Here is a 54128-nt window from a genome sequence, read left to right as displayed (position 1 = left end):
GGCAGCGCGACCAGGTGCGTGGACACCTCGTACCACTTGGCCGAATAGCCGGACAGCGAACCCGTGATGGCGCAATCCACCACCTTGTTCTGCAGCGCGGGCACGACTTCACCGAAGGCCATGGTCACGCTGGAACCGCCCAGCGCCTCGACGAACTCGGCGGTGGTGCGGCTGCTGGTACGGACCTTCTTGCCCTTGATGTCGGCCAGGCTCTTGATTTCGGCGTTGCAGAACAGCACCTGCGCGGGATAGGTGGAAATGCCCAGCAGTTTGACGTTGCTGCCCTCGCCATACAGCTTGGCGTAGACCGGTTCGAACGCATCGGTGACGGCGCGCGCGGTCTTGACGTCCGGCGCCAGGCCGGCCAGGTCGATCGCCTCGTTGATGGGGTTGTCGCTGGCGAAGTACGCCAGGGTGGCGGTGCCGAACTCGACCACGCCCTGCGACATCAGGCGCAGCAGCTCGGGCCCCTTCAAGCCCATTTCGTTGAAGCCCTTGATGTCGGCCGTGACCTGACCCTTGGACAGCTCGGGGATGGTCTTGGTCCAGAACGGCTTTTCGTAATCGTTGTAGGCGGTCAGGTTGCTCAGGCCGCCCACGACCTTCAACTGGGTCTTGGGGAGGTCCTGGGCCTGGGCGGCGCCGGCCAGCAGGCTGGCGGCGACGGCGGCGAAAACGAGAGACTTCTTCATGGACAAAACTCCTAGCTGGCGGGATGGTATGCCGCGCGCCGGATCCCGTTATCCTGGCGGCGCGCGGTGGCAATCGAAGAGTCTGGAGATCAGCCGCGCGGCGGCGCGCATGGCGCCTGCGCGGCATGGCTTGCCGCCCGCGTCTGGCAATGGGACATACGCTGATTCATGCTTTCCCCCGCTCGATGCATCCAGGCGATCGTTATTGATGTGGCGCCATTGCAGCGTCAGGGGCGCGGAGCGTCCAATCGTATGTTGCGATACGGGGGTATAAATTTTTCTTTGGTCTCGTGCGCCGCACGCCCCGCGTTTCGCGCAAACGACGCAGTGGCGCGGCTCAGCGGGCAGCCGGACGCACCGAAGCGCAGCCGCGTCCAGGGGCTGATCGCGCCCGCCGCGCGGCTCGATCTGGGGTAAACACCTAGAGCGGAGTCCCGTCCGCGGCCTGCTCCGCCACCTTCTGCGCCATCAGCGCGATGACGCGCACCGCGTGGCTGTCCGGCCCCTGCACCCAAGTGGCGGTGAAGCTCAGCTCCGGCAAGGGATCGGCTTCCACACGCAGGATGCGCAGTTCGCCGCGCGCCAGTTCCTTGCCCAGGAACACGGGCGCGATGACGCTGGTGCCGATGCCGTCCTGCGTCATGCGCACCATCATCGACATCGACGCGCTGCCGTACATGCGCGGCGAATTGACGCCCGCGCGCGTCAGCATGTCGCGCACCACGCGGTAAGGCGCGCTATTGGAGGGATAGGTGATGATGGGCAGCTTGCCTATCCGCTCCAGGGTCAGCGGCTCCGGCCCCAGGTCCAGCACGGGGCTGGCGACCCAGGCCAACGGATAGGTGCATAGCGGCAGGTTCTCGACCCGCGCTTCCAGCACCGGCCCCATCAGGAAGGCCAGATCGATCTGCCGCGACATCAGATGCGAGCGCAGCACGTGAGTCGTGTCCACCTCGATCTCCAGCACCAGCGCCGGATAATTGGAGTGGATCAGTTCTATCAACGTGGGCAGCCAGGTCTGCACGATGGTTTCGGCCACGCCGATGCGCACCGTGCCGCTCATGACGTTCTGTTCGCGCGCGGCTTCGAACATGTCGCGCCGCACCTGCAGCATGCGCTCGGCATGCGACAGCAGTTCGTGGCCCTTGGCCGTCAGCTTCACGCCGCGCGCGTCGCGCTCGAACAGGCGCACGCCCAGGTCGGCCTCCAGCGAGGCGATGCGCTGCGACACCGCAGGTTGCGTGGTGTTGAGTTTGTCCGACGCGGCGCGAAAGCTGCCCAGCGTGGCCACCCAGAAAAAAGTTTCGATATTGCGTAGTTCTATCATGAGCCTGTTCCCCCGGCGCGATGAGCGTATCATGGCAGCCGCCCGGTACCTGCAAACCGGCATTCCAGCCACCAAAGGAGTTTGTCGATGACCCCGGCCGATAACGGTCGCACGCGCCGTGCAGCGCCCGCTTCCAGCGGCCCGATGATGGGGGTGCTGTTGCTGGTGCTGTCGATGTGGACGCTGTCGTGCCTGGATGCCAGCGGCAAGTGGGTGATGAATGCGGGCGTGCCGCTGCTGGTGCTGTCGTGGTTCCGCTATGCCGTGCACCTGGCGCTGGTGCTGGCCCTGGTGCTGCCCGCGCGCGGCCTGGGCGTTTTTCGCAGCAAGAAGCCGCGCGAACAGATCCTGCGCGGCGGCTCGATGTTCCTGGCCACGCTGATGTTCTTCACCACGCTGAGCTACATCCCGCAGGCCGAGGCCACCGCCATCAATTTCCTGGCGCCGCTGCTGGTGCTGTCGGCCGCGCCCTGGGTCCTGAAGGAGCCCGCCCGCCTGTCGCGCTTCGTCGCCGCGGGCATCGCCTTCATCGGCGTGATCATCGTGATCCGCCCGGGCGGCGGCCTGGATCCGGTGGGCACCGTGTTCGGCCTGCTCACCGCCTGTTGCTTCGCCGTCCAGTTCATCGCGACGCGGCGCGTGGCGGGCGACGATCCCTTCACCTCGCTGATCTGGAGCGGCGCCGTCGGCACGATCTGCCTGACCCTGACCCTGCCCTTCATCCTGCCGCCCGCCCTGCCCGTCCTCAAGGCGCTGGCGCCGCTGGACTGGGTCGTGCTGATCTCCACCGGCATTACCGGCGGCCTGGGCCATCTGTTCCAGATCGCCGCCTACCGCCGCGCGCCCGCTTCCACCCTGGCTCCCTTCGTCTACCTGCAGATCCTCAGCGCCACCTCGGTCGGCTGGCTGGTCTGGGGCCATTTCCCGGACCCGCTGACCTGGCTGGGCATCGCCATCATCTGCGCCAGCGGCATCGGCATCGGCCTGATCGAGTGGCGCCGCAGCCGCGCCCAGGCCGCGCCGCTGGCTGGCGCCGACGCGCGCTGACCCGCCAGCGCGCCCGCGCCTCCTCCCGTACAATGCGGGTCGCTTTTTGCGCTTTCGCGCATGGGCGATCCAGGCATTTCCCCGAATCGAGGCTCCCATGATCATCAAGCCCCGCGTGCGCGGTTTCATCTGCGTCACCACCCATCCCGCCGGCTGCGCCGCCAACGTCCGCAACCAGATCGACTACGTCCGCGCCCAGGGGCCGATAGCTGGCGGGCCGAAACGCGTGCTGGTGCTGGGCGCATCGACCGGCTATGGCCTCGCGGCGCGGATCAGCGCCGCCTTCGGCTGCGGCGCGCAGACGCTGGGCGTGTTCTTCGAGCGGCCGGGCGACGCGGCCAAGGCCGGCACGCCGGGCTGGTACAACACGGCGGAATTCCATGAGCAGGCCCATGCCGCCGGGCTTTACGCCAAGAGCATCAATGGCGACGCCTTCTCCGACGAGATCAAGCGCAAGACCATAGACCTCATCAAACAGGACCTGGGCCAGGTCGATCAGGTGATCTACAGCCTGGCCGCGCCGCGCCGCACGCACCCCAAGACCGGGGAAGTCTTCAATTCCACGCTCAAGCCCATCGGCCACGCAGTGAACCTGCGCGGCCTGGACACCGACCGCGAAGTGATCAAGGAATCCGTGCTGGAGCCCGCCACCCAGGCCGAGATCGACGCCACCGTCGCCGTCATGGGCGGCGAGGACTGGCAGATGTGGATCGACGCGCTGCTGGAAGCCGGCGTGCTGGCGGAAGGCGCCAGCACCACGGCGTTCACCTACCTGGGCGAGAAAATCACCCACGACATCTACTGGAACGGCTCCATCGGCGCCGCCAAGAAGGACCTGGACCAAAAGGTGCTGGAGATCCGCGCCAAGCTGGCCGCGCGTGGCGGCGACGCCCGCGTGTCGGTGCTGAAGGCGGTGGTCACGCAGGCCAGCTCGGCGATCCCGATGATGCCGCTGTACCTGTCGCTGCTGTTCAAGACCATGAAGGAAACCGGCACGCATGAAGGCTGCATCGAACAGGTCTATGGCCTGTACCGCGACAGCCTGTGCGGCAAGACGCCCATCCTGGACCAGGAAGGCCGCCTGCGCGCCGACTACAAGGAACTGGATCCCGAGGTGCAGGCCCGCGTGCAGGCGCTGTGGGGCCAGGTCACCAACGACAACATCTACCAACTGACGGACTTCGCGGGCTACAAGCAGGACTTCCTGCGCCTGTTCGGCTTCGAGATCGACGGCGTCGACTATGAAGCCGACACCGATCCGGCCGTGGCAATCCGCGGCCTGGCATAAGCCCCGGCGCTAGCGCGCCATCAGCTCCAGCAGGCGGTCCAGGCCGCCTTCGTCGATGGCTACATTGACCTCCTCGCGCACGGCCGGCTTGGCGCGGTAGCCCACCGACAGGCCCGCCGCGCGCATCATCGGCAGGTCGTTGGCGCCGTCGCCCACGGCGATGGCGCGCTCCGGTCCCACGCCCAGGGACGCGCACACTTCCAGCAGCTTGCGGCGCTTTTCCTCGCCGTCGCAGATATCGCCCCAAACTTGCGGCAGCAGCCGGCCGGTCAAGCGGCCGTCCACGATTTCCAGCACATTGGCGCGCACATCGTCCAGGCCCAGGCGCACCCGCAGCCGGTCGGTGAAGCAGGTGAAGCCGCCGGTCACCAGCAGGCAAGTCAGGCCCGCTGCTTTGCAGGCCGCGATCAGCGTCTCGGCGCCGGGATTGATGTGCACGCGCTGCTCATAGACCTCGTCCAGCGCCGCTTCCGGCATGCCTGCCAGCAACGCCACGCGCTCGCGCAGGCTCTGCTTGTAGTCCTTTGTTTCGCCGCGCATCGCGGCTTCCGTCAGCGCCGCCACCTCGGCCTTCTTGCCCATCAGGTCCGCCATTTCGTCCAGCGTCTCGATCGAGATCAGCGTGGAGTCCATGTCGAAGGCGATGAGCTTGTAGTCCGTGAGCGCCAGCGGAGGCGCAATGCCGCGCCAAAGCAGGCCGGGAATCGTGGAGGCGGAATGCATGAGGGATCCTTGGTCTATGCGGGATGTGAGGGGTCGCGGCCTTGCTCGCGCAACCACTCGATGAACATGAGCGCCGAGGCGGCGGCCGGGCCGTCCTGACGGTACAGCGCGTGGATCCCGGCGTTCGGCAGCTGCGGCCCGTCGAACAGCGGACGCAGGCGGTCGGCGCGGATGTCGTCGTCCAGCAGGCACCAGGGCGCCAGTGCGATGCCCAGGTCATTCATGGCGGCCTGCATGCACAGGAACTGGTGGTCGAACACCGGCCCCGGCAATTGCGCGGGCACGTCCACCTTGGCCAGCGCGAACCAACGCGGCCAGTGGTCCATGCCGCCCGCGATCTTCAGCAGCGGATGCCCCAAACAATCCGCGGGCGCCGCCAACCGGTTGCGCTCGATGAAGCGCGGCGACGCCACCGGCACGTGGAAATCGTCCAGGCAGTGCACACAGGCCAGGTCGGAGTGCGCCATGTAACCATGGCGGATCAGCACATCGCTGCCGGTGTCGCCGCCGCGGTCCAGGAAGGACCGCCCTTGCGTGGTGAGTTGCACGTCCACGCCGGGATGCCGCGCCTGGAACGCCGACAGGCGCGGGATCAGCCATTTCATGGTCAGGGACGGCGTGGCGCAGACGCGCAGCACGCCGCCGTAGGCGGGCGATTTCAGCTTGGCGGTCGCCGCCGCGATGCGCTCCAGGCTGGCCTGGATCTCGGGGAAATACGCCTGGGCGCAAGGCAGCAGCGCCACGCCGCGCGCCTCGCGCGCGAACAGGGGCTGCCCCACGTACTCTTCGAGTATGCGGATCTGCTGGCTGACCGCGCTGTGCGTGATGCTCAGTTCATCGGCGGCCGCGGTGAAACTGCGCAGACGCGCCGCGGCTTCGAACACGCGCAAGGCCTTGAGCGGCGGCAGGCTCTGCCCCGCCATCTCAGTTGCGGCCCGCCCGCGCGCCGGCCTGGCGCCGCGCTGTGCTGCTCTTTCCCACGTTTTCCCTTGTCGTCTATTTTTTATCGGCACGGCTTGCGCGCGCCTGACCTATCCAGCCGCATTCTAGGTGATAGCCCGGGCGCCGACCTCTTAGAAAAACTAACGACTACCCTTAAAAAACACCGCTGGTCGCGCGTGGCACCCGTTCCTATGATGCCCACAACCTCAGGCAGGAAGCAAAACATGGCATCAATCACCGTAGACGGCATCGTCAAGACTTTCGGCGGGCAGCAAGTCCTGCGCAATCTGTCCCTGCACATCCCCGACGGCGCGTTCTACACGCTGCTGGGACCCAGCGGCTGCGGCAAGACCACGCTGCTGCGCTGCATTGCCGGGTTCTATGCCCCCGACGGCGGGCGCCTGCTGTTCGACCAGGACGACGTGACCCACGTGTCCGCGCACCGCCGCGACATCGGCATGGTGTTCCAGGACTATGCGCTGTTCCCCGACAAGACCGCCTTCGACAACGTGGCCTACGGCCTGCGCGCCCGCGGCGTGGCGCGCGGCGAGATCACGCGGCGCGTCAACGAAGCGCTGGACAAGGTCGGGCTGCTGGCATTGGCCGACCGCTACCCCGCGCAGATGAGCGGCGGGCAGCGCCAGCGCGTGGCCCTGGCGCGCGCGCTGGTGATCCGGCCGCGCGTGCTGCTGATGGACGAACCGCTGTCCAACCTGGACGCCAAGATGCGCCTGCAGATGCGCGACGTGATCCTGGACCTGGTGCGCGAGGCCGGCATCACCACTGTATTCGTGACGCACGACCAGGAAGAAGCGCTGGCGATGTCGGACCGCATCGCCATCATGGACCGCGGCGACATCGCCCAGCTGGGCACGCCGGAAGAACTCTATGGCACGCCGGTCAACGCCTACGTGGCCGACTTCATCGGCTCGGCCAACGTGATCCCGGTGCCCGCCCGCAACGGCCAGGCCGGCGCGCCGGCCGGCCATGTGCGCTACGAAATCTGCGGCCTGGGCTTTGACGGCATGCAAGGCAGCGACCAGCTGGACGGCAAGGGCGTGCTGATCGCGCGCCCGGAAGAGCTGGCCCTGATGGCTCCAGCCCCCTACGTGCCCAACACCCTGCCCGGCAAGGTGCTGCGCCGGCAATACCTGGGCTTCAAGACGGCCTACCGGATCGCGCTGGACAACGGCTCCGAGATCCGCGTGGAGCTGCATGCCGGCAACATGGTGGCGCAGTTCCAGCCCGGTGAAGCCGTGCAGGTGCTGATCCCGGCCGACAGCCGCGTCGTCAACGCCTGAGGATGCGCCGACCATGAAAATCAAATGGTGGCCCTGGGGCGTGCTGACCGCAATCAGTCTGGTCCTGCTGTTGTTCTTCGTGCTTTACCCGCTGGGCGTGCTTTTCAGCAATAGCGTGACCGGGCAGGACGGCGGCTTCACGCTGGAAGGGTTCAAGGCCCTGCTGGCCGATACGCAATACGTGGAGGCATTCGGCAACACGCTGATCCTGGGCCTGGCGGTCACGACCTGCACGGTACTGGTAGGCGTGCCCTTCGCCTACATGGTGGCGCGCTTCGACTTTCCGCTGAAGAACCTGGTGGCGATCCTGCCGGTGCTGACCATCGTGATACCCGAGATCATCGTCGGCCAGTCCTGGCTGCTGATCCTGGGCAACAACGGCATCCTGACCAATCTGCTGGGCGACGCCGGCATCTCGCTGCCCTCGTTCTACGGCTGGACCGGCATGGTGTTCTCCATGACGCTGGTCTATTACACCTATATCTACCTGGGCGTGCTGGCGGCGCTGCGCGGCTTCGATGGGCAGTTGGAAGAGGCCGGCCTGAGCCTGGGCACGCCGCCGTTGTTGACCAAGCTGCGCGTGCTGGTGCCGGTGCTGCTGCCGGCGGTGCTGGTCAATGCGCTGGTGGTGTTCACGCTGGTGGTGGGCAACTTCGCGCTGGCCATGCTGCTGGGCAGCCGCGTGCCGCTGCTGTCCGTCATGACCTACAACACCTTCGTCAGCGAAATGGGCGGCAGCCCGACGTTGCAGAGCGCGATGTCGGTGGTGTCCATCGCCATCGTCGCCATCGTGCTGTTCTTCCAGAAGCGCGTGGTCGAGCGCAAGGTCTACACCATGACGCAAGGGCGCGCGCCAGCCGCTACCCGCGTGCGCTCCTGGACCGCCGTGCTCTACACCAGCGGCGTGGGCCTGATCATCTTCATTTCGATGCTGCCGCTGATTGTGGTCTTCATCGCCGCCTTCACCAAAACCAGCGGACCGGTCATGCAGTGGGGCCAATGGTCGCTGGCCAGCATGCAGCGCGCGCTGCACGGCGCGCCGGAGCCCATTCTGAACTCGCTCAAGTTCGCGTCCCTGGCCACGGTGCTGGGCGTGGCCTTCGCGGTGCTGGTGAGCTACCTGACGATCAAGAAGCGCAGCGCCTCGACCCAGGTGCTGGACTACATCGTGGTGCTGCCGCTGACCATCTCCGGCACCGTGCTGGGCATCGCGCTGGTGCAGACCTTCAACACCGGCTGGCTGGTGCTGGCGGGCACGTCGGGGATCATGGTGCTGTGCTACACGGTGCGGCGCCTGCCCTTCGCGGTGCGCAACGCCTCGTCGGTGCTGTTCAACATCCCCGAGTCGATCGAGGAAGCTTCGATCAGCCTGGGCGTGTCGCCGCTCATGACCTTCTTCAAGGTGATCCTGCCCGCCATGAAGGCGTCCATCATCTCGGCAGCCATCCTGATGTGGCTCACCACCATCTCCGAGCTGTCGGCTTCCATCGTCGCCTACAGCGGCGGCCTGGAGACCATGCCCATCGCCATCTTCCGCCAGGTCGACGGCGGCAGGCTGGGCATGGCGTCGGCCTACGGCGCGGCGCTGGTCACGGTCATCGTGCTGCCCATCATCGTGTCGGTCAAAGCGTTCCGCATCAAGCTGTTCTCCGGCAAATAACCCACTCGCACAGAGGCTAACCATGCAACTCAAGCACCTACTTCAGTACAGTGTCCTGGCCGCCGCCCTGGCCACCAGCGCCGCCCACGCCCAGAACGTCGTGCTCTATTCGTCCAACAACACGGAGACGATCGAAACCGCCCTGGACGCGGTGAAGCAGAAGTCGCCGAAATTGAACGTGCAGCCCGTCACCGGCGGCACCGGCACGATGATGAAGCGCATCGAGGCCGAGGCGCAGAACCCGCGCGGCGACCTGTTCTGGAGCGGCGGCTTCGGCACGCTGGGCGCCTACCGCCAGCACCTGCAGCCCTACCGCCCGGCCGATCTGGACAAGATCCCCACCGAGTTCCGCGGTCCGGACGACCTGTGGGTGGGCACCAACGTGCACGTCATGGTGATGATGGTCAACGAGCGCCAGCTCAAGGGCCTGCCCGCGCCGGCCACCTGGTCCGACCTGATGCAGCCGCAATGGAAGAACAAGTTCGCCATCACCGACCCGTCCAAGAGCGGCACGGCCTACATGCTGGTCTACGGCCTCTTCAAGCAATTCGGCCAGGAAGGCCTGGACAAGATCGCCGCCAACGCGGTGGTCACGGCGTCGTCCGGCACCACCTACAAGGGCGTGGCCGCGGGCGAGTACGCCGTGGGCATGACGCTGGAGTACGCCGCGCAGGAATACGTGGCCGGCGGCCAGAAGGAAATCAAGCTGGTCTACCCGACCGAGGGCAGCTACCTGGCGCCTGAAGGCATGTTCATCATCAAGGGCGCGAAGAACATGGACGCCGCCAAGGCGCTCTACGACGGCCTCTTGAGCAAGGAATCGCAGGAAGCCCAGCTGGTGAAGAACTTTCGCCGTCCGACGCGCACCGACGTGGCCGTGGCCAGCCTGACCACCCTGCCCGACCTGAAGACCATCAAGATCTTCCCGGTCAGCCAGGATGCGGCGGCGAAGGAGTATGAGGCAGTGGTGTCGGCCTGGAACCAGGCCGTGGCCAAGGCGAAATAGATAGGCCCCCACGCCGCGCCCCTTCGGGGCTAGCTGCCCCCCCGAGGGGGCTGGCCCACCTTGGGGTGGGCCGGCGGCGTCAGGCGCCGTTGACCATGCGTCCCGCCGCCAGCACCAGCTGACGCCCGCAACGGGCGGCCAGCTGCGGATCGTGGGTCACCAGCACCAGCGTGGTGCCGTGTTCCCGGTGCAGGTCGAACATCAGGTCGATGACCGTCACGCCCGTGGCGGCGTCCAGGCTGCCGGTGGGCTCATCGGCGAACAGCAGGTCGGGCTGCACCACGAAGGCGCGCGCCAGCGACACGCGCTGCTGTTCGCCGCCCGACAGGGTGCGCGGGTAGTGATGCAGGCGCTTGCCCAGCCCCACCCGCTCCAGCATGGCCTGCGCCGCGTCCCGCGCCGATTGCCCGGCCAGCTCCAGCGGCAGCATCACGTTTTCCAGCGCCGTCAGGTTGGGCAGCAGCTGGAATGACTGGAACACGAAGCCCACATGATTGGCGCGCAAGCGCGCGCGGCCGTCCTCGTCCAGCGAGAATAGGTCCTGTCCCGCCAGGCGCACGCTGCCCGCGCTGGGAACATCCAGGCCGGCCAGCAGTCCCAACAAGGTGGACTTGCCCGACCCCGAACTGCCGGTGATGGCTACGGCGCTGCCCGCCTCGACCGTAAAATCAATACCTTCCAGGATGGAGAGCGTGCCGCCGGCATCGGCCACCTGCTTGCCCAGCCCTTTCACCTCGATCGAATTCTTGTTATCCATGCGCCTATTTTCCCGTCTGCTACTCATGACCGCCATGGCGACCGCCATCGTGGCGCCCGCCCACGCTCAGACCGCGTCCGCGGCCCAGGGTTCCACGCCCCGCACGGTATTGGTCCTGGGCGATAGTCTGTCCGCCGAATACGGCATCAAGCGCGGCACCGGTTGGGTGCCGCTGCTTTCCGCCCGCGTAGCGGAACAATACCCCAAGTACCAGGTGGTCAACGCCAGCATCAGCGGCGACACGACCAGCGGCGGCGTGGCCCGCCTGCCTGCCCTGCTGCGCCAACATGCGCCGGCCGTGGTGGTGCTGGAGCTGGGCTCGAACGACGCGCTGCGCGGCCTGCCGCTGACCATGACCGAGCAGAACCTGCGCACCATGGCCCAGGCCGCCCGCAAGGCCGACGCGCAGGTCCTGATCGTCGGCATGCAGATTCCGCCCAATTACGGCCGGGACTACACCCAGCGCTTCGCCCAGGTCTTCCCCGCGGTCGCCAAAGACGAAAACGCCCGGCTCGTGCCCTTCCTGATGGAAGGTATCGCAACGAACCGGGCGATGTTCCAGGCTGACGGCATCCATCCGAACGAGGATGCCCAGCCTCTGCTGCTGGACAACGTGTGGCCGACGCTGCGGCCACTGTTGAACTGACTCTGGCTGATCAGCCGGCTGCCGGCTGATCGCCGCGGATGACCGTGGCGGCGGCGGGCAGCACCTGCACTTTGTACTCTTCACGCAGCATGCGCAGCATGGCTTCGTTTTCGGCCTGGCCCCAGGCGCCCGACAACTGCTGCGCCAGGCGTTCCTTGTCGGCCGGATCAACCGTGCCGGCCTCGACCTTCTCCAGGCGCGCCAGCGTGTAGTCCGAACCCGATTGCACGCCGGCATAGGCCGGCAGCGTGGCGGCGGGCAGGCGCATGACGGCGTCCAGCACCGGACGCGGCAGTTCCTTGGGATCCTGGCGCGACACGACCACCGGCGCGCCAAAGCCTTCCGGCGTGGCGGCGGGGTTGGCCCGGTCGGCGGCCAGCGCGGCCTCGCCGGCCTTCTTGGCGGCTTCGGCCGAACGCTCGTCCAGCAGCTTGGCGCGGATGGTGTCCGAAACCTTGTCCAGCGGCGGCACGTGGGCCGGCTCGACCGCGCCGACGCGCAGGGCCAGCATGGTGTCGGGCGACAGCTCGATCACGCCGGAGTTCTGCTTTTCGCGCAGCACATCGGGCGAGAACAGCACCTGGCGCACGCGCGGGTTGTCCAGCAGCGCGGCGTCGGGGCCGGCGGCGGCCGAGCCCGGGCCGGCCTTGTCGGCGGGCAGCAGGCCTTCGCGGGTCACGCCGGCGGCGGTGCGCAGCTTCAGGCCGACGGCGTCGGCGGCGGGCTGCAGGCTGTCGCGCTGGTCATAGACCTGCTTGTTCAGCTGGCTGGCCATTTCCGAGAAACGGACGGCGGCAAGCTGCTTGCGGACTTCGGCGGTGATCTGGTCCTTGACCTCGGCCAGCGGCTTGATGGCGGCGGGCTGGATCTCGGTGACCTTGACCACGTGCAGGCCGGACGGGGTTTCGATCACGCCGGACACCTGGTCCTTGGCCTGGCCGAAAATCGCCTTTTCCAGCGGACCGGTCAGCATGCCCGGAGCCAGCCAGCCCAGATCGCCGCCATTGGCGGCCGAGCCCGCGTCCTGCGAGTTCTTGCGCGCCAATTCGGCGAACTGCGCCGGGTCGGCGGCGGCCTGCTTGGCCAGGTCCTCGGCCTTGGCGCGCGCGGCCTTGCGGGCGTCTTCCGAAGCGCCGGGGGCCAGGGTGATCATGATGTGGCTGGCGCGGCGGCGTTCGGGCTGGCCGAAGCGGTTCTTGTTCTGCTCGTAGTAGGACGCCAGGTCCTCGTCCTTGACCTGCACGCCTTGCGTGGCGGCGGCCTCGTCCAGCACCACGTACTGAACCTGGACCTGTTCGGGAATCTGCAGCTGCTGCTTGTTGGCGTCGTACCAGGCCTGGATATCGGCCGGGCTGACGTTGACTTGCGAGCGGTAGTCGGCGGCGGCGAAGCGGCGCAGTTGCACCGTGCGCTGCTGCGTCAACGCCGTTTCCAGCGACGCCACGACTTCGCTGGGCGCGCGGGCCGACTGGCCAACGGGCTCCAGCACGCGCGCGACGGCGAGATCGCGGCGCAGGCCGGCTTCGAACGAGGTCGGCGACATGCCTTGCGCGGCCAGCACCTGGCGATAGCGCTCGGGCGAGAAGCGGCCGTTGTCCTGGACTTCAGGAATCGCGGCGATGGTGTTGCGCAGCGTTTCGTCGGACACCGAGAAGCGGTTGTCGACGGCGACGTTGGCCAGCAGGCGCTGATTGATCAGCTGATTGAGCAGGCCTTCGCGCAGCGCCGGCGTGTCGATGACGGCCGGATCGAACTGCGCGCCCAAGCGCTGGCGGAACTGCTCCAGCTGGTTGCGGTGCGCCTGGTCGAACTCGGCCCGCGACACGGGCTGGCCATTGACCGTGGCCAATTCAGGCTCGGCGCGCATGAAGCTGTCATAGCCTTGAATACCGACCAGAAAGAAGGACGGCACAATCAGAAGCAGCAGGATGAGCTGCATCCAGCGCCGATGGCTGCGAATAAATTCGAACATGGAATCCCTGTTGCCGCACCCCAGGCACACGCCCGAAGCCGCAAGAAAACGCATAAAAAAAGGCGAACCAGATTCGCCCTGTTCCCATACCGGTCAATACCGGATCAGCGGGCGGATTTTACCATTTCTCATTCGCCGCGCAGACCAGGAATCTTCCGCATGCCTTCCGGGACCGCCCCCCGGCTCCGGCGGCACGAAACCGGGGACCGAGTCAACCCGGGGAACCACCATTTCCAGGCCCTTGCGGCCCCCGTATCGTGGCCTGTCAGGGTAAGCCCGCATTACCCCGACGCCGCCCCGTATGGCTGCGCCCCCCCTTCCACGCACGCTCAGAGGTAAACACTGATGCCGTTCACATCTCCCCGCCTGCAACTCCTGCGCACCTGCATCGCCCTGGCCTTCGTCGGTGGCGCCCCCGCCGCGCTGGCCGCGCCCGTCGTCGCCGTCCACGAAGCCGCCCAAGCCCAGCAGCAAGGCATGCTCGACACCATGCGGGACTTGGTCGGCATCGAGTCGGGCAGCAAGGACGTAGAAGGCGTGGAGCGCATCGCCGTCCTGATCCGCGACCGGCTCAAGGCGCTGGGCGGGACCGTCGAAATCATCCAGCCCACCGACGTCTTCCGCCTGGACGACACGCCGGAGAAGGTCGGCCCCATGGTCCACGCCGAATTCAAAGGCCGGGGCCAGAAGAAGATCATGCTGATCGCCCACATGGACACGGTCTACCGCAACGGCATGCTCAAGGACCAGCCCTTCCGCGTCGACGGCGACAAGGCCTACGGCCTGGGCATCGCCGACGACAAGCATGGCGTGGCCGCCATCATCCATACCCTGACCCTGCTGCAGAAGCTGGGGTTCGAGGACTACGGCACCATTACCGTGCTGATCAACGGCGACGAGGAAATCAGCTCGCCCGGCGCGCGCAGCACCATCACCCGCATGGGCGCCGACCAGGACGCGGTGTTCTCGTTCGAAGGCGGCGGCGCGGAAGCCCGCCTGACCCTGGCCACCAGCGGCATCGGCGCGGCCTACCTGACCGTGCAGGGCAAGACCTCGCACGCGGGCGCGCGTCCGGAAGGCGGCGTCAACGCCCTGTATGAACTGGCGCACCAGCTGCTGCAGCTGGACAAGCTGTCCAAGCCCGAGGAAGGATTGAAGCTGAACTGGACCGTGGCCCAGGCCGGCACCAACCGCAACGTCATCCCCGGCCAGGCCACCGCCCAGGCCGACGCCCGCGCGCTGCGCGTCTCCGACTTCGACGCGCTGTCGCGCACCCTGGAAGAGCGCATACAGAAGAAACTGCTGCCCGAATCCAAGGTCAGCGTGAAGTTCGAGGTGCGCCGCCCGCCCCTGGAAGCCACGCCGGCCTCGCGCGCCCTGGCCCAGCACGGCGTGCAGATCTACAAGGAACTGGATCTGCCCATGAAGGTCGTGGACCGCGCCAGCGGCGGCGGCACCGACGCCGCCTTTGCTGCGCTCAAGGCGCGCGGCCCGGTGATCGAAGGCATGGGCCTGAGCGGCTTCGGCGCGCATTCCAACGACGCCGAGTACATCCAGATCAACAGCATCGTGCCGCGCCTGTACCTGGCTGCGCGGATGATCATGGACGTGTCGCGGGACAAGGCGCCCATGAAGTAGGCCCAAAGCCGGCCCGCAGTGCCGGCTGGCGCTGCCGGCCGGCCTGCTCCCTCCTGGAGAAGGAGTATCCTTGCAACCCTGACCAAAAGAACCCGAAGCAACACCCAAATGAGCGTAAAACTCCCCTCCTGGCCCTACTCCCGTTACATCGCGCACCGCGGCGGCGGCCGTCTGGCCCCGGAGAACACCCTGGCCGCCATGCGCGTGGGCGCCGAGCACGGCTTCACGATGTTCGAATACGACGTCAAGCTGAGCCGCGACAACGTGCTGGTGCTGATGCACGACGACGACGTGGACCGCACCTCCAACGGCCGCGGCCCCGCCGCCGCCAAGACCTACGCCGAGCTGGCCCAGCTGGATTTCGGCAGCTGGCATTCGGCCGCCTACGCCGGCGAGCCGCTGCCCACCTTCGCCGCCGTCGCCCGCTACACGGTCGCCAACGGCATCGCCAGCAACGTCGAGATCAAGCCCTGCCCGGGCCGCGAAGCCGAGACCGGCCGCGCCGTGGCGCTGGCCGCGCGCCAGCTGTGGCAAGGCGCGGCCGAAGCACCGCTGCTGTCCTCGTTCGCGGAAGAAGCGCTGCAGGCCGCGCTGGAAGCGGCTCCCGAACTGCCGCGCGCACTGCTGGTGGAGAAGGTTCCCGCCGATTGGCGCGAGCGCCTGGCCAAATATGAGTGCGTAGCCCTGAACATCAATCAGAAGGACGCCACCCGCGAACTGATAGCCGCCGTGCACGCCGCCGGCTACCGTATCGCGGCCTGGACCGTCAATGACCCGGAGCGCGCCCGCCTGCTGCTCGACTGGGGCATCGACGGCATTTTCACCGACGAGCTGGCCGCAATCCGGCCCGCCGCCTGAGGCAGAACGCCCGTGTTCAGTTACCGCCACGCCTTCCACGCCGGCAACCACGCCGACGTGCTCAAGCACGCCATCCTGATCCACACGCTGGATTACTTCAATAAAAAGGACGCGCCCTACTGGGTCGTGGACACCCATGCCGGCGCCGGGCTCTACAGCCTGGACAGCGACTGGGCCGCCAAGACCTCGGAATTCGCCGACGGCATCGGCCGCCTGTGGGAAGCCGAGAATCTGCCTCCGATCCTGGCCGACTATGTCGCGCGGATTCGCGCCTACAACACCAACGGCCGTCTCAAACGCTATCCCGGCTCGCCGTGGCTGGCGCTGGATGCGCTGCGCCCGTCGGACCGGCTGCGCCTGTTCGAGATGCACCCGACCGAGATCGATACCCTGGTCGCCAACCTGGAACACCAGGGCCGCGCCGCGCAGCGCCAGACCACCATCTACGGCGACGACGGTTTCGAGGGCGTCAAGGCGCTGCTGCCGCCGCCCACGCGCCGCGGCATGGTGCTGATCGACCCTTCGTACGAAGACAAGAACGACTACCGCCGCACGTTCGTCACCATCAAGGAATGCATCAAGCGCTTCGCCACCGGCACCTATGCCGTCTGGTACCCGCTGGTGCAGCGCCGCGAAGCCGGCGAAATGGCCCGCCACCTGGAAAATCTCAAGGTCAAGAGCTGGCTGCACGCCACGCTGACCGTCAAGAAGGCGACCATCGACGGCTACGGCCTGCATGGCAGCGGCATGTTCCTGATCAATCCGCCCTGGACGCTGCATGATGCCCTGAAGCAGGCCATGCCCTATCTCGCGCGCACGCTGGGACAGGATGAGCGGGCCGGCTTCACGCTGCAGTTCCGCGAAAATCCGTTCCCGGTGCCGAAGAAACAGTCGGACGACTGATCCGGTGCAAAAGCAAAAAGGCCACGATGTTTCGTGGCCTTTTTGTCGGGGTCGCAGGATTCCCCGGGCGTTCAAGCCGTCTCGCTCTCCGGCTCTTCGCGCCGCAGCGCTTCCTGCGCCCGGGCCAGCTTGGCCGCCGCGTCGCGCAGCGCGGTGCGCAGGCCTTCCTCGATCACGGGGTGATAGAACGGCATTTCCAGCATGCGCGCCACGGTCAGCTCCTGCTGCACGGCCCAGGCCAGCAGGTGGCCGATATGCTCGGCGCTGGGGCCGACCATTTCAGCGCCCAGGAAGCGGCCCGACTCGATGTCGGCATAGACGTGCAGCATGCCGCGGTTCTTCAGCATGACGCGCGAGCGGCCCTGGTCGCTGAAGTCCACTTCGCCGGTCACGAAGGTACCTGGGACCAGCCGCGCATGGCCCTGCCCCGCCATGGCGATCTGCGGGTCCGAGAACACCACCGCCAGCGGCGCGCGGCGCAAGCCCTTGCGCACTTCCGGATAGCGGGCCGCGTTCTCGCCGGCGATGCGGCCTTCGTCGGCGGCTTCGTGCAGCAGCGGCGCATCGGCATTGGCGTCGCCCGCGATGAAGATAGGCGCATCGCCCGCTTGCATGGTTTCGCGGTCGAACCGCGGCACGCCGTGCTTGTCCAGTTGCAGCGAGGTGTTTTCCAGCCCCAGCCCGTCCACGTTGGCGCGGCGGCCCGTGGCCACCAGCGCGTAGTCGAAGCGTTCGGTACGCTCGGTATTGTCCAGCGCCACGTAACGCACTTCCACTTCGTCGCCGACTCGGGTCGTTTCAAGCACGCGGGCGTCCGGATCCAGATAGAACTCGCGCTGGAAGATCTTGCGGGCCGTATTGCGCACCTGCGGATCGCTGATGCCGGCCAGGCTGCCGCTGACGCCGAACACGCGCACCTCCACGCCCAGGCGCGCCAGCGCCTGGCCCAGTTCCAGCCCGATCACGCCTGGACCGAACACGGCCACGCGACCGGGCAGATCGTCCCAGGCGAACACGTCGTCGTTCAGCACCAGCCGGTCGCCCAGCGCGCGGAACGGCGGCGGCACGGAGGGCCGCGAACCGGTGGCGATCACCACGCGGGACGCATGCACCTCGGTGTGCTCGTCCACTTGCAGCACTGTGTCGGACACGAAGCGCGCATAGCCGCGCAGCTTGTCTTCGGCGGGGATGCTCTCCACGCCTTCCAGCACGAAGCCGACAAAGCGGTCACGTTCGCGCTTGACGCGGTCCATCACTTCGACGCCGTCGACCGTGATCTCGCCGCCTACATGCACGCCGAACGGCTCGGTATGGGCCGCGCCGTGGGCCGCTTCGGCGGCGGCGATCAGCAGCTTGGACGGCATGCAGCCGACGCGGGCGCAGGTGGTGCCATAGGGACCGCCTTCGATCAGCAGCGCGCGCAGGCCCGCGGCACGGGCGGCGCGGTAGGCGGCCAGGCCGGCCGTGCCGGCGCCGATGACAGCGATATCGGTATGCAGAGTTTTCATGACTGGGTATCCCCCGATGTGGCGTGGAGCAAATGATTCAAAGACGGGTTCCGCCTTGTTGCGCACCCTCAGGACGTAAGCCGTCCCGCAGCGCCCGCGAGGGGCCGCGCGCAAAGGTGCGTAAAAAGGGAAACTCGTGAGGGGTGCAGCGGGCGGCGAACCGCCGCTGCGCCCTGCCCGACCCCGGGGCGAACCCGGGACCGGGAGCGTTGCGAACGCTTAGGCGAAGTGCGCCTTCAGGTCTTCCAGCCCGCCGATCAGCGCGCCGTTGATGAACACCTGCGGAGCGGTGCCCTTACCCGAGACGGCGCCGATCACGCGGCCGCGGACCTTGTTTTCCAGCGGGATCTCGATCGGGGCGTAGCCCTTGGCATCCAGCAGCGCCTTGGCTTCCACGCAGAACGGGCAGCCCGGCTTGGAGAACACGACCACCTGGTCGGGCTTCTTGGCCGACGGGGCGAAGTAAGCCAGCATGGTGTCGGCGTCCGACACTTCAAACGGATCGCCTTCCTTTTCCGGTTCGATGAACATCTTCTGGACCACGCCGTCCTTGACCAGCATGGAATAGCGCCAGCTGCGCTTGCCGAAGCCCAGGTCGCTCTTGTCGACCAGCATGCCCATGCCTTCGGTGAACTCGCCGTTGCCGTCGGGCAGCAACGTGATGTTGGCCGATTCCTGCTCCTTGGCCCATTCGTTCATGACGAAGGTGTCGTTGACCGAGACGCAGACGATGCTGTCCACGCCGGCGGCGAAGAACGCGGGAGCCAGTTCGTTGTAGCGCGGCAGGTGGGTCGACGAGCAGGTCGGCGTGAAGGCGCCGGGCAGGGAAAAGACCACGACGGTCTTGTTCTTGAACAGGTCGTCGGACGTCACCTTCTTCCAGGTGTTGTCCTCACGGACCGGGAACGTTACGTTCGGAACACGTTGGCCTTCGCGGTTTTGCAGCATTCAAATCTCTCCTTGGGGTAGCGGGGTTGTTTGATTAACCACCATGGAAAGAATGATAAATCCTTGCTATCAATTATTCAAATTTAATAAATTTAATGAATCGATAGGTTTTGGCAATGAAGAAATTGCCAACGCGAGGCCAGACCTATCATAGCCTGGCCCCGCGCATTGGGGAGTTACACCGGCTGCGGCTGGTAGCCGGCGTCGCGGATCGCGTCTTCGATCTTGTCGGCGTCATCGGCCCCGGTCACGGTCACGCGGTGCGTGGGCAGGTCGATCGTGACAGTCGCGCCCGGCGCGGCCTGGTTCACCGCGGCAGTGATGGTCTTGGCGCAATGGCCGCAGGTCATGTCAGCCACTTGGAACTCGATGCTCATAGTTATCTCCATAGGATTCAAGGGTGATGGACTGCGTTTCGTCCACCATGGAAAGAAGCTTAAACCTTCCTATAATGGTAAGGTCAAGCATAGAATCGCACTCAGGCTAACAGGAGCAGAGCAATGAATATCGGAGAGGCATCAAAGAGTTCCGGCATTTCCGCCAAGATGATCCGCTACTACGAAAGCATCGGCCTCATCAGCCCCGCCGGGCGCACGGATTCCGGCTACCGCGTGTATAGCGACCACGACCTGCATACGCTGCATTTCGTGCGCCGCGCGCGCGACCTGGGTTTTTCGGTGGAACAGATGAATGAACTGCTGGCACTGTGGAAGGACCGCAGCCGCGCCAGCGCCGACGTCAAGCGCATCGCGCTGGAACACGTGCAAGAACTGGAACGCAAGGCCGAGGCGCTGCGCGACATGGCAGCCACCCTGAAACATCTGGCCGAGCACTGCCAGGGCAACGAGCGGCCGGACTGCCCGATACTGGAAGGCCTGGGCTGCAAACACTGAAGCGGCCCAGGCCCTTCCTGCGGCGTCAGTCCTGCGCTTCGGCCGCAACCTTGGCGTGATAGGCGTCGGTGGCGGCCTGCTTGGCGGCCGCCTTCTCGGCGGCGGCCGCGGCCTTGGCCTCTTCCGCGGCTGCCGCTTCCGCCGCGGCCTGGATGGCGCGCTGGCGGGCGCGTTCACGCACGATCTGGATGCCTTCGGCGTCCAGCGATTCGAACACCGCGATGGATTCCACATGGCCCGTGTGCGGGAACATGTTGATCACGCCCGCGCTCTTGAGCACATAACCGCCTTCATGCACCATGATGGCCGCATCGCGCGCCAGCGTGGCCGGATTACAGGACACGTAGACGATCCGCACGGGACGCTCGTGCGCCTCCAATAGCGACAGGGCCTGCGCCACCGCATGCGCGCCTTCGCGCGGCGGATCGATCAGCATGCGGTCGAAATAGCCCAGGCCGCGCAACCAGTCCACGTCCACCTCGAACAGGTTCAGGGTGGCGAAGCTGGTGCGATCGCCCAGGCCGTGGCGGGATGCCGCGTCGAAAGCGCGGTCGGTCAGCGCCTTGCTGCCTTCCACGCCGACCGCCTCCTTGCCCTGCGTCGCCAGCGGCAACGTGAAGTTGCCCAGGCCGCAGAACAGGTCGGCCACGCGGTCGGTAGTCTGCACTTCCAGCAGTTTCAGCGCGCGCGACACCATGGCGCGGTTGATGGCATGGTTGACCTGCGTGAAATCGGTGGGCCGGTACGGCATGCGCAGGCCGAACTCCGGCATGGTGTAGGCCAGCGCGTCGCCGTGCTCGCGTTCCAGCGGATGCACGGTTTCCGGGCCCTTGGACTGCAGCCACCACTGCACATTGTGCTTGGCGGCGAAGGCGCGCAGGATGGCGACGTCGTCATCGGTCAGCGGCAGCAGGTGGCGCAGGACCAGCGCGGTCACGCCCTCGCCCAGCGACACCTCGATCTGCGGCATGCGGTCCGGCGCGGACATGGAGCCGATCATTTCGCGCAAGGGAATCAGCAGGTCGCTGACGTGGCGCGGCAGCACATGGCATTCGCGCATATCGGCCACATAGCTGCTCTTGCGCTCGTGGAAACCGACCAGCACGCCGCCCTTTTTGGGCACCACGCGCACCGACAGGCGGGCGCGGTAGCGGTAGCCCCAGGTCGGACCTTGCAGCGGCGCCAGGATGCGCGCCGGGCGCAGTTTGCCGACATGCCAGAAGGTGTCTTCCAGCGACCGCTGCTTGATGGCCACCTGCGTGCTGGGCTCCAGGTGCTGCATGGCACAGCCGCCACAGACGCCGAAATGCGGGCAGCGCGGCACCACCCGCTGCGACGACGGCCGCAGCACCTCGTCCACGCGCGCGATCTCGTAGGACGGCTTGCGGCGCAGCGTAACCGTGGTGACCCGTTCGCCCGGCAAGGCGCCTTCCACGAAAACGACTTTCCCGTCGCGGCGGGCGATACCCCTGGCTTCCAGGTCCAGGGATTCAATACTCAAAACGTCAGACATCTCACGCAGTCCAGAAGAATTACACGCAACCTTCTATTGTAGAAGGACTGTGGCCAATCCTGGAAATGGGCATGTGGGGCCGGAACGTTTCTCCAATGAAAAAAGGGCTTGCCGCGGGCAGCGGATGTCGCTGGCCCGGCAAGCCCAAAGCCGGCGCTGTCAGGCGCCGCCACGGATATCGGTCAGAACGCGCGCGCCACCGAGAAGACCGCGCCCAGTCGGCCCGAGGGATGGCCGTACTTGGTCGGCAGCCAGTTGTCCTTGGTCGCGCCCACCGCGGCCAGGCCCAGGATCCAGCCTTTCAGGTCCTTGGTCACGCCGACCTTGTAGTCGACGTAGTGGCCGATGGAATCGCCGTCCATATTGGTCTGGTTCTTGAGCTTCTGGTAGCCCAGGTGGCCGACCAGACCCCAGCCGTCGCCCAGGTCGAAGTTGGCCGTGCCGTCCAGGTACCAGGTGCCCTTGCTGTCCGGCGTGCTGAAGAAGTCGCTGGGTGTGTAGGAGTACTTGAGGCTGTAGTTGCCGTAGGACGCGCCCAGATAGACGTCGGTGTTGTTGTAATTGCCGCCCTTGGGCGAGCTGGAGCCCGGGTAGTAGTAATGCAGCACGCCCGCGTCCAGCGTGAAGCCGCCGCCCACGTCGCCCTTCCAGCCGCCATAGAAATCCATTTCCAGGTTGCCGTCGGTGAAGACGAAGTCGGAGACGTTGGAGTTCCAGTTGCCCAGGTAGAAGCCGGAACTGTGGGTCAGGTCGAAGCCCAGCTGCACGGCGGGCCGGAAGTCGGTCTGCGAATAACCGCGGAAACGGTAGTCGCTGACGATGGCGGCGTTGCCGCTGAGCGAGAATCCGCCGCCCAGGTCGGTGGGTTCGGCCTGCGCCGTCGCGGCGAAACAAGCGGCGAACGCAAAAGGCACGGCTAGCAACGTCTTCTTCATGGTGCGGAGTCCTGATCGGATTTGTCGAGTAGGTAGATGGCCGAGGCGCATCACTAGGACCGGCGGTGCAGCGTTTGAAACCGGTTCTTCCTTCATCAAGCAATGTCCGTGCCAGGTCTGGCGCGGGTTGAGACGGCCGCGCACGCGCCAAGACGCCGCCCGCCACGCACCAGGACGGTGCAGCCGCAGGTCCGCGCGCACGCACTCATGCGCCATGACGGGGAGTCCGCAGCGCACGGGTTCGCCCTGGCCTGGGCCTCACGGCAAGCCGCGACGCCCAATGAAAAACCCCGGCACGCGGCTACGTGTCCGGGGTTGCTTGCCTGAGCCGGCCGGAATGGCCGGCCGCGGCGCTTAGTTGGCCGCAGGCTTGGCCGGCGCGGCGGGCGTGGCCGGTGCGGCCGCACCGGGCGCTTCGGCGCGGCCCTTGCCATGGCGCCCTTCCATCCGGGCGTGGCGCTCCTGCATGCGGTCCTGGCGCTCCTTGACGAACTTGGTCACCTGGCCGCGTTGGGTCTCGTTCAGGCTGTCCCAGACGGCCAGCCACTGGTCGCGCACCTGCTTGGCCTGGGGACCGAAGGCCTCACGCGATTTTTCGGACTGCTCGACCAGCGCGCGGGGATCCAGCTTGCCGCTGTCCAGTTGCGCCTTCAGCAGGTCGTGGCGCTTGCCGCCGGAGGCGCGCATGGCTTCGTGCAGGCTGCGCTGGCCGTCCTGCGCGGTCTTGAACAAAGCCTGCTGCTTGTCGTCCAGCTTCAGCTCGGCGACCTGAGCCTTGGTCACGGGACCCAGGCCCGGAACGAAGAGGCCGTCGCGCATGCCTTTGTGGAAGCCGCCGCGCTGGCCGTCGTGCATGGCGGCGGGACCGCCGTCACCGGCGGGAGGAGGCGCAGCCATGACGGAGCCGGCCACCAGGCCGCCCGTCGCGGCGACAAATGCAAGAGCGGCCAAATTGGAGCGGATAGCGAATCGGGACATGTAGGTCTCCTGAAAGTGAAGAAAGCGAGGCCATTGTGCGATTGCGCCGGTTTCATCCGGGTTTCGTCCGCGCAAGCAATGTTTCAGTCGATTGCGCCAGCGCCAGATGCACGAACGGGGCCGCGCGGGCCCCGTTGCATCCTGCTGGCCGGAAGACGGATCTTCCGGCGGCCGGCGTGTTCAGTTGGCGTCCCAGGCCGCCATGTATTCCTTCCAGTGCGGCGCATCGCTGGCGCTGAGGGTATCGCGCACGAGCGCGATTTCCGCGTCATAGGAAGTACGGTCGAGTTCGCCGCGCAGAAAACGGAAACGGCAATACACCAGCCAGGTGTTGACCACGTCCGTTTCGCAATAGGCCCGCACCTCGTCGGCGCGGCCCTGGCTCCAGGCTTCCCATACCTTGCTGCCGTCCATGCCCAGCTTGCCGGGAAAGCCGCAAAGCTTGGCCAGTTCGTCCAGCGGCGCGTTGGCGCGGCCGTTGTACTTGGCCAGCAGGTCCATCAGGTCCAGGTGGCGGGAGTGGTAGCGCGAGATGTAGTTGTTGAACTTGAAATCGCGGTCTTCCTCGCCCATGTCCCAGTAGCGCGGCGCAGGCACGCCCTGGATCAGGCTGCGGTAATGCAGCACCGGCAGGTCGAAGCCGGAACCGTTCCAGCTCACGAGCTTGGGCGTGTAGCGCTCGATGGTCTTGAAGAAGCCCGCCAGCAAGGCGGCTTCGGGATCGTCGGGCTGGCCCAGGGTCTTGACGCGAAAGCCCTGGTCGTCGCGGAACACACAGCCCACCACCGCCACCTTGTGCAGATGCAGCGGCAGGAAATCATGGCCCACGGCTTCGCGGCGCGCGGTCAGCGCGCGCTCAACCACTTCCTGGTCCGGGACCTCGGGGCCCCAGCCGTTGAGCTTGCGCAGCCCGTCGGCGTCGGGGATGGTTTCCAGGTCGAATACCAGGGTGGGCGTCATTTGGCGGGCAGGTATTGCATCGGGTCCACCGGCTGGCCTTGGCGGCGGATTTCGAAGTGCAGGCGCGGCGACGTGGTGTCGCTTTGGCCGAGTTCGGCGATCTTGGCGCCGCGCTTGACCGTCTGGCCCGTCTTCACCAAGACCGCGCGGTTATGCGCGTAAGCGGTGATGAAGCCGTTCTGGTGCTCGACGATGATCAGGTTGCCCAGGCCGCGCACGCCGTTGCCGCTGTACTTGACCAGCCCGTCCGCCGCGGCGGTGACCGGATCGCCCAGCGCGCCGGCGATGTCGATGCCCTTGCTGCTGTTGTTGAAGCCCTGCACGATCTGCCCGCTGGCGGGCCAGGCCCAATTGATGACAGCCGCGTCGGCCGCGCGCGTGGCGGGCTTGGTTTCAACCGGCGCGGTGGGCGGCGGCGTGGTGGTTTCGGTGGTGGGCGGCGGCAGGGTTTCCGGCTGGTCCAGCGGACGCGGCTGCGGCTTGACGGCTGCGACCGGCGCGGTCTGCGCCCCGCCGCCGGCGCTGCCGGACATCTTCAGGACCTGACCGACCGAAATCTGGTTGGGGTCGCTGAGGTTGTTCCAGCGCTTGACGTTCTCGATGTCCACATTGTTGGCGCGGGCGATCTTGTAGAGCGTGTCGCCCGGCTTCACGACATAGCTGCCGCCGGGTTGGGTCGCCGGCGCGGGTTGCCCGCCGGTCATGTCGACCACCGGGGCGCGAGTACCTTTCGAAGCGCAGCCGGCCAGGATGGACAGGCTGAGAGCCCCCGCGATGAAGAGCGGGCGGCGCAGGCGCGTCAAAGACGCGCCCAGGGTGATATCGGTCAGTTGCAACTGCCCGTTGAGCATACGTTTCTCCTGTTTGCTCAAGATTGTATTCCGGCCCGTAGCGGCACAAAGCGCACGGCCTCTAATTCTGTGCGTTTCCAGCTGGCCGCGCCTGTGCGTTCGATCAGAACCAGGCGCTGGTTGGCGCCCCCTTCAGGAGCGATCAGGCGGCCACCCGGCGCGAGCTGTGACAGCAGCGCCTGCGGGATGGCAAGGCCAGCGGCAGCCACAACGATAGCATCGAACGGCGCCACGCCGGGCAGGCCCAGCATGCCGTCGCCATAGATCAAGCGGATCCTCGTGGTGAGCCGCAAGGCGCGCAGATGCTCGCGCGCCAGCTCATACAGCCCGCGGATGCGTTCGATGGTATGGACCTCGCGCACGAACTGCGCAAGGACCGCCGCCTGGTATCCGCAACCCGCGCCGACTTCCAGCACGCGGGTTGGCGTGCGGTCTTCGCAAGCAGCGGCGATCATGCGCGCCACCACCCAGGGCTGGGAGATGGTTTGCGAATGGCCGATGGGCAGCGCCGCGTCTTCGTAGGCGCGGCTGGCCAGCGCCTCATCGACGAACAGGTGGCGCGGCACCGCGCCCATGGCGTTGAGCACGCGCTCATCGGTAATGCCCTGCGCCCGCAGGCGCTCGACCATGGCCTGGCGCAAGCGGTCGGAGTTCAAGCCCAGATTGCCGCCGGATGCGGGCGCGGGCGCCTGCGTCTGGCGCGGCAGCGTAGCCGCCGAGATGCGGGTGTTGCTGTTGGCGGGCGTGACGCCCGGACTGAGCCGGCCCGAGTCGTAGCGCACCGGGCCGGTGCGCCCGGGCACCGGCTGGGTCACGTCAGGCTGGCTTACGCGTTTGCGCATAGCGGCTCCGCCCAGGTCCGGATCTCGTCGAGCTGGCTGTGCTGGGTCAGGTCCAGGCGCAGCGGCGTGACCGACACCGTGCCCTGCTCGACGGCATGGAAGTCCGTGCCGGGCGTGGCGTCGGCCGCCAAACCCACGGGTCCAATCCAATAAACGGTATCGCCATACGGCGTGGTGGTGCGCACCACGGGTTGCGACGGATGGCGCTTGCCCAGGCGCGTGACCGCGAAGCCGTGCATGTCCTCGAAGCGGCGGCTGGGGATGTTGACGTTCAGCAGCACCGGCGCGGCCAGCGGCTGGGCCAGGTGGCGCTCGACCACCAGGCGCGCGGCGCGCGCGGCGGAATCGATATGCGCCCAGCCCTTCTCGGCCAGCGAAAACGCGATGGCGGGAATGCCGAACAGGTAGCCTTCGCTGGCGGCGGCCACGGTGCCCGAATACAGGGTGTCGTCGCCCATGTTGGCGCCGTTGTTGATGCCGGACACGACCAGGTCGGGCCGGGTATCCATCAAGCCAGTGAGCGCCACGTGCACGCAGTCGGAAGGCGTGCCGTTGACGGCGATGAAGCCGTTCGAGGCGGTGCGCACCGACAGCGGCCGGTTCAGCGTCAACGAGTTGGACGCGCCGCTGTGATTGGTCTCGGGCGCGACGACGGTGAGATCGCCCAAGCCCTGCAGCGCCTCTACCAGCGCTTCGAGCCCAGGGGCGGAATAACCATCATCGTTCGAAACCAGAATTCGCATTGTGCATCCGAAAGAAAATAAAACGCGGGTGAACGCGTCGGATTGTACCGTCCGCGGCCTCCATCCGTGCGATCGGCTGGCAACCGGGCGCCGGCGCCCCGCTCGATAACCCGTAGCCGGCCCCGCTCCCGGGCGCGGTAGAATCCGCAGCCATTACGGCAATAACACAACAACAACGGACCCCTTTCACATGGCGATAAACGACCCCTCCCTGGCGTTCAGCGCTGCGCTCATCCTGCTGGCCTACCTGATCGGCTCCGTGCCGTTCGCCGTGGTGGTCAGCAAACTCATGGGCCTGCAGGATCCCCGCAGCTACGGCTCCAAAAACCCGGGCGCCACCAACGTGCTGCGCACCGGGAACAAGACGGCTGCCGCGCTGACGCTGCTGGGCGATGCCGCCAAGGGATGGTTCGCGATCTGGCTGGCCGAGAAGCTGGCCCCGGGAATTTCTCCCATCGCGCTGGCGCTGGTGGCGCTGGCCGCTTTCGTCGGCCATCTGTACCCCATCTTCCTGGGCTTCAAGGGCGGCAAGGGCGTGGCCACCGCCCTGGGCGTGCTGGTGGCGATCCAGCCCTGGCTGGCGGTCGCCACGGCGGCCACCTGGCTGATTGTCGCCGTGTTCTTCCGCTATTCGTCCCTGGCTTCGCTGGTGGCGGCCTTTTTCGCCCCCGTCTATTACGTATTCGGCTCCGGCCTGGCCTGGTATGCGCAGCCGCCCATGGGCGTTGCGCTGGCGGTCATCGGCGTGCTGCTGTTCTATCGTCACCGCGCCAACATCACGCGCCTGGTCCAGGGCACGGAAAGCCGCATCGGCGGCGGCAAGAAAAAATAGGTGCAAGACGCGTGCAATATAGGGCGGCCCGAAGGCCGCCCTTTTCGTTTCAGGCGATGTCGGCCAGGTCCCAGCGCGGCTTCACGGTGAAGCCATGCGCGTCCGGGTCCAGGGTCGCCAAGCCAGCCTTGACCCGCTCGGCGGCGGCAAAGGCGATCATGGCCCCATTGTCGGTGCAGAGCTCCAGCGGCGGGAAATAGGCCCGCGCCTTCAGCGGCTTGAGCGCGGCGTCCAGCTTGGCGCGCAGTAGCTGGTTGGCGCCGACGCCGCCCGCCACCACCAGGCGCTTCAGGCCGGTCTGCTTCAGGGCCTTGATGGCCTTGGCCGCCAGCACATCCACGATGGCGGCCTGCGTGGCCGCGGCCAGGTCGGCGCGGGCCTGTTCGTCCAGTCCACCCGCGGCCTCGGCGGCCTTGACCCGGGTCAGCACGGCCGTCTTCAGGCCGCTGAAGCTGAAATCCAGGTCGCCGCTGTGCAGCATGGGCCGCGGCAGCTCAAAGCGCGTGGGATCGCCGCTGCCGGCCAGCCTGGACAGCGCCGGTCCGCCCGGATAGCCCAGTCCCATCAGCTTGGCCGACTTGTCGAAGGCCTCGCCCGCCGCGTCGTCCAGCGTTTCGCCCAGCAATTCATAGCGGCCCACGCCGTCCACGCGCATCAGCTGCGTGTGGCCGCCTGACACCAGCAGCGCCACGAAGGGAAAGTCCGGCCGCGGATCCGCCAGCATCGGCGACAGCAGATGGCCTTCCAGGTGATGGATGCCGATGGCGGGCAGATGGCGCGACCATGCGAACGACTGCGCGACGCTGGCGCCCACCAGCAAGGCGCCGGCCAGGCCAGGCCCGGCCGTATAGGCCACCGCGCCGATATCCGACATCTGCAGGCCCGCGTCCTCGAGGACCTGGCGCGTCAGCGGCACGACCCGGCGGATATGGTCGCGCGAGGCGAGTTCCGGCACCACGCCCCCGTATTCCTGGTGCATGGCGATCTGGGTATGCAGCGCGTGCGCCAGCAGGCCCCGTTCGGTACAGACGGCTGCGACGCCGGTTTCGTCGCAGGAGCTTTCAAAGCCGAGAATAATCATGGCGGCAGAGTTTACAACTGATGCGAAAATACGCCCTTTCATGAAAAACCGGCGGGCAACCCAGCCCGCCCACAACAACCCGCAATCCTGCAAACACATTGGGGACTCGAATGCTCGAGAAGCTATTCAAGCTGCGTGAACACGGCACGACAGCACGCACGGAACTGGTCGCCGGCCTGACGACTTTCCTGACGATGTCGTACATCATCTTCGTCAATCCGGACATCCTGTCGTCGACGGGCATGGACCGCGATGCCGTGTTCGTCGCCACCTGCCTGGCCGCCGCGCTGGGCTCGCTGGTGATGGCGCTGATCGCCAACTGGCCGATCGGCATGGCGCCGGGCATGGGCCTGAACGCCTTCTTCGCATTCACCGTGGTCAAGACCATGGGCTACACCTGGGAGCAGGCGCTGGGCGCGGTGTTCATCTCGGGCGTGATCTTCCTGTTCCTGACGATCTCGGGCATCCGGGTCTGGCTGGTCAAGGGCATTCCGCATTCGCTGCGCAGCGCCATCGCCGCCGGCATCGGGCTGTTCCTTGCCATTATCGCGCTATCCAGCGCCAATATCGTGGTCGCGCATCCGGCCACCAAGGTCACGCTGGGCGACCTGACCCAGCCCGGCCCGCTGTTCGCCATCCTGGGCTTTTTCATCATCGCCGCGCTGGATGCGCTGCGCGTGCGCGGCGCCATCCTGATCGGCATCCTGGTGGTCACCGTGGCGTCGATGGCGCTGGGCTACAACGAATTCAAGGGCATCTTCGCCGCCCCGCCCAGCCTGGCCCCCACTCTCATGAAGCTGGACATCCTGGGCGCGCTGCATAGCGGCTTCGTACATGTGATCCTGGTGTTCGTGCTGGTCGAAGTGTTCGACGCCACCGGCACGCTGGTGGGCGTGGCCAAGCGCGCGGGGCTGATGCCCGAGAACCGGCCCAACCGCCTGGGCCGCGCGCTCTTTGCCGACAGCAGCGCCATCGTGGCCGGCTCGATGCTGGGCACCAGCAGCACCACCGCCTACGTCGAAAGCGCCTCGGGCGTGCAGGCTGGCGGCCGTACCGGCATGACCGCGCTGGTCGTGGCAGTGCTGTTCCTGGCGGCGCTGTTCATCTCGCCGCTGGCCGGCGCCGTGCCCGCCTACGCCACCGCGCCCGCCCTGCTTTACGTGGCCGGCCTGATGATGCGCGAACTCATCGACATCGACTGGAACGACGTCTGCGAAGCCACGCCGGCCGCGCTGACCGCGCTGGTCATGCCGTTCACGTACTCGATCGCCAACGGCATCGCCTTCGGCTTCATCAGCTACGTGGTGCTGAAGACGGCCACGGGCAAAATCCGCGACGTGCATCCCGCCACCTGGCTGGTGGCGGCGCTGTTCGTGATCCGCTACGCCTTCTTCCCGGGCTAGGCCCGGCCGCAATGCCGGCCGGCAGGGCGGGCCAATCGCGGCAATAGCGGAAATCAATCAACCCGCCGCACCATAAGGTTGCTGGCGGGTCCGCTTGATTTCGCCGATACACTCCCCATGTATAACGGCATATGGAGTCCGCCTTGCGCCTTACCCGCTTTGTTTCCGCCCCGCTGTCCTGTTCCACCGTGTACACGGAGGTTTCCGCATGAGCAGCCTGGCCCGCATTCCCTTTTCCGTACTGGACCTGGCCCCGATTGTGCAGGGCCGCGACGCGGCTGACGCCTTCCGCAACACGGTCGCGGTCGCGCAGCACGTGGAACGCCTGGGCTACAAGCGCTTCTGGCTGGCGGAGCACCACAACATCAACGGCGTGGCCAGCAGCGCCACCGCGGTGCTGATCGGCCACGTGGCCTCGCACACCCGCACGCTGCGCGTGGGATCGGGCGGCATCATGCTGCCCAACCACGCGCCGCTGATCATCGCCGAACAGTTCGGCACGCTGGAAACCCTCTACCCCGGCCGCATCGACCTGGGCTTGGGCCGCGCGCCCGGCAGCGACGGCGCCACGCAGCATGCATTGCGCCGCGGACCGCGCAGCGGCTTGGAGTTCCCGGCGCTGGTCGAAGAATTGCGCGGCTTCCTGGCGCCTTCGCGTCCCGGCCAGCCGGTGCGCGCGATTCCCGGCGAAGGCCTGGACATTCCGATCTGGCTGCTGGGTTCCAGCGATTTCAGCGCGCGGCTCGCCGCGGAGCTGGGCCTGCCGTTCTCCTTCGCGGGCCATTTTTCGCCCGAGGGCATGGCGGCCATGCGCCTGTACCGCCATTTGTTCAAGCCGTCGGCAACGCTGGCGCGGCCCTACGCCATGATAGGCGTGCCGGTCGTGGCCGCGGAAACCGATGAAATCGCAAGACGCCAGGCCACCACCCAGCAGCTGAAGTTCCTGTCGCTGGTGCGCGGCAACCGCCTGCAGCTGCAGCCGCCCATGGACAGCATGGACGGCCAGTGGAACGAATGGGAACGCGAGGCGGTCCATCAAAGACTGGGCGCCGCGATCGTCGGTGGCCCGGATACCGTCCGGCGCGAACTGGAAGCGCTGGTCGCCGAAACCGAGGCCGACGAAGTCATGATCGTCTCGGATTTCTACGATATCGCCGACCGCCTGCGCTCCTTCGAGATCGTCGCGTCGTTGAAAAACGGCGCCGCGGCCTGAGCGCCGCAGCCCGCGCCCCAGGCGCCAACCATTGCGACGCGGCCATGACCCGCTCTACTATCGTTCTTAAAGCACCGAACGCCGCCGCAACGCCCCATCAGGTCCGGGACGGGCATACCCCGGGCCTCTGACACCGCTTTTTACGCCGCTCGCGCGGCAAGGATTCAAAATGAGTATTGTTGAACTCACCAAAGACAGCTTCCAGGAAGCCATCACCCCCGACGGTACGCTGATCGTCGATTTCTGGGCGCCCTGGTGCGGCCCCTGCCGCGGTTTCGCGCCGGTATTCGAACAGGCCGCGACCGAGCATCCCGACGTCACGTTCGCCAAGGTCAATACCGATGTGGAACAGGAACTGGCCGGCGCGCTGGGCATCCGCTCCATCCCGACCCTGATGGTCTTCCGCGAAAAGGTCCTGCTGTTCTCGCAACCGGGCGCCCTGTCCGGCGGACAGCTCAACGAGCTGCTCGCCAAGATCAAGGAAGTGGACATGGAAAAGGTCCACCAGGAGATCGCGGCCGCCCAGAACGGGCAGGACGCCTGAGCAGCTTGCTGGCCGCGCGGCCCTGGGGTCAGGATTCGGTTTCCCAGGCGGCGCGGCCGCGGGTGATGTTGGCAACGGTCACTTCCAGGTCCGCCACCGCCGCGCGCGGCACCGTGAACCGTAGCGCCACCCCTTCTTCATTGAAATCTTCCTGCAGGATCGCCGCGCCTGCTTGAGCCAGGCGCGACTTCAGCAACGCCAGTTCGCCAAAGCCGCAAGCACAGGCGATGGTTGCCAGATCCACGATCTCGGTCCGCTCCCCCAGCCGCAGGCAATTGGCCGCACAGCCCCCGTAGGCGCGCACCAGTCCGCCTGCGCCGAGCTTGATGCCCCCGTACCAGCGCACCACCAGCACCGCGACACGGTCCATGTCCTGGCCCTCGATGGCCTGGAGCATGGGACGGCCCGCCGTGCCGCCGGGTTCGCCGTCGTCATTGAAGCGGTACTCCTGACCGATGCGGTAGGCCCAGCAGTTATGGGTCGCTTCCGCGTCGCTGTGCTGGGCAAAGAAACGCATGGCTTCATCGACGCCGGACACGGGCGCCGCATACGCGACGAAGCGGCTTTTCTTGATGTCTTCCTGGTAGGTGCAAGGGGCGGTCAGCGTGTGCGTCATGACCGGCATTGTATGTGCCGGCGCCCCCCCCTAGCCGTGGCAGTCGGGTACTTCCTGGTCGAGGTACACGTCGAAGGCCACGTCGCGCGCCCACTTCGCCGTCATGGCCTTCCAGGCGCCCGCCCGATCCCAGGCGCGCATTTCCTGGCCCAGCCAGTTGCGGCTGGCGGAGTCGGACGCCGGCACCAGCCAGACGCGCTCGCGCCTGGCCCCATCCGCCGTCAGCGTCGAAGAGAATTTCTTCCATTCCGGGAAACGCACCAGCGGTTCCCACACAGCGTCGTCGACCAGCCCGATGTCGCAGCTGCCCTCGCGCACGGCGACCAGCGCGTCGGACGGCACGCGATACGTGCGCACCACCGCGCCCCAGCTTTCGGCCCACGCCTTGGAGGCGGTCGCGGCCTCGGCCATGCAAACGCTGCGGCCGCGCACGTCGGCGGGCCGGCGCAGGCTCGTGTCGCTGCGGATCACGGCCTTGGGGCGCGCGGCATAGCCCGTGACTTGCGCCGCCACGGTATCCGGCTGGCCGGCGGCGCCCTCGGCCAAAACCAGGTCGACCTCGCCAGCCGCCAGCGCGGCGGCGGCCTGCTCCGGCGCGACTTGCCGCAAGCGCACCGGCAAGCCGAGGCTCTGCCCCAGCCTGTCGCTCATCCCTGCATCCAAGCCGTCCGGCGTGCGGATCTTGGCGCCGGCCGCGGGCGGCGGCGCCAGGTAAGGCACGCCCACCACCAGTTCGCCGCGCGCCCGCGCCGCCGCAAAGGCGTCCGGCTGCGCCTGCGCATGGCCGGATGCCGCCAGGCAGGCGCCAAGGACGAAAAGACGGATGCGGCCGATCATGCGGGACTCCGGTAACCCTCAGACGTACTGGTAGCGCAGCAGGCGGTGCTTGAGGTTTTCAAGCACGAACTGGTCGATCAGCGCGGCCAGCACGGCGATGACCAGGATGTTGGTCATGACACCGGTCATGTCGGCGATCTCGCCCGAATAGGCCAGCGAACGGCCCAGGCCCTTGCCGAAGCCGATCAGCATTTCCGCCGAGATCAGCGCGCGCCAGGCATTGCCGAACGCGAGCTGCGCGCCAGTGATCAGTTCGGGCATGACGGCCGGCAGGTAGACCCGCTTGACCAGACCCCAGCGCGTGGCGCCCATGACGCGCGCCGCCGACACGTGCACGCGCTGCACGGATTCGGTGGCGTTCATGACGCTGAGCGCGGCCGGGAAAAAGGCCGACAGCGCCACCACCACGATGATGGGCGTATTGCCGAAGCCCATGACGATCAGGAACAGCGGCACCCAGGCGATCGACGGAATCGACTGCAGGATGACGATGGCGCTGCGCAGCACTTCGCGAAAGAAGAACAGCACCGCCGCCACCAGCCCGAAACCTATGCCGGCCGCCAGCGCCAGGCCGTAGCCCGCGCCCAGCCGCCCCAGCGTGCCCAGGAGGCTCTGGTGGAACGATTGTTTGCCCAGGTCTTCGACCAGCCGCTCGACCACGGCGGGCACGCCCGGCATCAGGAAGTCCGGCAGCGCGAACGCCGCCAATTGCCACAATGCCAGGATGAACAGGACGCCCAGAACGCCCGCGAAATGCTTGCGGGCGCCGGTGACTCGGGTAGATGCGCTCAAAGCTTGCGAGCCTCTTGCCAGGACAGGTCGACGATGCTGGACACGTCGTACGGCTTGCCGTCGCGCGTCTTCAGCGAACCCTGGGCCTGCAGGATGTCAGCGATTTCCTGCATGCGGCGCGTGTCCTTGTCGGTCAGCTTCGGCGTGAAGACCTGCGTGCCGATGGCTTCGGCGATGACCGTCTCGCGCGGCAGTTCGCCGCGGGTCAGGGTCTTGAGCGTGGGCTCGGCGATGAAGTAGGACGCGATCAGCTTGGAGGCCTGCGCGGGTTCTTTCTGCAGCAGCTGGATGGCCTGGTTCTGCGCGTCCAGCGCCTTCCATACGTCGTCCTTGCGCTTGGCCAGCGTTTCGCCGGAGGTGATCACCACCATGCACGGGAACGGCCAGGCCTGGCCGACTTCATAGATCTGCTTGACCGGCGCGATCAACTGCGCGATGCGGTCGTAGGGTTCGAACAGGAAGGCCGCGTCCACGCGCTTGCCCACCAGCGACTGGACCGCCACGGCCGGGCTCACGCCCATGACGTTGACGTCATCGGCGGACAGGTTGCCCTGCTTGAGCACCACGCCCTTCAGGACCACGTCGGCGGTGCTGCCTTCGGCCTGGGACGCCAGGGTCTTGCCCTTCAGCCCGGCGATGTCCTTGATGCCGGAGTCGTCGCGCACGATCAGCGAGTGGTAGCCCTGCTGCGCGCCACCCACCACTTTCAGGTCCGCGCCCTTGGAGGCCCAGGCCACGGCATTGGTGAAGCCCAGCACGCCGATGTCCAACTGGCCGCCGACGATGGCCTTGATCAGGTCGGTGCCCGACTTGAACTCGATCAGCTCGGAATCCAGGCCGGCCTGTTTGTAGTAGCCGCCCTCTTGCGCGACGATGGCTTGCGCATCGTCCATCACGCGCAGATAGCCCACGCGGAATTTCTCGGCGGCCATGGCGGGGGCCGCCGCCAGCAGCGCCGCGGCCAGCGGCAGGGACAGCCATTGCTTCAATTTCATGGGAAGTGCTCCAGGGGTATGCAGGGCCGGCCGGCGCGCAGGCGCCGCCGGCGGAAATGCAGATCAGGTATCAGGCCGCCAGGGCCAGGTCGGCGTGCTCGCCCGAGCCGTCCACCGCGATGCCGAGCAGGCGCAGGATCTCGCGCTTCTCGGTAGCCAGGCCAGACAGGTCGTGGGTCTTTTCGCGGTGCGCCAGGTTGAATTCGCGCAGCACCCGGGCCGGGCGTGGGCTGAAGACGATGATGCGGTCGGCCAGGAACAGGGCCTCGTCCACGTCGTGGGTCACCAGCAGCACGGTGGGCTTTTCCTGGGCGATGAGCTGGCGCAGCACGTCCTGCAGGCTCAGCCGGGTCAGCGCGTCCAGCGCGCCGAAAGGCTCGTCCATCAGCATGGTCTGCGGCTGGGCGATGAAAGCCCGCGCCAGCGCGGCGCGCTGCCGCATGCCGCCGGAAACCTGATGGGGGTAATAGTGTTCGAAGCCGGCCAGGCTGACGCGCGCCAGCCACGTGCGCGCGGCTTCGCGGGCGCGGGACTTGGGCGTGTTCTGGAATTCCAGCGCCAGCGCCACGTTGTCTTCCAGTGTCAGCCAGGGATACAGCGCATGTTCCTGGAACACCAGCGTGCGGCTCGGATGGGGACCCGCGACCGCCTTGCCGTCGGCCAGCACGCTGCCTTCGGTGGGTGTCTCCAGGCCGGCCGCCAGATGCAGCAAGGTGGACTTGCCGCAACCCGACGGACCCACCAGGGCAACCAGTTCACCGGTCTTGATTTCGCTGGTAAAGCCGTCCACCACCGGCAGTTCGCCGAAGTGTTTATGGACGTGATCGAAGGTGAGATTCATGGAACGTATCGTGGCGGGCCAAAAATGAGCCCCCAATCTAACAATTCGTTATATGAATCCAAACTATCAATATTGAATTTCTTAACTTCTTTTCGTAATAAAGAACGGATCAACAACGCGCTACCGGACTGGCTACAGGCGCCGAACGCCGCCCGACATTCCACCGCCAATACTCAATTCGAATCGATAACGCGTAAAACGATATTGGACCCTCGCCCCTCCCCGTCATTAAGGTTGATCCCAGACATAACGGGGCCCACCCCGATCGGAGCGACATGGAGCGAGACAACACCGCCGCCGCGCAACCGCGCGGCGCGCTATCCCATCTGAAGATCCTGGACCTGACGCGCGTGCTGGCCGGCCCATGGGCGACGCAGACGCTGGCCGACATGGGCGCGGACGTCATCAAGGTGGAGCGTCCTGAGCATGGCGACGATACGCGCGGCTGGGGGCCTCCCTTCCTGACCGGCGCCGACGGCGCGGAGACCCGGGATTCGTCCTACTTCCTGAGCGCCAACCGCGGCAAGCGGTCCATCACGGTGGACATCGCCACGGCCGAAGGCCAGGCGCTGATTGCGGAACTGGCGAAGGACTCCGACGTGCTGGTCGAGAACTACAAGGTCGGCACGCTGGCGCGCTACGGACTGGACTACGACAGCCTGCGCGCCGTCAATCCGCGCCTGATCTATTGCTCGATCACCGGTTTTGGCCAGGACGGGCCCTATGCGCCGCTGCCGGGCTACGACTTCGTGTTCCAGGGCATGGGCGGGCTGATGAGCATCACCGGCGACCCTGCCGGCGAGCCAATGAAATCCGGCATCGCGATCACGGACCTGCTGACCGGCGTCTATGCCAGCACAGCCATTCTTGCCGCGGTCGAGCACCGCCGCGTCAGCGGCGTGGGGCAGTACATCGACATGTCTCTGCTGGACTGCGTGATCACGATCTCGTCCTATCAGGCCATCAACTACTTCCTGTCCGGGCGGGTGCCGCAGCGCATGGGCAATGCCCATTCCAACATGGTTCCGTACCAGGTGTTCGCCTGCAAGCAAGGCTCGGTCATCGTCGCCGTCGGCAATGACGGCCAGTACCGCGCGCTCTGCGGCGCCATCGGCCGCGCCGACCTGGCCGCCGACGAACGCTATGCCACGGCCGGCGGACGCAACCGGAACCGCGACACGCTGATTCCCCCGATCGCCGAGGCCATGCTGGCGCGCACCATGCAGGAATGGGTGCCGATACTGCAGGCGGTCAACGTGCCCTGCGGTCCCATCTACAACATCGAGCAGGTCTTCCAGGACCCGCACGTGCGCCATCGCGGCATGCAGCTGTCGCTGCCCCATGCCTCGGGCGTGGATACGCCGGCCGTGGCCAACCCCATTCGCATGCGCGACACCCCCATGCGCTACGACCGCGCCGCGCCCACCCTGGGCCAGCACACCGACGACGTGCTGCGCGAGCGGCTAGGCCTGGACCAGGCCCGCATCGCGGAGCTGAAAGGCCGCGGAATCATCTGACCCCAACCGCCGGGCAGGCGGCCATGACAACAACCCAGGAGACACCACCATGCGCATCATCACCGCCGCGGTCTGCGGCGCCCTGACCCTGGCGGCCCTTGCGGCCGCCCCCGCATCGGCCCAGGACGCACCCGTCCGCTTCATCGTGCCCTACCCGCCCGGCGGCGCCGCCGACCAGATCGCGCGCCTGGTGGCGCAAGAAATGAGCAAGGGCGGCGGCGCGACCATCATCGTGGAGAACAAGCCTGGCGCGGCCGGCATGATCGCCGCCGATTACGTCGCCCGCGCCAAGCCTGACGGCAAGACCTTCTTCGTCGGCTCCAACGCCCCGCTGGTAGTGAACCAGGCGCTTTACGCGAAGATGACTTACGACCCGGCCAAGGACTTCGTCCCGGTCTCGGGCATGGCCAAGTCGCCGCTGCTGTTGGTGGTGCGCCATGACCTGCCGGCGCGCGACGTCAAGGCCTTGATTGCCCTGGGCAAGCAATCCCCCGGCAAGCTGACCATGGGTTCGGCCGGCACCGGCAACATCACCTATCTTGCCGGCGAATACGCCGTCAGCAAGCTGGGCTTCCAGGTCACCCACGTGCCCTACCAAGGCAGCGCGCCCGCCATCGTCGGCCTGATGGGCAGCAGCACCGACCTGATGTTCGACGCACTGCCCTCCAGCATGACGCAGGCGCAGGCCGGCAAGATCCGGCCCTTCGCCGTGCTCGACGACAAGCGCTTCGCCGGCCTGCCCGACGTGCCCACCGCGGCGGAACTCGGCTACGCCGGCATCGACGCCAGCGCCTGGTTCGGCCTGGTGGCGCCCGCAGGCACCCAGGCCGCCGTCGTCCAAAGCATGAACCGCGACGTCAACCAGGCGCTGCGGCAGCCGGAGCTGCAGCGCAAGCTCACGCAGATCGGCGCGGTACCCATGCCAGGCGACGCCCCGGTGTTCGCCGCCTTCGTGCAAGCTGAGCGCGACCGCTGGCTGCCGGTCGCCCGCGACCTGGGCCTGAAGGCCCAGTAAAGGGAGCCCGCCATGATCACCTTGGACTCCATCGAGGCGCTGCGCGCCTTTTCCGGTCAGCCTGCGGCGCTGACTCCCTGGCAGACCGTGGACCAGGACACCATCAACCGCTTCGGCCTGGCCACCGGCGACACGCAGTGGATCCACATGGACCCGCAGCGCGCGCAGGCCGAATCGCCCTACGGCGCGGCCATCGCCCACGGCTTGCTGACGCTCTCGCTGCTGCCCAGCCTGTATGCGTCGGCGATGCGCTTTCCCAACCGCAGGCTGGCGGTGAACTACGGCTTTGACCGCGTGCGCTTCACTCAGGCGGTCAAGGCTGGCGCACGCGTGCGCGGCGCGTTTGCGCTGACTTCTGTAGACGAGCTGCCGGACGGCCAGGCGCGCCTGGCCTGGGACGTGCGCATCGATATCGACGGCGAGGAAAGGCCCGCGCTGGTCGCGCGCTGGCTCACGCAAGTCGCCTATCACCCTGGCAACAAGGAACAACCATGACACTGAAGATCAGCCGCCACGGCGCCACCGCCGTGCTGGCCATGAACCGGCCCGATCAGCGCAACGCGCTCAGCCTGGAAATGCGCGACGCCTTCGCGCTGGCCCTGCCGGAACTGCGCGAAGACGACGGGATCAAGGCCGTGGTTTTGACCGGATCCGGCGGACACTTCTGCGCCGGCGGCGACATCAAGTCCATCACCCAGGCGCATGCCCAGGGCCTGGACGCTTTCGAGGGGCGCGAGCGCATCCGCAAGATCCACCGCTGGTACGACGCGCTGGTGGACCTGGAAAAACCGGTCATCAGCGCGGTGGAAGGCGTCGCCTTCGGCGCCGGCCTGTCGCTGGCGCTGTGCGCTGACTATGCCATCGCGCGGCGCGGCGCCACCTTCTGCGCGGTATTCGCCCGCATCGGCTATGTGCCCGACATGCTGGGCATGTATCTGCTGCCGCGCGCCGTCGGCCTGGCGCGCGCCAAGGAACTGGTGTTCACGGCCCGGGTCTGCGACGCCGAGGAAGCGCTGGAACTGGGGCTGGTGCAAGCGCTCTGCGACGGCGATCCGCTGGAACAGGCGCTGGCCATGGCCGAACGTTTTCACAGCGCCCCGACGCAGGCGCTGGGCTTGGCCAAATCGATCATGAACCGGACCTTCGAGTCCAGCCGCGAGGACATCTACGCGCAGGAAGCCATGGCCCAGGCCATCTGCCGCGACAGCGCCTTCCATCGCGACGCCGCCCGGCGCTTCGTGGAAAAGCTGCCTCCCGCCTACAAATGGGATTGAACGACATGCCAGAGCAAACCCAAGCGGCCGAACCGGCCCCCCAGGCCCGTTACGAGGCCTACCTGGACCAAGGCCGCTTCATGCTGCAACGCGACCGCCGCAGCGGCGAATTCTTCTTCTATCCGCGCGTGGCCGCGCCGCGCAGCGGCTCGCGCGACCTGGAATGGGCCGCGCCCACCGGATTGGGCCGCGTCTACGCCGTCACCGTGATCCATCCGCGCCCGCCCGAAACGCCCTACGGCGTGGTGCTGGTGGACCTGGACGAAGGACCGCGCCTGATGTCACGCGTGGACGGACTTCCCGCGCACGATATCCGCATCGGCGCCAGGGTGCGCGCCCGCGTCATCCAGGAAGCCGGACGCGGCGTGTTGGTATTCGAACCCATGGCGGAGCCGACATGAGCCAGGACCGTTTCCCCCGCGGCAAGGCCGCCATCGTCGCCGGCGCCACCTATGGCATCGGCCAGACCCCGGGCATGAGTTCGATGGATCTTGCGGTCCACGCCAGCCTCGCGGCGCTGGACAAGGCGGGGCTGCGCCCGGACCAGGTCGATGGCCTCTTCATCGGCCTGCCCGATGACTTCATGTCCGGCCTGGGCTTTGCCGAATACCTGGGCATCTCGCCCCGTCTGACCGAGAACAACCGCACCGGCGGATCCTCCTTCCTGACGCACGCCATGTGGGCCGCGCTGGCCTTGGAAGCGGGGCAATGCGACGTGGCGCTGATCGCCTACGGCAGCAACCAGCGCAGCGGCGCGGGCAAACTGGTGAGTTCCATGCGTCCCGCCGCCAACGAAGCGCCCTACCGGCTGGCGCGTCCGGTGGGCGCGTATGCGCTGGCGGCTTCACGCTACGCCCACCAGTATGGCCTGAAGCGCGAACAGCTGGGCGCGGTGGCCATCGCCGCCCGCCAATGGGCCATGCTCAATCCCGAAGCCTTCATGCGCGAACCCTTGGACATGACGCAATACCTGTCGGCGCGCTTGGTGGCCGACCCCTTGAGCGTGCGCGACTGCTGCCTGGTGACCGACGGCGCGGCTGCCGTGGTCATGACCCGCGCCGACCGGGCCCGCGACCACTGCGCGCGGCCCGCCTATCTGCTGGGCGCGGCCGCGGCCACCGACCATCGCGAGATCACCAACATGCCCGACCTGACGGTAACCGCGGCCGTGCGCAGCGGCGCGCGCGCCTTTGCCCAGGCTGGCGTGCGTCCGCAGGACATCGACGTGCTGGAGCTGTACGACGCCTTCACCATCAACCCCATCCTGTTCCTCGAGGACCTGGGTTTCTGTGCCAAGGGCGAAGGCGCGGCCTTCGTGGAAAACGGCCGCATCGCACCGGGCGGCGAGCTGCCCGTCAACACCAACGGCGGCGGCCTGTCCTGCGTGCATCCCGGCATGTACGGCCTGTTCACCATGGTCGAAGCCTACGTGCAGCTGGCCGGCCTGGGCGGCGCGCGCCAGGTGCCTGGCGCCAGTCTGGCGCTGGCGCATGGCAACGGCGGCGAGCTGTCCAGCCAGGCCACGCTGATCCTGGGCACGGCCGAAACGCTCTGAACCCCACAAGGAAAACCATGAACCACACTGCTTTTCTGCTCGACCAACGCAGCATCATCGTGACGGGCGCAGCCCAGGGCATAGGCCGCGCCATCAGCGAACTGGCCATGCAATTGGGCGCCCGCGTGACCGCCGTCGACATGAACGCCGACGCGCTCGCCGCGTTCGAGCGCGAGGCGCCGCAAGGCCAGTTGCTGACCCTGGCCGGCGACGTGTCGGACCCGGCATTCGCGGCCGCGGCCGTCGAGCGCGCGGCCCAGCATTACGGCACGGTCGACGGCCTGGTGAACAACGCAGGCATCACGCGCACCGCCATGATAGAAAAAATGACCCAGGAAGCCTGGCAAAAGGTGATCGACGTGCACCTGACCGGATCCTTCCAGTTCCTGCAGGCCGTCGGCCGCCACATGCTGGCAGCGGCGCGCGAGACTGGCAAGCCCGGCGGCTCCATCGTCAACATCACCTCGGACGCGGGCCGCCGCGGCACCATAGGCCAGATCAACTACGCCGCCGCCAAGTCCGGCGTGCTGGGCCTGACCATGAGCGCGGCGCGCGAATGGGGTAAATACGGGATACGCGTCAACACCATCGGCTTCGGCGTGGTGGAAACGCCCATGACGGAAACCATACGGGGGGATAAGTTCCGCGACACCTATCTGTCGCAGATCCCGTTGGGCCGCTTCGGCCTGCCTGGGGAGGTGGCGTGGCCGGTGTGCTTCCTGCTGTCGGATGCCGCCTCGTACATGACGGGGCAGCATCTCTATGCCAATGGCGGCATGACCATAGGCATGTAAGGCAGATCCGGTAAGGCAAATCCGAGGCCGCGGCCAGGTGCTTCTGGCGGCGGCCCGCGGCGGCCTCAGCCGTCGATGCCGCGCGAGGTCAGGTAGTCGTCGTAGCCGCCGCGGTAGTCGACGATCTCGCCCGAGGGCAGGATCTCGATCACGCGCGTGGCCAGGCCGGACACGAACTCGCGGTCGTGCGACACGAACACCAGCGTGCCTTCGTATTTTTCCAGCGCGAATTGCAGCGACTCGATCGATTCCATGTCCAGGTGGTTGGTCGGCTCGTCGAGCAGCATGACGTTGTGCCGGCCCAGCATCAGGCGGCCGAAGGTCATGCGGTTCTTTTCGCCGCCGGACAGCACCTTGGGCGCCTTGGGCAGGTCGTCCGCCGAGAACAGCAGGCGGCCCAGCACCGAGCGGATGGACTGGTCGTCGTCGCCCGGCTGGCGATGGTCGCCCATCCAATCCAGCAGGTTGATGTCGGTCTGCAGGAACTGGTCGGACACGTCCTGGGCCATGTAGCCCAGGTCGGCGTTCTCGGACCATTTCACGTCGCCCGAATCCGGTTGCAGGTCGGTGGCCAAGAGGCGCAGCAGCGTGGTCTTGCCGACCCCGTTGGCGCCGATGATGGCGATTTTTTCGCCCGCGTCGACCATGGCCGAGAACTTGCGGATGACGGGCGCGTCGTAGGCCTTGGACAGGTTCTCGACGGTGACCGCCAGGCGGTGCATGACCTTGTTCTGCTCGAAGCGGATATACGGGTTCTGGCGCGACGAGGGCTTGACCACGACCTGGTCGGCCTTGATGCGGTCGATCTGCTTCAGGCGCGAGGTGGCTTGGCGCGACTTGGACTTGTTGGCGGCGAAACGGCGCACGAAGTCCTGCAGTTCGGCGACGCGTTCCTTGGCCTTGGCATTGTTGGACACCAGGCGCTCGCGCGCCTGCGTCGAAGCCAGCATGTAGTCATCGTAGTTACCAGCGTAGATACGGATTTCACCGTAGTCCACGTCGGCCATGTGCGTGCACACCTGGTTCAGGAAGTGGCGGTCGTGGCTGATGATGATCATCGTGCTCTGGTAGCCGTTGAGCACGTTTTCCAACCAGCGGATGGTGTTGATGTCCAGGTTGTTGGTCGGCTCGTCCAGCAGCAGGACGTCGGGATTCGAGAACAGCGCCTGCGCCAGCAGCACGCGCAGCTTCCAGCCCGGCGCTACTTCGCGCATGGGCAGGTTGTGCAGGTCGACGGCGATTTCCAGGCCCAGCAGCAGTTCGCCGGCGCGGGCTTCGGCGGTGTAGCCGTCGTACTCGGCGAACTTGGCTTCCAGGTCGGCCGCGCGCATGTAGTCGTCTTCGGTCGCTTCCGGGTTGGCGTAGATGGCGTCGCGCTCGGACATGGCGGCCCACATCTCGGTGTGGCCCATCATGACCACGTCCAGCACGCGCAGGTCTTCGAACGCGAACTGGTCCTGGCGCAGTTTGCCCAGACGCACGCCCGGCTCCAGCGACACGTTGCCCGCCGAGGATTCCAGGTCGCCGCCGATGATCTTCATGAAGGTCGACTTGCCGGAACCGTTGGCCCCGATCAGCCCGTAGCGGTTGCCTTCCCCGAACTTGACGCTGACGTTCTCGAAAAGGGGTTTGGGACCGAACTGGATGGTGAGATTGGCGGTGGATATCACGGTGTTTTAGAGTCTTTGGGCGTCCGGGGACGCATGCGGAGAAACCCGGTAGTGTACCAAGCATCCGTGAACCGCACCCGGGCCGCCCAAGAACTGGCATGAAGCATCTGGAAATACAACATGCCATTTAATGTCACAACGTAAATATTTGTATTAATTAGGGTACTATTGGGAAGAATTTAGCGCCTACGGCCGCCCGGCCGGGAAGGCAGTTGCAACCCACCTTCCCCCCGCTTCGTGGCAGACGCGAACCATTCCTCCGAAAAAGTCGAGCTTTCCTACGGCCGTTCCCTGATCGTGGCGGCCATCGTGGCGATCGTGATGCTGTGGGCGACGCCCAGGCTCACCCCCAGTTCCGACCTGCTCACCTACGCCGCGGCGCGGCTCCAGGCCCGATTGGTGGGCGGCCACTACGACATCGCGCATCGCAATGACACGACCGTCGTCCTGATCGACGACGATTCGCTGGATCAGCAGAAAGGCGCCTGGCCGGTGCCATACCGGACGCATGCGCGCTGGCTGCGCAACATCGGCCTGATCCACAAGCCCAAGGCCATCTTCCTGGACATCACCTTCGGCCGCGAACGCGACGATCCGACGCTGCCGGAGCTGGCGGCCGCCCTGTGCGAGCTGCGCGACGCCAACATCCCGGTGTTCCTGGCGGCGTTGCCCGACACACTGGGGAATCTGCGCCTGCGCTCGGGCCTGGAAGCGCCCGCGGGTGAAAAGCCGTGTTTCACCATGGTCGACGTGCGCTACACGCCCAGCAAGGTGGACCGGCTGGTATGGAGCTACCCCCTCTGGTCCGGCGACAACGCGCGCAGCGCGGCGCTGGCCATCGCGCAAGACGCGGCGGGCGTGGACATCGCGCGCACCAACGAAGCCATGGCCTTGACCTGGGGCGTCGACAACCTGGACCAGCGCCGCTTCAGCATGGAATGCCGGCAGGCCCGCGGCGGCTATATGGAAATGCTGCCGTCCTATGTGCGCAGCCTGCTGGGCGACCCGGACGCGGCACAACCCATCTGCCCCTACACCCGCGCGCTGACCCTGTCCGAATTGCGCGCGCCGGATGCCGATGGCGCCCGCCTGGCCGACATGCTCGCGGGCCGCTACGTCATGATCGGCGCCGCGCTGAGCGGCTTCAATGACACGGTGCTGTCGCCGGTGCATGACGCCATCCCGGGCGTGTTCATGCATGCCATGGCGCTGGACAATCTGCTGACCTACCAGGACGACTACAAGCGCGCCCTCGAATGGGAAATCTGGCCGCCCAACGTCCTCTGGCTGCTGGGGATCCCGGTCGTCATGCTGGCCCATTTCCTGCACTGGCTGGCGCAATGGCTGCGCGGCAATACCCGCTTGGGTGGCCGGCTGCTGGCCCCGCCCGCCGAATGGCGGCTTTTTGCCGACGCGCCCGCCTTGCCGCTGCCGCCTGCCGCGCACGCCGCCAGCGGCTGGAAGGCCAAGGCCGGGCGCCTGTCCGCCCTGCTGCGCGACCGTGCCGCACGCCTGTGGCTGGCGCGCTGGCTGGCGTCCAAGCTGTGCATCGCGACCTTGCTGCTGCTGCGCAAGGCCGCCGCCATCGTCCTGTCTTCGCTGATCGTGCTGTACATCGTGCTGCTCGCGCAGCGCTGGCTGAACGTGGGCACCCTGCCCATCGTCGACCTGGCCATCATGGCCCTGGCCGCCCACTGGCTGGGCTGGACCAATCGCGCCACCGTTTTCCTTTTTGGCAAACCGGATGCCGGCCCCGCGCCGGCATCCCCGCTTCCCGCCAGGGAAGCGCCCATCACCCGCTCACAACAGGAGTAGAAACGCATGCCCAAGTCCTCCTCCCTGACCATCGCCCTGGCTGCTGCGGCGCTGGCCTTGTCCAGCGCCGGCGCCGCGGCGGCCGATGCCATCGTCGGCCTCAGCCTCAAGCCCCTGCCGCTGTATGCCAAGCCCGACGGCGGCGCGCCCGCGGCGCGCTCCGAAGGCCAGGGCATGCCCTGGCCGGTGCTGGAAGAAGCGAACGAGTTCTACCGCGTCCAAGTCGACGGCAAGGACTACTGGGTGGACAGCATGCACGTGCGCATCGCGCGCGGTTCCGCCGCCCAGTGCGGCCCGGTGATCAAGGGCGTGCCGCCCCCGACCGGCTCGACCGCCGGCGCCGGCGAAAACGTCTGCCGCTGAGCCACCGATGCGATCCGCCCACATCCTGCGTCTGACCGCCGTATCCGGCGCGCTGCTCCTCGGCGCCTGCTCCACCCTCCCTGGAGGCAAGGGTTTTTCTCTTACGGCCGGCCAATTGCCTGCGCCTCCCGCCGACCGCGTCTGGCCGAACCCGGACCTGGATGCGCGCAACCAGCGCGCCCAGGGCATGGGCCTGGTAGCCATGCCGGAAATGGAGGCCTACCTGAATGGCCTGCTCGCCAAGGTCAAGAACGCTGCCGGCGTTCCAGGCTGGCCGGGCGCGGTTCATGTGACCGCTTCGTCCGCGCTGGAGGCCTACAGCACGGGCGCGGGCAACATCTATCTGTCGATGGGCTGGCTTTCCTCGGCGGAATCGGAGGACGAAATCGTGGCGATCCTGTCCCACGAATTCGGCCATATCTATCTGGACTACCATCAGTTGGAGTCGGTCAATGCCGCTGGCGACCAGGTCGCGTCCTTGGCGGTCGTGGGCGTGGCATTGGCCCGCAAGGCCGGCAGCGCCGCCGGCTGGAGTCCGGTGGACAGCGTGATCGCCTCGTACACGCTGGGCAAGAACGTGCTGGTGCCCGCCTGGGGCCGGCAGCAGGAAGAAAACGCCGACCGCTTCGGCGCCACCGTCAGCCTGGAACTGGGCTATTCCTACACGCAAGGCTTCAAGGCGTTCCTGGAGCGCCAGGCCACCTGGGAAACGGAAAACGCCAAGACCCAGGAAGAAGCGCGCCAGCGCATGCTCGAACAGATCAAGCAGGCCGCGGCCGACACCACGCGCAAGCAGGCGGCGGCCAAGGGCAACGACATTGCGCCGCTGACCGAGTTCCAGGCCTCCCTGAACTCCGGCGTGGCGGGGGCTGGCGAAGGCTTGCGCAACGGCCTGGACGACATCTGGAACAAGCTGACCGTCAAGCATCCCGACACCGGCGCGCGCCTGGCGTCACTGACGGAACAGGTCATGCCGCTGATGGCGGGCAAGCCCCGTCCGCCCGCCGCCGCCGCGCCCTGGAACAAGGCGCGCACGCAACGCCGCACGGCGGCGCTGCTGAAGAACTACAAGACTGCCGCCGAGGCGCAGCAGGCCTTGCAGGCGCAGGACTATCCGCGCGCCCGCAAACTCGCCGGCCAGGCCGCGTCCGGGCCAAGCGCCACGCACGCCCTGCCGCTGCTCACCTTGAACATGGCCCAGGCGGAATCCGGCGCGCGCGGGTCCGCCCTGCTGGACCGTAACCTGGCCTCGGAAGGCGACCGTGCCTGGCAGGTCTATGTGCTGCGGGCCAACAACCTGCTGGGCGCCGGCCAGTCCGCGCCTGCCTCGAAGGTGATGGATCAGGGGTTCGGGTACTTCAAAACCTCGGCGCTGGCCTGGCCGGAAGCCATCCGCTTCTACGGCCAGACCCAGGGCTGGGAGCAGGCGCGCAAACTGGCGCAGGAATGCGCATCGCGCTTTTCCAGCTATGCCGCGGAGTGCGGCAAGGCGGCCAAGTCGCCCGCGGAACAGGCCGAGGCGAAAAGACGCAGCGAGCAAAAGACGCAATCGCTGGTCGACAAGCTGTTCAAATAGCTCCGCATGAGCGCGGGCGGCGCGGGCGCATGCCCGCGGCCGCCCCGGCCTCAATGCGTGTGTTCGTCCAGCACCAGGTGCGCCATGCCCTTCTCGGTCGCCAGGCCCACCTTCTGCCCGATAGGCAGCGTCGCCTTGGTTGCGACGTGGCCATACGGCAGCCCAGTCACCACCGGCACCTTGACCGTCTTGCGCAGCCAGGCCACCACTTCGTGCAGGTCGTAGCCGTTGTCGTGCGCGGCCAGCTTGTAGTCCGAGAAGCGGCCCAGCACGATGGCTTTCTGCTTGCCCAGGATGCCGGCCTGCGCCAGCTGGATCAGCATGCGTTCGATGCGGTAGGGATGCTCGGCCACGTCTTCCAGGAACAGGATGCCGCCGCGCACCTTGGGCATGTAGGGCGTGCCCAGCAAAGACGTCAGCATGGCCAGGTTGCCGCCCCACAGGATGCCGCGGCAGTCCACCGCATCGGCGTCCTGGGTTTCGAAGCTGAGGATTTCCAGTTCGCCGCGCATGATCTCGCCGAACAGGGCCTCGGTCAGGTCGTCGACCTTCTTGCCGCCGAAGTCGTAGACGGCCGAGGCGCCGGTATAGCTGACCGCGCCGGTCTGCGCCAGCAGGCCCAGGTTGAAGGCGGTGAAGTCGCTCATGCCCACGAAGCGCTTGCCGCTGTCGGCCATGGCCTTCCAATCGATGGCGGGCAGCAGCCGGCCCATGCCATAGCCGCCGCGCGTCACCATGACGATGGGCAGCTTCTGCTTGGCGGCGCGCGTCAGGCTGGCCAGGCGCTGCGCATCGGTGCCGGCAAAGCGCTGGTGCTGCGCGTAGGCGGTACGGTCCACGGCGGTCTTGAAACCCTGCTGCTGCAGCCGTTCGCGCGCCAGTTCGACGGCGGCCGGATCGCGCACGGCGGAGGACGGCGAGATCAGGTAGATGCCGCGTGCGTCAGGCAGCACGTGGGCGTGACTGTGGTCGTGCCCGCAGTCTTCATCACATTCGTGGCCTGCGTGGCCATGATCGTGGTTGTGGTCATGGTCGTGGGCGGCGGCTTTCGCGCCGCGCGCCTTGGCGCCTTGGGATTTGCTCATGCTGCGGATTCCTTGCTGCGGCGTTCGCGGAAGAACCGGCGCAGCAGCTCGCCGCAAGGTTCCGCCAGTACGCCGCCGGTGACTGAGGTGTGATGGTTGAGTTTGGGGACCGAGCCCACGTCCAGCACGCTGCCGCAGGCGCCGGTCTTGGGGTCGTAGGCGCCGAACACGACGCGGGCGAGCCGCGCATGCAGCATGGCGCCGATGCACATGACGCAGGGCTCCAGCGTGACGTACACGGTGATGCCCGGCAAACGGTAGTTTTCAAGCGCGCGCGCGGCGCCGCGCAGGGCGACGATCTCGGCATGGGCGGTGGGGTCGTGGTCGATGATGGTGCGGTTGTAGCCGCGCCCCAGGATGTCACCCTGGGCCGACACCACCAGCGCGCCCACCGGCACCTCGCCGATGTCGTAGGCGGCCCGGGCCTCTTGCAGCGCCAGTTCCATGAAGCTGGCGTCCTGCGCGGTCCAGGGGTGGACCGCCGCCATGGGGATAGCCTCAACCACGGTACACCCGGGACTTCAGCGCGATGCGGCCGGCCAGGCTGGTCACGGCCTCTTCCAGCCATTGGTAGAGTTCGGCATGCTCGTCGTAGCGGGCCTGGTTCAGGTTCGACACCCGGCCCTCTTCGATGAAACCCCAGGCCCGGCTGCGCTTGTCGCGATGCTTGGGGTCCCAGACGCCGAAGGCAAAGCCGCCGGCGCGGCGGATCAGCGAAAAGCACGGAATATCGGTGTAGCCGTCGCCGACGAAGACCATCTGGTCGAACGGCACGCGCAAGCGGTCCTCGGGCACCTTGCGGTTGACCTCGAAGGGCTTGTTGCGGAAGTCGCGGCCGATGATGCCCTTCTGGATGTGGAACAGGTAGCGGGTCTTGTCGGTGAAGCTGACGATGCGGCGCGGAAAGGCGATGCCGCCATCCGCCCCATAGACGAATTCGGAGGCCCAGATCTCGGTGAATTCATGCGCGATCGGCGTGGAGCGCACCACATCGCCGATGCCGCTGGAAATCAGGTAGAACTCCAGTTGCACTTGCGGCTGTTCGGCCCGCACCGCGGCGCGCAGCCGCTGGAACAGCGTGGGCACGCCGTCGTGCAGTTCCAGCCGGGCGCCCCAGTCCTTCAGGCGCTGCTGCGTGATGAGGCCATGCTTGCCCGATTGCGACAGCTGGATCATCTGGTACAGGTAGGCGGGCACGGGGTCCCAATCCTGCTGCGAGAGCAAGGGATCGACCTCATCCTTCCAGAAGGATGCCGTGTCCACGCCCATGCTTTCCAGAAAGCCGGACGTGCTGTCCGAGGCCAGCGTGTCGTCGAAGTCGAATATCAGGGCGATGACGTCGGACATGTATATGCGTGAAAAAGGGGCGACAGCCGCCATTTTGCCTGAATGTGGCGGCGGTTGCGCCCCTGAAGGTCCGAGCGGGCCGCCCCTGCGGCCCCAGATCCGGACTGTCGCTTACTGGCGTACCGGCGAGGTCATGGGCGCGCCGGGCGCGGGCGCCATGCCCGGCGCGCCGGCCGCGGGCGGCACGGTGTCGGCGGGCACCTGGATCACGGTTTCACGCAGCACGCCCCCGCCCTGCACGCTGCCGCGCACATTGGTGGGCGAGGTCATCTGCGTCACGCAGTCCTGGCGCGATGCGGCGGGCAGGCGGTTGCAGCGGTCCAGCATGTTCTGCTGCAGTTGGTCGTTGCTGCCGTCCTTGAGATTGTTGCTGCCGCTTTCCTGGCGCGCCGCGCCGGCTTCGCGCATGCAGGCGGCCTGGTCCTGGCCGCTGGCGCCGCTCTTGCAAGCGGCCACGTCCTGCTGATACTGGGATTGGGACTGGGCTGAGCCGCGGCCGCTCGCATCAGCCGCGTGGACCGCTCCCGCGGCCAGCATCAGGCCAGCGGCGCAAAGCGTCGCCGCGAGGCGTTTGGTGTGCATGGGTCGTGTCGTCATGGTCAGCTCCTTGAAGTTGATTGAACCGTTACCCACTATCCCACGATGACGCCAAGCCTACATGTCCAGCGACGTGAAATCGTAAGCCGAGGTTTCAATTGCGGCGTCGCAGCAAACCCTGGCTGTTCCCTTTAGCTGGCGTCGCGCTCGGCGTCGGTCTTGCTCAGGCGATTGCGATACGTGGCCGCACGCATGAGCAGCATGGCGGTCACCGGCGAAGACACGATCAGCAGCAGCGTGATGATGACTTCATGAAACACAGGCCGGGCCGACAACGCCGAAAACACCAGGATCGACGCCGCCAGCACGCAACCGCAACCCATGGTGTTGCCCAGCGTGGGCGCATGGATGCGGGCATAGAAGGTACGGAAGCGCAGCAGGCCGGCCGAACCGGTCAGCGCCAGCAGTCCGCCGAGCACCAGCAGGACGCTGGCCGGTATGGCGGCCCACAACGGGATCTGGGCGTCGATCATGGCTCGATCACCTCGCCGCGCAGCAGGAAGCGCGCCATGGCGGTGGAGCCAACGAAGCCGAACAGGGCGATCAGCAGCGCGATGTCGAAATACACCGACGTGCCAGAGCGGATACCGAACACCAGCATGGTCAGCATGCCGTTGATGTACAGCGTGTCCAGGGCCAGCACGCGGTCCTGCGCGGTGGGGCCGCGCAGCAGCCGGATGGCGGCGAAGACCATGCCCAGCGCGAAGCAGAGCAAGGCGAAGGATGCGGCCCAATAAAGTATGTTGTTCATTCGAAAATCTCCATCAGCGGGCGCTCGTAGCGTTCCTGGACCAGCTTGATCCAGTCGCCTTCGTTCTGCAGGTCCAGCACGTGCAGCTTCAGGCGGTGGTCGTCGGTCAGGTCCACCCAGACGGTGCCCGGCGTGTACGTGACGATGCAGGCCAGCATCGCCAGGCCGTGCGGGTCGCGCATGGTCAGCGGGATCATGATGAACCCGGGCGAAAAATCATTGCGGCGCGGATTCAGGATCAGCCGCGCCACCGCGATATTGGATTTGATGATGTCGGCGGTCACATGCAGGAACAGCGGCACCGCCTTCCACAGGCGGCGCGGCCGGGCGCGCAGCGGGCGCAGCCGCGATGCCGCCCAGGTGAACCACAGCGCCAGCGCGATGCCCAGCGCGATCTGGCCCGCGGACGCGCTCTCGTTGAGCACCAGCCACAGGACGAACAGGTAAACGGGCAGGAACAGGAAGTAGAGGCGGCGCATCAGCTTCCTCCCTTGAGGCCGCGCACGGTCTGCGCGGACATGACGGCGTCGATGTAGGACTTGGGCTGGTCCAGCGAGCGCGCCGCGTCGTCCAGATAGGCCGACACGGGACCGGCGCCGGCCGCCAAGCCCACGCACAACAGCAACAGCACGGCCACCGGCCCGGCTTCGATCAGCCGCAGGCGCGGCGTGCTGCGGTCATCGCTGGCCCAGAACACCCGGATGCCGGTGCGGCCCAGGCCGATGAGGCCGGCCAGCCCCGAAAGCAGCACCGCGGCCACCAGTATCCACGCATCCATGGGCACGGCTGATTCGTTGGCGGCCGATACCGCCGCCGACAGCAGCGACAGCTTGGCGACGAAGCCCGACAGCGGCGGCAGGCCGGTCACCAGCAAGGCGCAGGAAATGAAGGCCAGGCCCAGGAAGGCCATGGCCGCCGGTATGGCCACGCCCACCACGTCGTCGGAGCGGTTGACCGAGGCCGGATCGTCCAGGTCGAAGGCGTCCAGGGTCACCGCCAGCACGTTGGCGCCGAAGCTGCGGGTGCGCTCGATGAGTTCGGCCAGCAGGAAGAACGCGCCCGTGGTCAGCACGGAACTGAGCAGGTAGAACAGCGCCGGTCCCGTCAGCGTCACGCCCGGCATGCCCAGCGCCGTCAGCAGCGTGCCAGCCGACACGATCACGCAGTAGCCCACCATCTTTTCCAGCTGCTGGGTCGCCAGGAGGCCCAGGCCGCCGAACAGCAGCGTGGCCAGCCCCGCCGCGAACATCCAGTCCAGGCTGAAGGCCGCCGGCGCGCCGGTGGGCAGCAGCAAGGAGCCGATGCGCAGCAGCGCGTAGATGCCGACCTTGGTCATGATGGAGAACATGGCCGCGACCGGCGCGCCGGCCGAGCCATAGCCCTTGACCAGCCAGAAGTTCAGCGGCCAAGCGCCCGCCTTGACCAGGAAGGCCACGCCCAGGATGGCCGCGCCCGCCTCGAACAGCATGCGGTCCGCGCCCGCCAGGTTGCCGGCGCGCACCGCCAGGTCCGCCATGTTCAGCGTGCCGGTCACGCCGTAGATCAGCGCGATGCTGATCAGCAGCAGGAACGAGGCCACCAGGTTGACCGCGATGTACTGCAGGCCAGCGCTCACGCGCGCCACGCCCGAGCCATGCAGCAAGAGGCCGTAGGACGCGGCCAGCAGCACCTCGAAGAACACGAACAGGTTGAACAGGTCGCCCGTGAGGAAGGCGCCGTTCAGGCCCATCAGCAGGAACTGGAACAGCGAATGGAAATGCACCCCGGCGCGGTCCCAGCGCGCCAGCGCATAGACCAAGGTGGCCAATCCCAGCACCGCGGTCAGGGTCAGCATCACCGCGGCCAGGCGGTCGACCACCAGCACGATGCCGAAGGGCGCGGGCCAATCGCCCACCAGATAGACCCCTACCCCGTCCGGCCAGACGCCGGGCACGCCGCCGCCCGCCACCACCAGCAGCGCGATGGCGGCGGCCAGTTGGCCCAGGGTCGAGACCAGCGCGATGGCGCCGCGGGTATAGCGGCGGGTATCCGCCAGCAGGAGCATCGCCGCGCCGGCCGCGAGCGGCGTGATGATGGGCAATACGGGCAGGTGTTGCAGCCAAAAATTCAAGATTGGGACTCCCGTCCATCAACGTGGTCGGTACCCGTGAGGCCACGCGAGGCCAGCAGCACAACCAGGAACAACGCGGTGGTGGCGAAGCCGATCACGATGGCCGTCAGCACCAGCGCCTGCGGCAGCGGATCCGCATACCAGGAAGGATCATGGCCCGTCGCCGGATCGACCACGGGCGGACGGCCCGAGGTCAGCCGGCCCATGCCGAAGATGAACAGGTTCACCGCGTACGAAACCAGCGACAGGCCCATGATGAACTGGAAGGTCCGCGGCCGCAGCAGCAGCCAGACGCCCGAGCCCGCCAAGACACCGATTGCGATGGCGTATATCAATTCCATCAGGCTTCCCCTGTTTGTGCGGCGGCCGCCTGGATTTCGACGGCTGCCTTGCGTTGCGCGCGCAGCGATTGGTGGGCCAGCGCCACCAGCACCAGCACGGTGGATCCCACGACCAGCATGTAGACGCCCAGGTCGAACAGCAGCACGCTGGACAGATGCACGTGGCCGATCAGCGGCAGCGCGAGGTCCCACGACAGCGCTGCCAAGAAGGGCTTGTAGGCGAGCCAGGCGGT

General features: G+C 67.0%; 57 protein-coding genes (2 of these 57 only partly in view). 24 read left to right on the top strand and 33 right to left on the bottom strand.

Annotated features, from left to right (window positions below):
- Together FOC84_RS28480 and FOC84_RS28475 are read right to left on the bottom strand one after the other, a co-directional pair.
- A protein-coding gene (locus FOC84_RS28480) for a TRAP transporter substrate-binding protein (protein WP_173148190.1) crosses the window boundary here: on the bottom strand, positions 1-692 show its 5' portion. It extends 355 nt beyond the left edge of the window; the window shows 692 of its 1047 coding nt (coding positions 1-692); its start codon is at positions 690-692; its stop codon lies off the left edge, out of view.
- Positions 693-1113: 421 nt separating this feature from the next.
- Complete coding sequence (locus tag FOC84_RS28475) at positions 1114-2019, bottom strand: LysR family transcriptional regulator (protein ID WP_173148188.1); 906 nt, start codon at positions 2017-2019, stop codon at positions 1114-1116.
- 87 nt (positions 2020-2106) lie between these two features.
- Here FOC84_RS28475 and FOC84_RS28470 point away from each other — a divergent pair, with 87 nt between their 5' ends.
- Together FOC84_RS28470 and fabV are read left to right on the top strand one after the other, a co-directional pair.
- Complete coding sequence (locus FOC84_RS28470) at positions 2107-3066, top strand: DMT family transporter (protein ID WP_173148186.1); 960 nt, start codon at positions 2107-2109, stop codon at positions 3064-3066.
- Between the two features lie 97 nt (positions 3067-3163).
- Positions 3164-4354: an enoyl-ACP reductase FabV gene (gene fabV, locus FOC84_RS28465; RefSeq protein ID WP_173148184.1), complete on the top strand. Its 1191-nt coding sequence runs from the start codon at positions 3164-3166 to the stop codon at positions 4352-4354.
- Positions 4355-4363: 9 nt separating this feature from the next.
- On the opposite strand, the gene serB is transcribed toward fabV, so the two are convergent.
- Complete coding sequence (gene serB / locus FOC84_RS28460; RefSeq protein WP_173148182.1) at positions 4364-5077, bottom strand: phosphoserine phosphatase SerB; 714 nt, start codon at positions 5075-5077, stop codon at positions 4364-4366.
- A 14-nt stretch (positions 5078-5091) separates the two neighbouring features.
- A complete protein-coding gene (locus FOC84_RS28455; protein ID WP_173148180.1) occupies positions 5092-6000 on the bottom strand; it encodes a LysR substrate-binding domain-containing protein in 909 nt (302 codons plus the stop codon).
- 243 nt (positions 6001-6243) lie between these two features.
- Here FOC84_RS28455 and FOC84_RS28450 point away from each other — a divergent pair, with 243 nt between their 5' ends.
- The 3 genes from FOC84_RS28450 to FOC84_RS28440 are packed head-to-tail and all read left to right on the top strand — an operon-like array spanning position 6244 to position 9986.
- Positions 6244-7320: an ABC transporter ATP-binding protein gene (locus tag FOC84_RS28450; RefSeq protein ID WP_173148178.1), complete on the top strand. Its 1077-nt coding sequence runs from the start codon at positions 6244-6246 to the stop codon at positions 7318-7320.
- Between the two features lie 13 nt (positions 7321-7333).
- Positions 7334-8980, top strand: a complete 1647-nt coding sequence (locus FOC84_RS28445) for an ABC transporter permease (RefSeq protein ID WP_173148176.1) — start codon at positions 7334-7336, stop codon at positions 8978-8980.
- 22 nt (positions 8981-9002) lie between these two features.
- Entirely contained in the window at positions 9003-9986 is a 984-nt protein-coding gene (locus tag FOC84_RS28440) for an ABC transporter substrate-binding protein (RefSeq protein WP_173148174.1), read from the top strand.
- 79 nt (positions 9987-10065) lie between these two features.
- Here the strand turns inward: FOC84_RS28440 and FOC84_RS28435 are convergent, their stop codons facing one another.
- The gene (locus tag FOC84_RS28435) at positions 10066-10743 is read right to left on the bottom strand and encodes an ABC transporter ATP-binding protein (RefSeq protein WP_054454006.1); all 678 of its coding nucleotides are present in this window, start codon (positions 10741-10743) and stop codon (positions 10066-10068) included.
- On the opposite strand from FOC84_RS28435, the gene FOC84_RS28430 reads away from it, so the two are divergent.
- Positions 10742-11389: an arylesterase gene (locus FOC84_RS28430; RefSeq protein WP_173148172.1), complete on the top strand. Its 648-nt coding sequence runs from the start codon at positions 10742-10744 to the stop codon at positions 11387-11389. The genes FOC84_RS28435 and FOC84_RS28430 overlap by 2 nt on opposite strands.
- Positions 11390-11399: 10 nt before the next feature.
- Here the strand turns inward: FOC84_RS28430 and FOC84_RS28425 are convergent, their stop codons facing one another.
- Entirely contained in the window at positions 11400-13361 is a 1962-nt protein-coding gene (locus FOC84_RS28425) for a SurA N-terminal domain-containing protein (RefSeq protein WP_173148170.1), read from the bottom strand.
- A 345-nt stretch (positions 13362-13706) separates the two neighbouring features.
- Here FOC84_RS28425 and FOC84_RS28420 point away from each other — a divergent pair, with 345 nt between their 5' ends.
- The 3 genes from FOC84_RS28420 (at position 13707) to FOC84_RS28410 (ending at position 16760) form a co-directional block, all read left to right on the top strand.
- Positions 13707-14999, top strand: a complete 1293-nt coding sequence (locus FOC84_RS28420) for a M20/M25/M40 family metallo-hydrolase (RefSeq protein WP_173148168.1) — start codon at positions 13707-13709, stop codon at positions 14997-14999.
- 108 nt (positions 15000-15107) lie between these two features.
- Positions 15108-15857 (top strand): glycerophosphodiester phosphodiesterase, encoded by a 750-nt coding sequence (gene ugpQ, locus FOC84_RS28415; RefSeq protein WP_173148165.1) that lies wholly within the window; start codon positions 15108-15110, stop codon positions 15855-15857.
- A gap of 12 nt (positions 15858-15869) precedes the next feature.
- Positions 15870-16760 carry a 23S rRNA (adenine(2030)-N(6))-methyltransferase RlmJ gene (locus FOC84_RS28410; RefSeq protein WP_173148163.1) on the top strand — a complete coding sequence of 297 codons (891 nt, stop codon included), beginning with the start codon at positions 15870-15872 and terminating at the stop codon, positions 16758-16760.
- Between the two features lie 71 nt (positions 16761-16831).
- On the opposite strand, the gene FOC84_RS28405 is transcribed toward FOC84_RS28410, so the two are convergent.
- The 3 genes from FOC84_RS28405 to FOC84_RS28395 form a co-directional block, all read right to left on the bottom strand.
- Positions 16832-18268: a dihydrolipoyl dehydrogenase gene (locus FOC84_RS28405; RefSeq protein ID WP_173148161.1), complete on the bottom strand. Its 1437-nt coding sequence runs from the start codon at positions 18266-18268 to the stop codon at positions 16832-16834.
- A gap of 219 nt (positions 18269-18487) precedes the next feature.
- On the bottom strand, positions 18488-19216 hold the full coding sequence (locus FOC84_RS28400) for a glutathione peroxidase (RefSeq protein WP_173148158.1): 729 nt from the start codon (positions 19214-19216) through the stop codon (positions 18488-18490).
- Positions 19217-19392: 176 nt separating this feature from the next.
- Entirely contained in the window at positions 19393-19593 is a 201-nt protein-coding gene (locus tag FOC84_RS28395; protein ID WP_173148156.1) for a heavy-metal-associated domain-containing protein, read from the bottom strand.
- A 123-nt stretch (positions 19594-19716) separates the two neighbouring features.
- On the opposite strand from FOC84_RS28395, the gene cueR reads away from it, so the two are divergent.
- Positions 19717-20109 carry a Cu(I)-responsive transcriptional regulator gene (gene cueR / locus FOC84_RS28390; RefSeq protein ID WP_173148154.1) on the top strand — a complete coding sequence of 131 codons (393 nt, stop codon included), beginning with the start codon at positions 19717-19719 and terminating at the stop codon, positions 20107-20109.
- A gap of 25 nt (positions 20110-20134) precedes the next feature.
- Here cueR and rlmD read toward each other — a convergent pair whose 3' ends face one another.
- From rlmD to surE, 7 genes are all read right to left on the bottom strand, one after another.
- Positions 20135-21622, bottom strand: a complete 1488-nt coding sequence (gene rlmD, locus FOC84_RS28385) for a 23S rRNA (uracil(1939)-C(5))-methyltransferase RlmD (protein ID WP_173148152.1) — start codon at positions 21620-21622, stop codon at positions 20135-20137.
- Positions 21623-21804: 182 nt separating this feature from the next.
- Positions 21805-22557, bottom strand: a complete 753-nt coding sequence (locus FOC84_RS28380; RefSeq protein ID WP_173148150.1) for a TorF family putative porin — start codon at positions 22555-22557, stop codon at positions 21805-21807.
- Positions 22558-22911: 354 nt separating this feature from the next.
- A complete protein-coding gene (locus FOC84_RS28375) occupies positions 22912-23535 on the bottom strand; it encodes a hypothetical protein (RefSeq protein WP_173148147.1) in 624 nt (207 codons plus the stop codon).
- Between the two features lie 180 nt (positions 23536-23715).
- Positions 23716-24495, bottom strand: coding sequence for a 3'-5' exonuclease (locus tag FOC84_RS28370; protein WP_173148145.1), 780 nt, complete (start codon positions 24493-24495; stop codon positions 23716-23718).
- The gene (locus FOC84_RS28365) at positions 24492-25346 is read right to left on the bottom strand and encodes a peptidoglycan DD-metalloendopeptidase family protein (RefSeq protein WP_173148143.1); all 855 of its coding nucleotides are present in this window, start codon (positions 25344-25346) and stop codon (positions 24492-24494) included. The genes FOC84_RS28370 and FOC84_RS28365 overlap by 4 nt, the downstream gene beginning before the upstream one ends.
- 17 nt (positions 25347-25363) lie before the next feature.
- Entirely contained in the window at positions 25364-26188 is an 825-nt protein-coding gene (locus tag FOC84_RS28360) for a protein-L-isoaspartate(D-aspartate) O-methyltransferase (RefSeq protein WP_254241806.1), read from the bottom strand.
- On the bottom strand, positions 26173-26931 hold the full coding sequence (gene surE, locus FOC84_RS28355; RefSeq protein ID WP_173148140.1) for a 5'/3'-nucleotidase SurE: 759 nt from the start codon (positions 26929-26931) through the stop codon (positions 26173-26175). The genes FOC84_RS28360 and surE overlap by 16 nt, the downstream gene beginning before the upstream one ends.
- Before the next feature lie 190 nt (positions 26932-27121).
- Between surE and plsY the strand changes: the two genes are divergently transcribed.
- Complete coding sequence (gene plsY, locus FOC84_RS28350) at positions 27122-27763, top strand: glycerol-3-phosphate 1-O-acyltransferase PlsY (RefSeq protein ID WP_173148138.1); 642 nt, start codon at positions 27122-27124, stop codon at positions 27761-27763.
- A 49-nt stretch (positions 27764-27812) separates the two neighbouring features.
- On the opposite strand, the gene tsaD is transcribed toward plsY, so the two are convergent.
- Positions 27813-28844 (bottom strand): tRNA (adenosine(37)-N6)-threonylcarbamoyltransferase complex transferase subunit TsaD, encoded by a 1032-nt coding sequence (tsaD, locus tag FOC84_RS28345; protein ID WP_173148136.1) that lies wholly within the window; start codon positions 28842-28844, stop codon positions 27813-27815.
- 110 nt (positions 28845-28954) lie between these two features.
- Here tsaD and FOC84_RS28340 point away from each other — a divergent pair, with 110 nt between their 5' ends.
- From FOC84_RS28340 to FOC84_RS28330, 3 genes are all read left to right on the top strand, one after another.
- Positions 28955-30247 (top strand): NCS2 family permease, encoded by a 1293-nt coding sequence (locus FOC84_RS28340; protein ID WP_173148134.1) that lies wholly within the window; start codon positions 28955-28957, stop codon positions 30245-30247.
- Between the two features lie 208 nt (positions 30248-30455).
- Complete coding sequence (locus FOC84_RS28335; RefSeq protein ID WP_173148131.1) at positions 30456-31460, top strand: LLM class flavin-dependent oxidoreductase; 1005 nt, start codon at positions 30456-30458, stop codon at positions 31458-31460.
- Positions 31461-31629: 169 nt separating this feature from the next.
- The gene (locus tag FOC84_RS28330) at positions 31630-32004 is read left to right on the top strand and encodes a thioredoxin family protein (RefSeq protein ID WP_013394055.1); all 375 of its coding nucleotides are present in this window, start codon (positions 31630-31632) and stop codon (positions 32002-32004) included.
- Between the two features lie 28 nt (positions 32005-32032).
- Here the strand turns inward: FOC84_RS28330 and FOC84_RS28325 are convergent, their stop codons facing one another.
- The 5 genes from FOC84_RS28325 to FOC84_RS28305 all read right to left on the bottom strand — a co-directional run bounded on the left by FOC84_RS28325 (position 32033) and on the right by FOC84_RS28305 (position 36085).
- Complete coding sequence (locus FOC84_RS28325) at positions 32033-32620, bottom strand: IMPACT family protein (RefSeq protein WP_173148129.1); 588 nt, start codon at positions 32618-32620, stop codon at positions 32033-32035.
- A gap of 30 nt (positions 32621-32650) precedes the next feature.
- On the bottom strand, positions 32651-33457 hold the full coding sequence (locus FOC84_RS28320) for a transporter substrate-binding domain-containing protein (RefSeq protein WP_173148127.1): 807 nt from the start codon (positions 33455-33457) through the stop codon (positions 32651-32653).
- An 18-nt stretch (positions 33458-33475) separates the two neighbouring features.
- Positions 33476-34249, bottom strand: a complete 774-nt coding sequence (locus FOC84_RS28315; protein WP_054453964.1) for an ABC transporter permease — start codon at positions 34247-34249, stop codon at positions 33476-33478.
- Positions 34246-35244: an ABC transporter substrate-binding protein gene (locus FOC84_RS28310; RefSeq protein WP_173148125.1), complete on the bottom strand. Its 999-nt coding sequence runs from the start codon at positions 35242-35244 to the stop codon at positions 34246-34248. The genes FOC84_RS28315 and FOC84_RS28310 overlap by 4 nt, the downstream gene beginning before the upstream one ends.
- Before the next feature lie 70 nt (positions 35245-35314).
- On the bottom strand, positions 35315-36085 hold the full coding sequence (locus FOC84_RS28305) for an ABC transporter ATP-binding protein (RefSeq protein ID WP_173148124.1): 771 nt from the start codon (positions 36083-36085) through the stop codon (positions 35315-35317).
- Between the two features lie 275 nt (positions 36086-36360).
- Between FOC84_RS28305 and FOC84_RS28300 the strand changes: the two genes are divergently transcribed.
- Genes FOC84_RS28300 through FOC84_RS28270 form a run of 7 tightly spaced genes read left to right on the top strand, consistent with a single transcriptional unit; the run spans position 36361 to position 42240 of the window.
- The gene (locus FOC84_RS28300) at positions 36361-37602 is read left to right on the top strand and encodes a CaiB/BaiF CoA transferase family protein (protein WP_173148121.1); all 1242 of its coding nucleotides are present in this window, start codon (positions 36361-36363) and stop codon (positions 37600-37602) included.
- Between the two features lie 49 nt (positions 37603-37651).
- On the top strand, positions 37652-38617 hold the full coding sequence (locus FOC84_RS28295) for a Bug family tripartite tricarboxylate transporter substrate binding protein (protein WP_173148120.1): 966 nt from the start codon (positions 37652-37654) through the stop codon (positions 38615-38617).
- A gap of 12 nt (positions 38618-38629) precedes the next feature.
- Complete coding sequence (locus FOC84_RS28290; RefSeq protein WP_173148119.1) at positions 38630-39112, top strand: MaoC family dehydratase; 483 nt, start codon at positions 38630-38632, stop codon at positions 39110-39112.
- Positions 39109-39891 (top strand): enoyl-CoA hydratase/isomerase family protein, encoded by a 783-nt coding sequence (locus FOC84_RS28285; RefSeq protein WP_173148117.1) that lies wholly within the window; start codon positions 39109-39111, stop codon positions 39889-39891. The genes FOC84_RS28290 and FOC84_RS28285 overlap by 4 nt, the downstream gene beginning before the upstream one ends.
- Positions 39892-39896: 5 nt before the next feature.
- Entirely contained in the window at positions 39897-40292 is a 396-nt protein-coding gene (locus FOC84_RS28280; protein WP_173148115.1) for a Zn-ribbon domain-containing OB-fold protein, read from the top strand.
- On the top strand, positions 40289-41446 hold the full coding sequence (locus FOC84_RS28275; protein WP_173148113.1) for a thiolase: 1158 nt from the start codon (positions 40289-40291) through the stop codon (positions 41444-41446). The genes FOC84_RS28280 and FOC84_RS28275 overlap by 4 nt, the downstream gene beginning before the upstream one ends.
- A 17-nt stretch (positions 41447-41463) precedes the next feature.
- Positions 41464-42240, top strand: a complete 777-nt coding sequence (locus tag FOC84_RS28270; RefSeq protein WP_173148110.1) for an SDR family NAD(P)-dependent oxidoreductase — start codon at positions 41464-41466, stop codon at positions 42238-42240.
- 65 nt (positions 42241-42305) lie between these two features.
- Here FOC84_RS28270 and FOC84_RS28265 read toward each other — a convergent pair whose 3' ends face one another.
- Entirely contained in the window at positions 42306-43910 is a 1605-nt protein-coding gene (locus FOC84_RS28265) for an ABC-F family ATPase (RefSeq protein ID WP_173148108.1), read from the bottom strand.
- Between the two features lie 237 nt (positions 43911-44147).
- On the opposite strand from FOC84_RS28265, the gene FOC84_RS28260 reads away from it, so the two are divergent.
- The 3 genes from FOC84_RS28260 to FOC84_RS28250 are packed head-to-tail and all read left to right on the top strand — an operon-like array spanning position 44148 to position 47664.
- Positions 44148-45725, top strand: a complete 1578-nt coding sequence (locus FOC84_RS28260; protein WP_173148106.1) for a CHASE2 domain-containing protein — start codon at positions 44148-44150, stop codon at positions 45723-45725.
- A gap of 6 nt (positions 45726-45731) precedes the next feature.
- Positions 45732-46088 carry a hypothetical protein gene (locus FOC84_RS28255; protein WP_173148104.1) on the top strand — a complete coding sequence of 119 codons (357 nt, stop codon included), beginning with the start codon at positions 45732-45734 and terminating at the stop codon, positions 46086-46088.
- A 7-nt stretch (positions 46089-46095) separates the two neighbouring features.
- Positions 46096-47664: a M48 family metalloprotease gene (locus tag FOC84_RS28250; protein ID WP_173148102.1), complete on the top strand. Its 1569-nt coding sequence runs from the start codon at positions 46096-46098 to the stop codon at positions 47662-47664.
- Positions 47665-47714: 50 nt separating this feature from the next.
- Here FOC84_RS28250 and FOC84_RS28245 read toward each other — a convergent pair whose 3' ends face one another.
- The 10 genes from FOC84_RS28245 to FOC84_RS28200 form a co-directional block, all read right to left on the bottom strand.
- On the bottom strand, positions 47715-48749 hold the full coding sequence (locus FOC84_RS28245) for an LD-carboxypeptidase (RefSeq protein WP_173148100.1): 1035 nt from the start codon (positions 48747-48749) through the stop codon (positions 47715-47717).
- On the bottom strand, positions 48746-49237 hold the full coding sequence (tadA, locus tag FOC84_RS28240) for a tRNA adenosine(34) deaminase TadA (protein WP_173148098.1): 492 nt from the start codon (positions 49235-49237) through the stop codon (positions 48746-48748). The genes FOC84_RS28245 and tadA overlap by 4 nt, the downstream gene beginning before the upstream one ends.
- Positions 49238-49247: 10 nt before the next feature.
- On the bottom strand, positions 49248-50096 hold the full coding sequence (locus FOC84_RS28235) for an HAD family hydrolase (RefSeq protein WP_013394075.1): 849 nt from the start codon (positions 50094-50096) through the stop codon (positions 49248-49250).
- 111 nt (positions 50097-50207) lie between these two features.
- The gene (locus tag FOC84_RS28230) at positions 50208-50693 is read right to left on the bottom strand and encodes a hypothetical protein (protein ID WP_254241805.1); all 486 of its coding nucleotides are present in this window, start codon (positions 50691-50693) and stop codon (positions 50208-50210) included.
- Positions 50694-50824: 131 nt separating this feature from the next.
- On the bottom strand, positions 50825-51166 hold the full coding sequence (gene mnhG / locus FOC84_RS28225; RefSeq protein WP_173148096.1) for a monovalent cation/H(+) antiporter subunit G: 342 nt from the start codon (positions 51164-51166) through the stop codon (positions 50825-50827).
- Positions 51163-51444, bottom strand: a complete 282-nt coding sequence (locus FOC84_RS28220) for a K+/H+ antiporter subunit F (RefSeq protein ID WP_013394078.1) — start codon at positions 51442-51444, stop codon at positions 51163-51165. The genes mnhG and FOC84_RS28220 overlap by 4 nt, the downstream gene beginning before the upstream one ends.
- Entirely contained in the window at positions 51441-51923 is a 483-nt protein-coding gene (locus FOC84_RS28215; RefSeq protein ID WP_173148094.1) for a Na+/H+ antiporter subunit E, read from the bottom strand. Before FOC84_RS28215 ends, FOC84_RS28220 begins: the two co-directional genes overlap by 4 nt.
- A complete protein-coding gene (locus FOC84_RS28210) occupies positions 51923-53554 on the bottom strand; it encodes a monovalent cation/H+ antiporter subunit D (RefSeq protein WP_088140873.1) in 1632 nt (543 codons plus the stop codon). Before FOC84_RS28210 ends, FOC84_RS28215 begins: the two co-directional genes overlap by 1 nt.
- Positions 53551-53895 (bottom strand): Na+/H+ antiporter subunit C, encoded by a 345-nt coding sequence (locus FOC84_RS28205; protein WP_173148093.1) that lies wholly within the window; start codon positions 53893-53895, stop codon positions 53551-53553. The genes FOC84_RS28210 and FOC84_RS28205 overlap by 4 nt, the downstream gene beginning before the upstream one ends.
- Positions 53895-54128: the 3' end of a monovalent cation/H+ antiporter subunit A gene (locus FOC84_RS28200; protein ID WP_173148091.1), read on the bottom strand. It continues 2682 nt past the right edge of the window; the window shows 234 of its 2916 coding nt (coding positions 2683-2916); the start codon falls outside the window, past its right edge; its stop codon occupies positions 53895-53897. The genes FOC84_RS28205 and FOC84_RS28200 overlap by 1 nt, the downstream gene beginning before the upstream one ends.

This window comes from Achromobacter pestifer (assembly GCF_013267355.1).
Lineage (GTDB): Bacteria > Pseudomonadota > Gammaproteobacteria > Burkholderiales > Burkholderiaceae_B > Achromobacter > Achromobacter pestifer_A.
This window is presented reverse-complemented; position numbering and strand designations above follow the sequence as displayed.

Excerpts from the sequence above, each read along its gene's own strand:
- FOC84_RS28475 (WP_173148188.1), bottom strand. The coding sequence starts at position 2,019 with ATGATAGAACTACGCAATATCGAAACTTTTTTCTGGGTGGCCACGCTG.
- FOC84_RS28470 (WP_173148186.1), top strand. The coding sequence starts at position 2,107 with ATGACCCCGGCCGATAACGGTCGCACGCGCCGTGCAGCGCCCGCTTCC.
- fabV (WP_173148184.1), top strand. The coding sequence starts at position 3,164 with ATGATCATCAAGCCCCGCGTGCGCGGTTTCATCTGCGTCACCACCCAT.
- serB (WP_173148182.1), bottom strand. The coding sequence starts at position 5,077 with ATGCATTCCGCCTCCACGATTCCCGGCCTGCTTTGGCGCGGCATTGCG.
- FOC84_RS28455 (WP_173148180.1), bottom strand. The coding sequence starts at position 6,000 with ATGGCGGGGCAGAGCCTGCCGCCGCTCAAGGCCTTGCGCGTGTTCGAA.
- FOC84_RS28450 (WP_173148178.1), top strand. The coding sequence starts at position 6,244 with ATGGCATCAATCACCGTAGACGGCATCGTCAAGACTTTCGGCGGGCAG.
- FOC84_RS28445 (WP_173148176.1), top strand. The coding sequence starts at position 7,334 with ATGAAAATCAAATGGTGGCCCTGGGGCGTGCTGACCGCAATCAGTCTG.
- FOC84_RS28440 (WP_173148174.1), top strand. The coding sequence starts at position 9,003 with ATGCAACTCAAGCACCTACTTCAGTACAGTGTCCTGGCCGCCGCCCTG.
- FOC84_RS28430 (WP_173148172.1), top strand. The coding sequence starts at position 10,742 with ATGCGCCTATTTTCCCGTCTGCTACTCATGACCGCCATGGCGACCGCC.
- FOC84_RS28435 (WP_054454006.1), bottom strand. The coding sequence starts at position 10,743 with ATGGATAACAAGAATTCGATCGAGGTGAAAGGGCTGGGCAAGCAGGTG.
- FOC84_RS28425 (WP_173148170.1), bottom strand. The coding sequence starts at position 13,361 with ATGTTCGAATTTATTCGCAGCCATCGGCGCTGGATGCAGCTCATCCTG.
- FOC84_RS28420 (WP_173148168.1), top strand. The coding sequence starts at position 13,707 with ATGCCGTTCACATCTCCCCGCCTGCAACTCCTGCGCACCTGCATCGCC.
- ugpQ (WP_173148165.1), top strand. The coding sequence starts at position 15,108 with ATGAGCGTAAAACTCCCCTCCTGGCCCTACTCCCGTTACATCGCGCAC.
- FOC84_RS28405 (WP_173148161.1), bottom strand. The coding sequence starts at position 18,268 with ATGAAAACTCTGCATACCGATATCGCTGTCATCGGCGCCGGCACGGCC.
- FOC84_RS28400 (WP_173148158.1), bottom strand. The coding sequence starts at position 19,216 with ATGCTGCAAAACCGCGAAGGCCAACGTGTTCCGAACGTAACGTTCCCG.
- FOC84_RS28395 (WP_173148156.1), bottom strand. The coding sequence starts at position 19,593 with ATGAGCATCGAGTTCCAAGTGGCTGACATGACCTGCGGCCATTGCGCC.
- cueR (WP_173148154.1), top strand. The coding sequence starts at position 19,717 with ATGAATATCGGAGAGGCATCAAAGAGTTCCGGCATTTCCGCCAAGATG.
- rlmD (WP_173148152.1), bottom strand. The coding sequence starts at position 21,622 with ATGTCTGACGTTTTGAGTATTGAATCCCTGGACCTGGAAGCCAGGGGT.
- FOC84_RS28380 (WP_173148150.1), bottom strand. The coding sequence starts at position 22,557 with ATGAAGAAGACGTTGCTAGCCGTGCCTTTTGCGTTCGCCGCTTGTTTC.
- FOC84_RS28375 (WP_173148147.1), bottom strand. The coding sequence starts at position 23,535 with ATGTCCCGATTCGCTATCCGCTCCAATTTGGCCGCTCTTGCATTTGTC.
- FOC84_RS28370 (WP_173148145.1), bottom strand. The coding sequence starts at position 24,495 with ATGACGCCCACCCTGGTATTCGACCTGGAAACCATCCCCGACGCCGAC.
- FOC84_RS28365 (WP_173148143.1), bottom strand. The coding sequence starts at position 25,346 with ATGCTCAACGGGCAGTTGCAACTGACCGATATCACCCTGGGCGCGTCT.
- FOC84_RS28360 (WP_254241806.1), bottom strand. The coding sequence starts at position 26,188 with ATGCGCAAACGCGTAAGCCAGCCTGACGTGACCCAGCCGGTGCCCGGG.
- surE (WP_173148140.1), bottom strand. The coding sequence starts at position 26,931 with ATGCGAATTCTGGTTTCGAACGATGATGGTTATTCCGCCCCTGGGCTC.
- plsY (WP_173148138.1), top strand. The coding sequence starts at position 27,122 with ATGGCGATAAACGACCCCTCCCTGGCGTTCAGCGCTGCGCTCATCCTG.
- tsaD (WP_173148136.1), bottom strand. The coding sequence starts at position 28,844 with ATGATTATTCTCGGCTTTGAAAGCTCCTGCGACGAAACCGGCGTCGCA.
- FOC84_RS28340 (WP_173148134.1), top strand. The coding sequence starts at position 28,955 with ATGCTCGAGAAGCTATTCAAGCTGCGTGAACACGGCACGACAGCACGC.
- FOC84_RS28335 (WP_173148131.1), top strand. The coding sequence starts at position 30,456 with ATGAGCAGCCTGGCCCGCATTCCCTTTTCCGTACTGGACCTGGCCCCG.
- FOC84_RS28330 (WP_013394055.1), top strand. The coding sequence starts at position 31,630 with ATGAGTATTGTTGAACTCACCAAAGACAGCTTCCAGGAAGCCATCACC.
- FOC84_RS28325 (WP_173148129.1), bottom strand. The coding sequence starts at position 32,620 with ATGACGCACACGCTGACCGCCCCTTGCACCTACCAGGAAGACATCAAG.
- FOC84_RS28320 (WP_173148127.1), bottom strand. The coding sequence starts at position 33,457 with ATGATCGGCCGCATCCGTCTTTTCGTCCTTGGCGCCTGCCTGGCGGCA.
- FOC84_RS28310 (WP_173148125.1), bottom strand. The coding sequence starts at position 35,244 with ATGAAATTGAAGCAATGGCTGTCCCTGCCGCTGGCCGCGGCGCTGCTG.
- FOC84_RS28305 (WP_173148124.1), bottom strand. The coding sequence starts at position 36,085 with ATGAATCTCACCTTCGATCACGTCCATAAACACTTCGGCGAACTGCCG.
- FOC84_RS28300 (WP_173148121.1), top strand. The coding sequence starts at position 36,361 with ATGGAGCGAGACAACACCGCCGCCGCGCAACCGCGCGGCGCGCTATCC.
- FOC84_RS28295 (WP_173148120.1), top strand. The coding sequence starts at position 37,652 with ATGCGCATCATCACCGCCGCGGTCTGCGGCGCCCTGACCCTGGCGGCC.
- FOC84_RS28290 (WP_173148119.1), top strand. The coding sequence starts at position 38,630 with ATGATCACCTTGGACTCCATCGAGGCGCTGCGCGCCTTTTCCGGTCAG.
- FOC84_RS28285 (WP_173148117.1), top strand. The coding sequence starts at position 39,109 with ATGACACTGAAGATCAGCCGCCACGGCGCCACCGCCGTGCTGGCCATG.
- FOC84_RS28280 (WP_173148115.1), top strand. The coding sequence starts at position 39,897 with ATGCCAGAGCAAACCCAAGCGGCCGAACCGGCCCCCCAGGCCCGTTAC.
- FOC84_RS28275 (WP_173148113.1), top strand. The coding sequence starts at position 40,289 with ATGAGCCAGGACCGTTTCCCCCGCGGCAAGGCCGCCATCGTCGCCGGC.
- FOC84_RS28270 (WP_173148110.1), top strand. The coding sequence starts at position 41,464 with ATGAACCACACTGCTTTTCTGCTCGACCAACGCAGCATCATCGTGACG.
- FOC84_RS28255 (WP_173148104.1), top strand. The coding sequence starts at position 45,732 with ATGCCCAAGTCCTCCTCCCTGACCATCGCCCTGGCTGCTGCGGCGCTG.
- FOC84_RS28250 (WP_173148102.1), top strand. The coding sequence starts at position 46,096 with ATGCGATCCGCCCACATCCTGCGTCTGACCGCCGTATCCGGCGCGCTG.
- FOC84_RS28245 (WP_173148100.1), bottom strand. The coding sequence starts at position 48,749 with ATGAGCAAATCCCAAGGCGCCAAGGCGCGCGGCGCGAAAGCCGCCGCC.
- tadA (WP_173148098.1), bottom strand. The coding sequence starts at position 49,237 with ATGGCGGCGGTCCACCCCTGGACCGCGCAGGACGCCAGCTTCATGGAA.
- FOC84_RS28235 (WP_013394075.1), bottom strand. The coding sequence starts at position 50,096 with ATGTCCGACGTCATCGCCCTGATATTCGACTTCGACGACACGCTGGCC.
- FOC84_RS28230 (WP_254241805.1), bottom strand. The coding sequence starts at position 50,693 with ATGACGACACGACCCATGCACACCAAACGCCTCGCGGCGACGCTTTGC.
- mnhG (WP_173148096.1), bottom strand. The coding sequence starts at position 51,166 with ATGATCGACGCCCAGATCCCGTTGTGGGCCGCCATACCGGCCAGCGTC.
- FOC84_RS28220 (WP_013394078.1), bottom strand. The coding sequence starts at position 51,444 with ATGAACAACATACTTTATTGGGCCGCATCCTTCGCCTTGCTCTGCTTC.
- FOC84_RS28215 (WP_173148094.1), bottom strand. The coding sequence starts at position 51,923 with ATGCGCCGCCTCTACTTCCTGTTCCTGCCCGTTTACCTGTTCGTCCTG.
- FOC84_RS28205 (WP_173148093.1), bottom strand. The coding sequence starts at position 53,895 with ATGGAATTGATATACGCCATCGCAATCGGTGTCTTGGCGGGCTCGGGC.